Raw genomic sequence first — 57,671 nt, forward strand, 5'->3', positions numbered from 1 at the left:
AGCCCCACCCGCCCGGTGAATAAATATGCAGTCTATGCGCCTGACGCCTCGCATCAGTAAAGCAGAAGCGGTTCTGATCCTGATCACGGTGATCTGGGGCGGAACCTTTCTATGGGTACAACATGCCCTGAGTTCCAGCGGGCCATTGTTCTTTGTAGGTTTACGGTTTGCCGCCGCGGCATCCATCGTCGCGTTGTTTTCGCTGCGCATCTTACGCGACCTGACGCGTCTGGAATTCAAGGCCGGCGTCTTGATTGGTGTAGCAATAATGCTGGGCTATGGACTGCAAACGATCGGTTTGCAAACCATCCCCAGCAGTCAGTCAGCATTTATTACTGCGTTATATGTACCTTTTGTGCCGTTGCTGCAATGGCTGGTGCTCGGGCGGCGCCCAGGACTGATGCCCAGCCTTGGCATCGGTTTGGCGTTCGCCGGTTTAGTCCTATTGTCCGGTCCCAATGGCGCCTCACTTAATCTCAGCCCCGGCGAGATAGCCACCGTGGTCTGCGCCATCGCTATCGCCGCAGAAATCATCCTGATCAGCGCCTACGCCGACAAAGTCGATGTGCGTCGGGTGACTGTAGTCCAGTTGGCCACCGCATCTTTATTGTCGTTTTTGATGGTAGTTCCAACGGCAGAATCCTTGCCAAAATTTTCATGGCTGTTGGTTATCAGCGCGATGGGGCTTGGTGCTGCCAGCGCTGCCATTCAGGTGGCCATGAACTGGGCGCAAAAAACCGTCTCACCAACTCGCGCAACGGTTATCTACGCAGGCGAACCTGTCTGGGCGGGAGTCGCCGGCCGCCTGGCGGGCGAACGTTTGCCTGCCATTGCATTAGTTGGCGCAGCATTGATCGTGGCGGGCGTGATCGTCAGTGAAATAAAAGGACGAACAAAGGCGAAGGTCCGAAATGAACAGGATGAAATTAATTGGGTAGGCAAGGAGGATTGAGAACGGACCGATACCCTGCCCACGTTAAAAATTCATATCCTATTGAATTTAAAATCGTTTTTATCTTTACGGGATAGCTTCTACAAAAACCCTGTGTTTACTGCGCGACAACAAATGTGGGGGGCCAATTACAGGCTAGCCTAGTAACGCGTATCTGTAGGATCTCGCCATAGTTGTCGGTTGGTGCCCAGCAACCGGACCCGTATCATCCTCGCCATTCCCTTGCAGAGTAGAAGCCTATGTCCCTGATAGTTCTGCTGCTATTGCCCTTTATCGGCAGCTGTCTGGCGGCATTGTTACCGCATAACGCGCGTAACGCCGAATCGATTCTGGCAGGCGTGCTTAGCTTGGCCGGGGCGATCCAAGTTGCGTTGTGGTATCCGCAAATTGCTCACGGCGGCGTGATCCACCAAGAGTTCTTTTGGCTGCCCAGTCTGGGCCTGAACTTCTCGTTGCGAATGGACGGCTTGGCCTGGCTGTTTTCGATGCTGGTGCTAGGTATCGGCGCGCTGGTATCGCTTTACGCCCGGTATTACATGTCCCCCGACGACCCTGTGCCGCGCTTTTTCGCGTTTTTTCTCGCATTTATGGGGGCGATGCTGGGTCTGGTCATTTCCGGCAACCTGATCCAGATCGTATTTTTCTGGGAGCTGACCAGCCTGTTTTCTTTCCTGTTGATTGGCTATTGGCACCACCGTGCCGATGCGCGACGGGGAGCCTATATGGCATTGGTGGTGACCGGTGCCGGCGGATTGGCATTGTTGGTCGGCGTCATGCTTCTGGGTCATGTGGTCGGCAGTTACGACCTGGATAAAGTGCTCGCAGCGGGTGACCAGATCCGAGCCCACGCGTTGTACCCCATACTCCTGCCGTTGATTTTGATCGGCGCCCTAAGCAAAAGCGCGCAATTTCCGTTTCACTTCTGGCTGCCCCACGCCATGGCTGCGCCGACGCCGGTATCGGCTTATTTGCATTCGGCGACGATGGTCAAAGCCGGGGTATTTTTGCTGGCGAGGTTCTGGCCAGCGCTATCGGGCAGCGAACAATGGTTCTGGATCGTTAGTGGCGCGGGCGCCTGCACGCTGCTGCTCGGCGCGTATTCGGCGATTTTCCAGACAGACCTAAAAGGCTTGCTGGCATATTCAACCATCAGTCATCTGGGATTGATAACGCTCCTGCTTGGCCTGAACAGCCCGTTGGCGGCTGTTGCAGCCGTGTTCCACATCCTCAACCACGCCACGTTCAAAGCTTCGCTGTTCATGGCCGCAGGGATCATCGACCACGAAAGCGGCACCCGTGATATTCGACGGCTCAGTGGCTTGATCAAACTCATGCCCTATACCGCCACCTTGGCCATGGTTGCCAGCGCAGCCATGGCCGGCGTACCGCTGCTCAACGGTTTTTTGTCCAAGGAAATGTTCTTCGCCGAGACCGTGTTCATCTCTTCCACCGCGTGGGTCGAGGTCGCTCTGCCCATAGTGGCAACCATTGCCGGGGCTCTCAGCGTTGCCTACTCGTTACGCTTTACGGTGGATGTGTTTTTCGGTCCAAAGGCTACCGACTTGCCCCATATCCCTCACGAACCGCCACGCTGGATGCGGGTCCCGGTGGAACTGCTGGTATTGACTTGCCTGATCGTCGGAATCTTTCCTGCGCAGTCCGTAGGTCCGTTGTTGGCTGCGGCCGCACAACCGGTGGTGGGGGGCACGCTGCCGGCGTACAGCCTGGCGATCTGGCACGGTTGGAACACGCCGATGATCATGAGCATGGTGGCCATGGGCGGCGGCATCGTGCTGTTTCTGCTGTTGCGTACCTCGTTCAAACAGCAGCGTTTTAACGGACCACCGCTGGTTTCTCGCTTGAATGGAAAACGCCTTTTCGAACGAGCCCTTGTGCTTAAAATGCGCTGGGCACGTCGTTTTGAGCGAATGGTCAGCACCCGCCGCTTACAGGCGCAGTTATTTTTGCTGGTGTTCGTGGCACTGATCGCCGGCTGGATTCCACTGTTTCATAGTGGTTTAAGTTGGGGGGATCGACCAAAAATACCCGGCTCCGGGGTGTTCGTAACCTTGTGGCTCATTGCAATCGCTTGTGCCATTGGCGCTGCATGGCAGGCTAAATATCACCGTCTTGCGGCACTGACCATGGTCAGCGTCTGCGGCTTGATGACCTGTATGACTTTCGTCTGGTTCTCTGCACCGGACCTGGCCTTGACCCAGCTGGTGGTGGAGGTCGTCACTACGGTACTGATTTTGCTCGGGCTGCGTTGGCTGCCCAGGCGTAACGAGAATGTCGCGCCATCACCCGACAGTCTCAAGCGCGCACGCACGCGACGGCTACGAGATCTGGCACTGTCGGGACTCGTCGGTGGCGGCATGGCGTTAATCTCTTTCGCCATGCTGACTCGGCCAACACCCAATACGATTTCGTCTTTTTATCTCAGTCGCGCGTTACCCCAAGGCGGCGGCAGCAACGTAGTAAACGTCATGCTGGTGGACTTTCGTGGCTTCGACACGCTAGGTGAAATCACCGTATTGGCCGCCGTGGCGCTTACCATATTCGCTTTGCTCAGACGTTTCCGCCCGCCCAAGGAAAGCATTCCACTGCCCGCGCAACAACGCCTGTTGGCCCGCGACGTGGTGACCGATCTGGTCAACCCGCGCAGCGCCAGCGACACAGCGTTGGGTTTCATGATGGTGCCTGCCGTCTTGGTGCGTTTGCTCCTGCCCATCGCGTCTGTGGCGTCGATGTACTTATTCATGCGCGGGCACAATCAGCCCGGTGGTGGTTTCGTTGCCGGATTGGTGATGTCGGTGGCGTTCATTTTGCAGTACATGGTCGCGGGCACGCAGTGGGTCGAAGCGCAAATGAGCCTGCGACCCTTGCGCTGGATGGGCACTGGCCTTTTCTGCGCGACCCTGACAGGGCTGGGTGCCATGACCTTGGGTTATCCCTTCCTCACGACCCATACCGCGCATCTAAATCTGCCCTTACTGGGTGACCTGCATATCGCCAGCGCGCTGTTTTTCGACATCGGCGTATACGCCGTGGTGGTGGGTTCGACCTTGCTGATTCTCACGGCGTTGGCCCACCAATCGGTGCGTAGCCATCGTCCGACCTCACTGCCCAAACCCATCGCCACGCAAGGAGCCGCCTGATGGAAGAAATCATCGCAATCGCCATCGGTGTACTCGCCGCCTCAGGCGTGTGGTTGATCCTGCGGCCACGAACATTCCAGGTGGTAATGGGATTGTGCTTGCTGTCATATGGGGTCAATTTGTTTATGTTCAGCATGGGCAGCCTGTTCATCGGCAAGGAGCCGATCATCAAAGACGGTGTGCCCCATGACTTGCTCAATTACACCGACCCATTGCCGCAAGCACTGGTCCTGACGGCGATCGTCATTAGCTTCGCCATGACGGCCCTGTTTCTGGTGTTGCTGCTGGCATCGCGGGGCCTGACCGGCACCGACCATGTCGATGGTCGGGAGCCGAAGTAATGACCGGACTGAATCCTACGACGTTAATGAGTCAGTTGATCGTCGCGCCAATTCTGCTACCACTGCTCACCGCTGCCCTGATGTTGCTGCTCAGTGAAAAGCGGCGGCCCCTAAAAGCCAAAATCAACCTGATGTCCACGCTCATCGGACTGAGCATATCGATCTGTTTGTTGGCGTGGGTCCAGCAGGATGGCACCACGGGCTCCATCGGTGTCTACCTGCCTGGCAATTGGGAGGCACCGTTCGGCATTGTTTTGGTGGTGGACCATCTTTCTGCGCTGATGCTGGTGTTGACCGGAATCATTGGCGTCTGCGCCCTTCTTTTTGCACTGGCACGCTGGGACCGGGCAGGTGCCAGTTTTCATGCGTTGTTTCAGATCCAACTGATGGGCGTTTACGGGGCCTTTTTAACGGCCGATTTGTTCAATCTGTTCGTGTTCTTCGAGGTGCTGCTGGCGGCATCATACGGACTAATGCTGCATGGCTCCGGGCGCGCCAGAGTTTCGGCGGGCTTGCATTACATCACCATCAATCTGGTGGCTTCATCGCTATTCTTGATTGGTGCGGCAATGATCTATGGCGTTACCGGCACCTTGAACATGGCCGATCTGGCGATGAAAATCCCGTTAACCCCCGAGGCTGATCGAGGTTTGCTACACGCGGGCGCGGCCATTCTCGCCACTGCTTTCCTGACCAAAGCTGGGATGTGGCCATTAAATTTCTGGTTGGTACCAGCTTACTCGGCCGCCAGCGCGCCGGTGGCGGCAATGTTCGCGATCATGACCAAAGTCGGCGTTTACACGGTGTTGCGGCTCTGGACGTTGTTGTTTTCGGGGCAGGCAGGAACATCTGCGTTCTTTGGGGGAAATTGGCTGATCTATGGCGGCATGGCGACGATAGCGACCTCAGCGATAGCCATTCTTGCAGCGCAACGTCTTGAGCGAATGGCCAGCCTGAGCATTCTGGCGTCAGCCGGCATCTTGTTGTCTGCTATCGGTTTTGCGCAACCAAGTTTGACCTCTGGCGCGTTGTTTTATCTGGTCAGCTCGACCCTGACTCTGAGCGCTCTGTTTCTGCTGGCCGAACTGATTGAACGGTCGCGTTCGGCAAACGAAATACCGTTAGAGGAGGATGCCGACCAGTTGCCCAGAACCGTGGAGTCGCTACATCCGCCCCGGGGCACCAACCTTGATGATGAGCAGAAAGCGATGGTCGGGCAGGTTATACCCATGTCCAGGGCCTTCCTCGGTCTGAGTTTCATCGCGTGCGCCTTGTTGATCATCGGCATGCCGCCACTGTCCGGATTTATCGGCAAACTGACGCTACTCAGTGCATTGCTTAATCCCTTAGGCCTGAATGTGGCCAAGGACGAAGCGATTTCCGGCGCCAGTTGGGCATTAATCGGACTGTTGATTTTTTCCGGCCTCACCTCGCTGGTGGCTTTTTCCAGAGTCGGCATTCAGCGCTTCTGGACGCCTGCGGACCGGCCCGCCCCCCTGCTGCGCCGCTACGAATGCCTGCCCATCCTGATTTTGCTGGGGCTATGCATTGCCCTGACGTTCAAAGCCGAACCCTTGCTGCGCTACACACAGGACACAGCTGCGGCGTTGCATGATCCACAGCAATATGTGTTGTCGGTGATGGCCGCGCGGCCCCTTCCCGGCCCGACGGCTGCCGAGGAGATACAACCATGAAGCGCTTCTTTCCTGCCCCATGGCTTTCATTGGCACTCTTGATCCTGTGGCTCCTACTGAACCTGTCACTTAGCCTAGGCAACGTACTGCTTGGCGCGCTGCTCGGGCTTGTTGCACCGGTGCTAACCGCGCCGCTGCGCCCGCTGCCGGTTCACATCGGCAAACCAAAGACAATATTGAAATTGTTCCTGCAGGTGGGCTGCGATGTTATTACCTCTAACCTGGCAGTGGGTTGGAGCGTGTGGAACGCCAAACGAATCCCGCCTCATCCAGCGTTCGTCAAAGTACCTTTGGACTTACGCGATGCCAATGGCTTGGCGGCGTTATCGATGATTTCCACGGTTGTGCCCGGTACCGTGTGGTCTGAACTGGCGCTAGACCGCAGCGTATTGTTGATGCATGTGTTTGATCTGAACGATGAAGCGCAATTCATTGAGCATTTCAAATACCGTTATGAGCGCCCGCTGATGGAAATATTCCAATGAGTGATCTGCTGTCCAACGCAATTCTGCTAACCCTGTGTATCTTCGCCTTGGCGATGCTGCTGACGTTGATTCGCTTGTTCATCGGCCCGTCCGCGCAGGACCGGGTTCTAGCACTGGATTATCTCTACGTGCTCGCCATGTTAATGATGCTGGTGCTGGGTATTCGCTACGCCAGCGACACCTATTTCGAGGCCGCGTTGCTTATCGCCTTATTTGGCTTCGTCGGTTCATTTGCGCTGGCAAAATTTCTGTTGCGTGGGGAGGTGATCGAGTGAACTCGCTCAGCGTTTTGCCGTTCTGGGTCGAAGTCGTTACTGCGCTATTGCTGCTATCCAGCAGCCTGTTCGCCTTGACCGGGGCCTTGGGTCTGCTGCGAATGCAGGATTTCTTTCAACGCATGCACCCGCCAGCGCTGGCATCGACGCTCGGTGCGTGGCTGGTCGCGCTGGCTTCGATCATTTATTTCTCAACCCTGAAATCCGGGCCGGTGCTGCACGCTTGGCTAATCCCGATACTGTTGGCGATCACCGCCCCGGTCACTACTCTACTGTTAGCGCGTACCGGGCTTTTTCGCAAACGCATAGCCGGCGATGACGTGCCATCAGAAATCAGCGGCGAACGTGATGCCAGTGGCCGATAAGTTAATTATTCACTGGCCTTGAAGGTCAGTTCACCTTTACGCCACTTGGCGGCTTTGCCGGTCACCGCTTTCAATGTCTTGCTCAAAGTCCCTTGCAACTGCTCATGGGCAGCGAACACCGTGACAACGGTCTGACCTTCCTTGAACACAATACCGTGACCGTCAGCGGTATCGACATAGGCATATTCGCCAAGACCGTAGACCGTCAACTTGATATCGCGAAATTTCAATTCAAACTTTCCACCTTCACGGCTGGGCAAAACCGCAGCGCGAAAATGATCCCCTACTTTGAGTTCGAGTCGAGGTTTATCGTCCACCACCAGCGCGGTTTCAGTGTCGATTTCTGCAATGTAAATGCCTTCGGCATTTTGCTCGGTGACATAAACGAAACGGGATTGAAACTGCTTGACCAGCTTGGCGCGCAGATCGCCAAGTACGAACAGTGCGTGCATGTCCAGATTACTGACTGCCAATGAAAAATCCTCAAACTTGAAAATGAGTGTGCCCACAGGTGCCGGGCGCCACAGAAAACGGGTCTTGGCCCACAAGGCTAGGAGCCTAGCAATATCGCTCTAACCTTGCAGAACGTTACCCCCCAGTGCCGGGGAATATCGAATGGTAAATCCGAGGGGAGACAGAAACGCAATTCTACCGGCTAGCGGCGCATTACGGATATATACCTTTCGTCCGCTACTAAGCAATAGACCGATTACCCGCCCGCCGCAAGCACGCCGGTGTCAAATAATGCCCGATCTTGCGGGCTGTCATTCGTCACCGTTAGTGCTAAACCACGCCTGAGTGCGCCAACAACTGCCATACTCGCGTACACCAAGACTACTGGCGACGCACAAGCACGCCATAGAGTAGCAACTCGTCATCATGGGAAGGTAATAGTGACTGAATTTGATATCGGCGAATTCTTCATCTGGGGTGAATCCAGAGAACTCGAAGGTGAGTACCAGGCTGTCATTGTAATGCGGGCCAAGGAAGGTAAGAACGCTATCAGCTACCACCAAGTCGAAAAAGATCGATGGTTCAAAACCGCTGACGTCGCGGCGGCGGCGGCTAAGGAATCGGCCAAGGCCTTAAAAGTGGCTGTAGACGCTGGTGCATTAAGCGCTTAGTCCACCCTTGTCCAGATTTTTTTCTTCGAAGTTTTCCGCCGAACTCTTTCCAAGCCAAAGCCTCAGATCTTTGCAAGGTTAAGGTACATGGCCTTGCGCATTGAACGGTTTACTTGTCCGCCACGGAGATGATATGGACCTTACTACACCGACCTTACAGACGTTATTCGAACAACTGGGCCTTGATTCCGATCAGGCCAGTATTGATGCGTTTGTCGACAGCCATGGCCCATTGCCGGAAGGCGTCAAACTGATCGACGCCGACTTCTGGACACTGCAACAGGCGAAATTTCTTAAAGAGCAACTGCACATAGACGCCGATTGGGCGCCTGTAGTGGATGAACTCAATGTGCTACTGCACGAAGCCAACTAGACAGTCAGCAACTGCTTCGTTCAGGCGGTTATCAACAATTGCGCGGCCCAGGCTGACCGACATTCTTCGGCATCATTTCGGCTGGCAAACGCAGTGCCGCGGCGCTCACCGTTGAGCAAGACGACCCAGCATATCTGCTGGCCCAAGGCGCGAATCGAGGGTGGAACTCCACTTCCTATCATGACGGCGACATCAAGTTTGCCTTGCATGAGCGTACTCCCGAGAACTTCATTAGCGAGGTAACGATAACGCCACTTTAGGGATTACACGCCTGGGGAAAAAGCTATGCCCCGCATAGCTTCGGTACATCACAGCTAATAACCCCCAATATCAATGGCGAACGTTATTGTGAATGGCCCTGTCGCCCGATGTTTGGATGGCAAACCCTTCCTCCAGACTCTGGGGCATGAACAAAAATCGAGTTGTTTGGGCCAGCTCCGCTGCCGACCAACGCACTCCAATGTGCAGATCGGTGGATGAAACGTCGGCGCAACAAACGCTGCTCTCCTTCATCCAGCAAGTAGGGGCCACCTTTGGCGTAAGCAATCAGCTTTTGCGCGATGACCTGTAATTCCGGAACCAGGCTAAGCGCCGGACTGTCCGGCACCGGTTCCAGGGGAACTCCCTCGGCGGTGGCTAACTCATGCATCACACGCAGATAAACCCGGGAAAGATGACCGTAGATCCGGCGATTCATGCTAACTGCCGCCACAACCGCTTTGACCCCGACCCTCTCGCTACCCGCATTGGGGATACGCTCATCAATTTCGATAGATAGCGAAGCCTCTGTATCTTGCGGATCTAACCATTCCCTTGCATCTATCTTCTGAAGGTCAGCTTGGCTTTCCCGCCAGGCAACCGTTTCATTAAAAGCGGTATCGAGACTAACGACGCTGCGACGAGGACGGGTGAGCAGCACCTTTTCGCGAACATTCAGATGGTAGCCACCGCCAATGTCAGAGTGAGCCCCCGGCAATACAATCTCCTTGGGCCAACCTGGCGTTACGCTGTTCAAAGCAAAATTACGCCGTTGCTCATCTCCAGCAACCAAATGAAACACCTGTTGAGCACTGCCTGGAGGCAGGTAGAGGTTGACCTGACGATTGAAAGCGTCCCTGACATTGCCAAAGTCCGAAAGACTACCGATCGCCGCCACAGTGTCGAACAAACCTATTACCTTCAAGCGGACGCTGCCCTTACACCACGCGAAGTCAGGCCCCCAGGGAATGCTTTGCAGCTTGAGCAAAGGGCCAAGTGCGCCTTTGTCCTGTCTTAATACTTCATTAGCGAAATGGCGAGCAGAGGCAGCGCCACGGCTAAATCCAAATAGGTCAATTTCCAACCCCTCCACTGTGCAACAGTGATTATTGGCTTCAAAGGTCTCCAGTACTGTACGGAGCATTTTCACCCCCTCTGCGACCTTGGCCAGTACACCCGTGGTGCCGCGCCCTAAGACTTGGCCAGCCCAAACAGAGTCGTGCTTACCAGCAGTAGTGCCTGCGCCACTGATATAAATCGGCGCACACACGCTTAACCCTTGTGGCGTCTCTTGCGCAGTGGGCCGCAAAACATAAAGTTCATAGAGCCGGGCAATGTTTGTGACGTCGTTAGCATAACTGCTGGTTAAATTCGCATGACGCCCCGCGCAAGCGCCAGTATGAGCGTTGTTGTTCATCGCCGCTTGGGCACGGCAATCGGCCGCGATTTGAGAGTTGATTCGGTTATTGCCTGTTCCATCGAAGAACATGCCGATGCGCACCGTCACACCACGCGTTTGAACTTGAGGGCGAGGGCCGCGCGCTTCACAGAATGTTTTAAATATAGAAACCATAATGCTCAATGCCTTTGGAATGCAGCTGAAAGTCAGACTGCTTAAATCAAAAAATACCGTTGATTTAAACCAGCTTGCTCAGCGACGAACCAACGTCAAGGTCATCACGACATTCCAGAACAGTCCCACAAACGTTAACGACTTTAGAGAGGTACTTAACTTAAACGTCCTGCAAAATAGCCAAATAAAAATAAAACTAAACTTTCAAAGGAAATAGATATCCTCAGAGTCGATGATTATCCGAAGTTAAACTTCAGACGATCCCCACAAGTAGATAGCGGAAATCGTTGATTTGCGAAGGCACTTCTTAGCCACGCCTGGAGGGTGGCACGCCTTCGGGTTTATAACCCAGACGCAGTCCACCCCAATGACGACCTTGAACCATGATGGGTACTGAAAGATCGTGCATCAGCTCACCAGTGTCGCGGGTGTAAGTCTGCAACAGCACAGGCTGCTGATGACTGCCGCAGCGAATGCCAGTACGGTCATCGAACTTGCGTTTTGTACGATTCTGCAAGGTGTCTAATTGGGTATCGCCGGTCAGCGGCTGACTGAACGCGGTATTGTGTGTCGGCACGTAACCTTGAGGTGTGCATGCAATGGCAAACACTAAGCCCTCATGGCGCGGCAACAACGACTCCTGAATCAAAGGCAGCACCTGGTCGGTATATCGATCGAAACGCGTTTGAAATTTGGGGGGAGCAGTTTTCGGTATCAGTTGGTAACTGCGGTCGAACAAGTCCTCAAGGCTGACACGACGTTGCTCAATATCCGTTTCAAATTGAGCCGATATTTGACGCGCCCCTTCAAGAGCCAGATCGTAAACACGCTGGTGGTAATCATCCAAGCCAACCTGTGCCAACCGCTCGCTGATGGTTTCCGCTTGGCCCTCCATCTGCACCGCCGCTTTTGCCAGTTGTTGTGTTTGCTCATCGCTGATGGCTAAATCGCCGCGCATTTGCTCAACGGCGGTAAACAGGCTGCTCAATTGTTGTTGATTAGTTTGCGCGCCTGCAGCGATTTCGCTGACTTGCGTTTCAACTCCAGCGGCTAACCGGGCAATATTCTCCAAATGTTGACCGGTTCGTTCTACTTGTTCGACCCCCGTGTCCAGGTCGCTGGATAATTGCCGAATCTGTTCGACTACTTGCCCAGTACGCTGCTGGATATCGGCCACCATTTGCCCGACTTCCTCGGTGGCGCTGGCCGTGCGCCCTGCCAGACCCCGGACTTCATCGGCAACCACGGCAAAACCACGCCCGTGCTCACCCGCGCGAGCAGCTTCAATGGCGGCGTTGAGCGCTAACAAATTGGTCTGGCTGGCAATGGACTGGATAACCAAGGTGACACGCTGAATGTCCGAGCTGCGCTGGTTAAGGGCTTCGATCAGCTCGCGACTGCTGACGGCGCGCTTGCTCAACTGGTGCATCCGTGTAATGGACTCGGCGAGTACGCTGCGCCCGGCATCGCTGCTGACACGGGCTTCGCTGGCGGCGCTGAGTGCCTGTTGACTCAACTGAGAAGTTGCTTGCTCGGTGGCAATCATCACATCAGCGCTGCTGACAATTTGCTCGGCCGCGTCGAGCTGCGACTGGACCTTGCTTGCCAACTGGCCTACGGAAAATGCCACGCTGGCGGCGGACAGTGCGTTGTGGCTGGTGGCGTACGACAGATCGCGGGTCAATTGCTCCAGACCGTCGCCGCCGCTCAGCGTGACGACCGCAACCGAGGGCGCGGCAAACAGGCGAGGCAGCCAGATAACCACCATCATTAACGGTAGGCTGACGTAGACCGAAACGCTGAGAAAGGCCATTGCCGTCAGCAACAGGCACAGCAAAATGCTTTGCATCAAAGGGGTCAGCCAGCGGGCGCTGCTGAGGGAAGGTTGCGCTTTCGTGGCCAATGCGTTGGAGGCCTGGGCCTTCGACGACAGCGTTCCCGTGAGAGGTCCAACTCCAGCCATGTTTGTCACCCATCTACATTTTTGGTTGTTATGCCTGCATTAAACGCCAGACATTGGCCATTAGCTATGGGTCGTTAGTTGTAAGGTGCGGTAAGTGCATAAAGCACGTTAGCGTTCTGCGCAGGGGTTAAACAAGATCGGGTAAATACGGAGGCACTGAGTACCCCCGTAGAGCAACACGTGGCGGGATCAGGCCTGACGCTGATGCTTTTCGATTTGCTCGTGACGCTCTTGAGCTTCGATGCAGTACTTGGTGGTCGGGCTGATCAGCAGACGTTTAAGGCCAATGGCCTCGCCGCTGTCGTCGCACCAGCCAAAGCTGTCATCGGAAATGCGAGCAAGCGCCATTTCCAGTTGTGGAAGCATGCGCTGATCACGGTCAATTATGTTGACCAGCCAGTGACGCTCCTCTTCAACCGAAGCCGCATCGGCAGGGTCAGCGGGCGTGTCCAAGCTTTCAATCGCGATACGGCTTTGATCGATACGCTCATGGATCTCGACTTTCATGGCTTGCAGCAGCTCAACGAAGAAGGCGTGCTGCTCTGCATTCATGTAGTCATCGGCCGGCATCGCCAGCAACTTGTCCTTTGTCATTGATTTCTCTATAAAAAATACGTGCATTAGGGCGAATTAGGGAGCGACTCAGCGTTGCCGAAAAAGCGCCACAGTCTCTAAGCGCCACCTGGCACTCAATTTATGAGGGGCGGCAGTCTAAGGCCGGGCTGTGGACACAGCAACATAATTGAAGCAGTTTCGCGCAACAAGTCACTTAAGGCCGTCACGCAGGGGCTTGAAAGACCACTGGTCGGACGGGCGCGAGCGTCTGACCCATAAAACCTGGCCTCAGTTCCAATTTGAAGGGAGAAGACAAGACACAGGGACCAGAACTGGTCCCCCGAAGAGCGCTCAGCGATCAACGTTTGATTTTACGCTTGTTGCGGTATTGGTCGATCACCACAGCCACGACAATGATCAGGCCCTTAATGATGTCCTGAATATAGGCATCGACCCCAACGAACGTGAATCCGCTGGCCATGACACCCAGTATCAACGCACCGATGACGGTACCGGTGATTCGCCCCACACCGCCTGCCAGACTAGTACCGCCGATCACCGCGGCAGCAATTGCATCCAATTCGTAGGAAACGCCCATGCCAGCCTGTCCGGTGGCTGCCCGCGCCGATGCCACGACCCCCGCCAACCCCGCCAGCAAACCGGCGATGCTATAAACAATAATCAGGTGCCGCTTTACGTTGATTCCAGACGTGCGCGCAGCCTGCATGTTGCCGCCGATGGCGTAAGTGTATTTCCCGTATTTGGTGTAACGCAGAGCAATGTGAAACACCAACGCCGTTGCCAGGAAGATAATCACCGGCATTGCGCCCTGACCAATAGCAGTGTAGGAGTCGTTCAACATGCTCACCGGCTGCCCTGAAGTATAGAAACGCGCCATGCCGCGGGCTGAGACCATCATGCCCAAAGTTGCAATGAAGGGCGGGATGCCGGTGATCGCAATGATGCTGCCGTTGATTGCCCCCGCCACCAGTCCAACCGCCAACCCCACCGCCACTGGAATCCATACCGGAAGGTCGGTCAGTGACGGAAACACTGCACGGGTGTAGTCGGAGCTTTGCGCCAAGCTGGCAGCAATCATTGCCGACAGCGCCAGTACCGAACCGGAGGACAGATCGATACCCGTGGTGATAATCACTTGGGTCACGCCGATGGCGAGCAGACCAATGATAGAAACTTGCAGGATCATCAATACCAGACGTTGCGAATTAAACAGAAAACTCTGATCACGGACGATCCAGCCAAACACTTCAAATACCAACCCGATACCGATTAATACCAAAAATATGCTCAGTTCAGTTGGCAGACGCCGTTTCGACCTGGCTGGCACAGCGGCAGGTTTGTTTCCTAAAATTGCGTTCATAGCGGTTGTTCCTCTTCTGCTGCGTCGGCCCGCTAGTGAATCGAATTGCCAGAAGCCAGGTGCATCACCCGCTCTTGGGTCGCTTCACCACGGTCGAGCATGCCCATCATCTCGCCCTCATGCATCACCATGACCCGGTCGCTCATGCCCAGAACCTCAGGTAATTCTGACGAGATCATGATCACCGCCATACCTTCGCTGGCCAGATAAGAAATCAGCCGATAGATCTCGACCTTGGCGCCGACGTCAATGCCTCGGGTGGGTTCGTCGAGAATCAAAATTCTTGGATTGGTCATTAACCAGCGGGCGAGCAACGCCTTTTGTTGGTTACCGCCGGACAGGTTGTCGATGCACTGCTCTAGCGACGGGGTTTTCACCCGAAGCTTTTGGCACATGTCCTCGCACAAGGCACGCAAGGCCTTCTGTCGAATAAAACCACCTGCTGCGTAGTGCGGGATAATTGCCATTTCCATATTTTCCAACACCGACAGACATGGAAATAGCCCGCTGAGCTTGCGATCTTCGGTCAGCAGCGCAAAGCCTTTCTTGATCGCCAGGTTCGGATCAGTGATACGGACACTCACGCCATCGAGTTGGATGTTGCCGCCGTCACAGGGCGTAATTCCAAAAATAGTTTCGGCGATGTTGGTGCGCCCTGACCCCATTAACCCCGCAATACCGAGGATCTCCCCCGCGTGCAGATCGAAAGAAACCCCCTCAAATACTCCGTTCAGACGTAGATCACGGACTGAGAGCAATAAATCACCCTTAGGTTTTTCACGCTCAGGAAACAGCTGGCTCAGCTCGCGGCCGACCATCATCGACACGAGGCTATCACCGTCCATGCTGTCGGCCCGTTGCAGGCCGATATAAGTGCCATCGCGAAATACCGCCACTTCATCGGCAATGCTGAACACTTCATTCATTTTATGGGTGATGTAAATGATGCCTTTGCCCTGCGCCTTGAGGTCGGCAATGATCGAGAACAGGTGGGCAACTTCTTTTTCAGTAATGGCAGACGTCGGCTCATCCATGATCAGAATGTCCGAGTCATACGAAACTGCCTTGGCAATTTCCACCATCTGTCGCTCGGCAATGGTCAGAGTGCCTACCAAGTCTTGCGGCGCCAGATTAATGCGCAATCGCTCTAGCAATGTCGCTGTGCAACGAAACATTTCTTTATGATCGACCATGTGCAAGCCATTGAGCTGCTCACGCCCGATCCAGATATTTTCGGCGATGCTCATGTGGGGCATCAGATTGAGTTCCTGATGGATCATCGCAATTCCGGCTTGCAGCGCCGCCAACGGCGACTCGAAGCTGATGGGCTTGCCGCGCAAGCGCAGCTCACCTTCATCAGGTTGGTAGATACCGGCAATGATTTTCATCAAAGTGGACTTGCCAGCACCGTTCTCGCCCATCAGGGCCAGTACCGAGCCGGGACGCACACGAAGTTGCACGTTAGACAGAGCCACCACACCAGGAAAGCCTTTGCTGACGTTGATAATTTCCAGCAGATATGGGCTGTCGATCGCGGCCGCACCAGCCAACAGATCGGTTGGAGCACTACGTGAAGTCGTACCAGAAGTGAACATGTGACAATTCCTCTCGCGACGTTCTTGTTCTAGAAAGAGGGGTCAGTTATTTGAACGAAGCAACATTTTCTGGCGTGATCAGGCGATAAGGCACCCAGACCGACTGCTCAACCGGCTCCTTCTTGGCCATTTTTACCGCCGCGTCGATAGCGCCATCTGCCTGGCCTTTGGCGTCCTGGAATACCGACACCGCGATGTCGCCCTTGGTTACCGCATTCAGACCATCAGGAGTACCGTCGACACCGGCTATCAAGACGCTACCCTTGGCAATGCCAGCCTGCTTCAACGCCATGGACGCCCCGATGGCCATTTCGTCGTTATTAGCTACCACAGCATCGAACTTCTTGCCTTGGGTGATCCAGTCGTTGGTCAAGTCCATGCCCTTTTGCCGCAACCAAGTCCCGCTCTGTTCCTGATCGATTTTGATACCGGGGTACTTGGCCAGGATTTCTTTGACACCTTTGGTACGGTTCTGGGTGGAATTGTTGGCCAAATCCCCCAGCAGAATCACGATGCTGCCCTTGCCGCCCATCTTGTCAGCGAGGTACTGCATTTGCAGCTTGCCGGCCTCTTCATCGTTGGAGGCGACAGTAATCACGCCTTTAGGCAGGTTGAGATCATCAGGACGGCGGTTGACGTATACCAACGGGATACCCGCAGCGACGGCCGCCTGGGTGATTTTGGCGGTAGCAGCGGTGTCGACCGGGTTGACGATCAGGGCATCTACCTTCTGATTGATCAGGTTCTGCACTTGGGTCAACTGTTGGACCACATCGCTTCTACCGTCGACAAATTGCAGCGAAACGCCGCCGGGTACGGTCTTGGCTTTGGCGGTCATGTCTTCACGCAGGTAGGTCAACCAGGTGTCATCGAACTGCGACATGCTCACGCCGATTTTCATATCGGCCAAGGCTACGCCGCTGGCGAACATGAGTGTCAGGGCAAGTGAAGTGAAACGGATAGGGGTATTCATGATCGGTCTGTCTCCACGTTTTTGTAGTTGTATGGATAACTAGGAACGACTTTATTGGAAAATAATTTCTATATCAACTAGTTTTAGAATTTATTTCTATTTTCATTTTTATCACCCTGCTCGCTTATGCCCAAAATTTGTAAGCGCTACGCAAGGTTGCGATTGACGAAGAATCACACCTTCGAAAACTCCTGCAAAAAGCGATTTCTACAGCTCAACCACCGTGCCCGACTGCGCACTCAAGCGTGCCGCATCCAACACCACTGAGCACGCTACCGCATCACGCGGGTCCACCGGATTTTTGCCTTTACCTGCAACAGCTTCCTGCAACTGCCGATAAAACTCGTTCCAGCAGCCGCGTTCGGAAGGAATACGTTCGCGCTGCTGGCCTTGCTCGAACCAACCCCAGCGTCGATGTTCTTCAGCGCCCCAGTTATCACCTTCGCTTTTCGGTGACCGCCCGGCTAACAACGACGCTTCCTGCCCGTCCAACCCTTCCACACTGTAGCAACCCGCTGAGCCGCTGACCCTGAAGCGCGGCCCCGGACAGTTCTGCAAGCAACTGCCCCACAGGTGCGTAACCACACCGCTTGCGTGAGTCAGCGACACAAAAAAGCCGTGATCGAGTTCGTTGTCTGCCGACGCAAAATCCAGTTCGGCGTACACCCGTGACACAGAACCGAACAACAACAGGGCCTGATCCACCAGGTGACTGCCTAGATCGCGAAGCATTCCGCCACCGCTGGCCTTGCCCACTGATTTAGGTGAATAGCGCTCCACCCTGGATTCAAAACGCATGATGTCACCGAGCACGCCGTTGTCGATCAGCTTGCGTAGGGTCAGGAAATCCGAATCCCAGCGACGGTTTTGATAAACGCTTAGCATCACACCGCGTCGCTCAGCGGCCTCAACCAATTCCCGGGCCTGGGCAGCGTCGTTGGCGAACGGTTTATCGCTGACCACTGCCACGCCCAGCTCGATAGCTTCAAGGATCAGTGCCCGACGGGAGGCCAGCGGCGTGGAAATCACCACCGCATCGATGCCGTTGGCCACCAGCGCCGCCAGCGTGTCGAACGCCAAGACGTCAGGATTGTCCTGCGCCAGCTCCAAGCGCCGTTCGGGGGAACGAGTGACAACGCCGATAAAACGGGCACCCGGCATGCTGGCAATCAGCGGCGCATGAAAATATCGCCCGCCCTTGCCATATCCCACTAATCCAATGCGCATTGAAATGTCCTCTGATTCGAATGGGGTGGTGTGGCCTTCGCAGGTCCGTGTTGTCCACACACTGTCAGGCATAAAACGCCGGCCGGGCCGGCAAGCTCACCGGAACAATCGCCCCACTTTTTTGTGCTTCGATACAGGCATCGGCAGTAACTGCAGCAGCGTATCCATCCCACGCGGACGGGCCGCCGACCTGGCCCGCGCGGACGCTGTCAACAAACGCTTGCAGCTCAACGTCATAAGCCGCAATGAAGCGATCTTTCCAGTCCATCAGAATGGCATTGGACACTTTGGCGCCGCTGCGCAGTTGGACTTGTGAAGGCTCCGGCAAGCGCGCAATGCCAGTCTCGCCGACGACTTCACACTGGATGTCATAACCGTACTGGCAGTTAACGAATACTTCGACGTCAATGCGCGTGCCTTTGGCGGTTTCCAGCAAGACAATCTGTGGGTCTTTGAGGTGCGCGAAGGCTTTGCCGGATTTGCGCGGGAACACTACTTGCACCGAGACATAATCATCGTCGAGCAACCACCGCAGCACGTCGATTTCATGGATCAGCGTGTCAGTGATTGCCATGTCAGTTTTGTAATTCTCGCCCACGGTGGGGTTGCGATGAGCACAGTGCAGCATCAGCGGCTCGCCGATCTGCCCGCTGTCGATCACGGTCTTCAGCGCGCGATAACCCTCGTCATACGGGCGCATGAAACCGACCTGGACCAAACGCTTGCCGTAGGCGATTTCGGCGTCAACGATTCGTCGGCAGCCGTCTGCTGTGACGGCCAACGGTTTCTCGCAGAACACGGGTTTACCGGCGGCAATGGCGGCCAGCACGAATTCTTCGTGGCTCGGGCCCCATGACGTCACCAGCACCGCTTCCACCTCTGGCGTGTTTATCAGCGTGTGGCCATCGGGGTAGACCTCAGCGGTCAGGTCTAGGTCGCGTGCTACTTTGGCGGCCTGGTCGAGATTGATGTCGGTCAGCGCCACAACCTGGCTGCCCAACAAGGTTTGGCTCAACCGTCGAATGTGATCCTGGCCAATTGCGCCGGTGCCAATCACGCCTAATTTCAATGTCATTTCACTGCTCCCAAAGTCGTTATCGTGGAGTGAGTCGTCAGTATTTGCGGGCTTTCGCCAGTTCCTGGCTGAGCGCTTTAAACACCTGAGCGGTAGCGCCCTTGGTCGACACTTCCGCCACGCCGACTCGCCACCACGACAGATATTTGTGGATCATGGTCTTGGGTAGAACCTTGATATCGATCAAGGTCGAGACCGTTTGCTTCTGTGCATCAATCAGTGCGGCTTCCAGCTCGAAGACGGTATTGACCTTGTAGGTCTTGCAACCGTAGGCCGCAGCGCTCATGGCAAAATCCACCGGAACAAAATCGCCGTCAAGCTTGCCGGTTTCCGGATTGCGAAAGCGAAACTCCGTGCCGAAGCTGTCCATCCCGTGTCCCATTTGCAGGTTGTTGATGCACCCGAAGGTCATGTTGTCGAAGAGGATCACGTTGACCTTGCAACGTTCCTGAATCGAGGTCGCCAGTTCTGAATGCAGCATCATGTAGGAGCCATCACCCACCAGCGCGTAAACCTCCCGCTGCGGCTCGGCGAGCTTAACCCCCAGCGCGGCATTGATCTCGTAACCCATGCAGGAATAACCGTACTCGACGTGGTAGCTGTGAACCCCGGTGCTACGCCAGGCGCGCTGTAAATCACCCGGCAAACTGCCGGCAGCAGCAACGATCACGGCGTCGCTGGGCAGCCGCTGATTGAGTAAACCCAATACGCGGCTTTGGGTCAGGCAGGAACCGGTGAGTTCGATGAATTCGCGCAGCACGGCCGGGTCAAGGTGGTCATTAATCTCCGGTATGAAATCGCGGCTTTGGTATTCAATTGCGTAAATACGGTCCACTTCGGCGTCAAATTGCGCCTTCGCCTGGCGTGGTTGATCGCCCCACGCCGAGCGATAACCGCTGTCGCTCAGCGCATCGGTCAACGCCAGCAACGCGTATTGGGCATCTGCCAACACCTGCACACCGTCCAACTTCTGCGCGTCGAAGGCGCTGACATTGAGGTTTAGGAACTGCACGTCGGGGTTTTGGAACAGCCATTTCGAGGCAGTAGTGAAGTCGCTATAGCGGGTGCCGACGCCGATGATCAAGTCCGCTTCTTTGGCCAGCATGTTGGCTGCCAGTGAGCCCGTTTCACCCAAACCACCCATATTCAAAGGATGAGCCGAAACAATCGCACTTTTACCCGCCTGGGTTTCGGCAAACGGTATATCAAAGCGCTCGGCAAATGCCTGCAATGCATCCGCTGCGCCGGAATACCGCACCCCACCGCCACACACTAACAACGGCTTGCGCTTGCCTTTGAGCAATGCCAAGGCATCGCCGAGCATGGCGTCGCTGGCGGGGCGTCGGTCAATGCGGTGTACGCGTTTTTGCAAGAAGCTATCGGGGTAATCGTAAGCTTGAGCTTGCACGTCTTGCGGCAAGGCCAAGGTCACAGCGCCGGTTTCGGCCGGGTCGGTGAGCACACGCATAGCATTAATAGCGGCGCTCATCAGCTGTTCTGGGCGATTAATACGGTCCCAGTATTTGCTGACGGCTTTGAATGCATCGTTGGTGCTGATACTCAAGTCGTGAAACTGCTCAATCTGTTGCAGCACTGGGTCCGGCTGTCGGCTGGCGTACACATCGCCGGGCAGCAGCAAGAGCGGAATTCGGTTGGCGGTGGCGGTGGCGGCAGCCGTGAGCATGTTCGCGGCACCCGGCCCGACCGAGGACGAACAGGCGTAGATCTTGCGCCGCAGGTGTTGTTTCGCAAACCCAATGGCGGCGTGGCACATGCCTTGTTCATTGCGGCCCTGATGAACGATTAATTGTCCGCTGTCTTGCTCCAGGGCCTGGCCGATACCCAACACATTGCCGTGGCCGAAAATCGTAAAAATACCGGCAATGAATTTGCTCTCAACCCCATCGACTTCCACGTACTGGTTATCAAGGAACCTCACCAGCGCCTGGGCCATGGTTAATTTTGTTGTTTTCATGTTTGATTCCCTTTGTTCCATGGGCGACTTTCGCCAGCCAGCCTGGTCCCACAGGAGTGCTCGACACTGACCGTTGTGGGTGCAGGCTTGCCTGCGAAAAGGCCTGCATATTCAACCCTGTAAATAGGCCATGCTCGCCGCGACCGCCTGCGTGATATCCACCAATTCGTGAACGCTGTCAGCAAAAGGTTCGAAGGACAGATGCCCCACGTAGCCATCGCGCAGCAATCGATCAATCTGCATCGAATTGCCGAGAATATCGCCCTCACCCACCAGCACCCGGTGCCCGTCGCGAAGCCCCGCCAGCGGTACATCACGGTCTTCGACACCGGAGATGTGTACCAACCCGGTAAGGTCAGCGAAGAACTCTTTTTCGTTCGCAAGATGGTGGTGAAAGGTGTCATGCACGACTCGAAACACATCCAGCCCACCGGTAGCGGTTATGGCATCCACGGCCTGACGTTTGAGACGCAGCGAGCATTGCGGAAAACCCAGCGGCTCGACGAAGCCGAAGATATCGTACTCGCGCAAAATAGGTGCTAGCTCACTTAATGCGGTCCTTAGTCCCAGCGTTCGCTCACCGGCAGTCCGTAAATCGGAGGGGCCGTTGAACGGGCACAAGACCAACGCTTCGGCGCCGCAGTCCCGTGCGAAGGTCGCCAACTTCAGCGCCTGCGTCCGACGCTCGTCGTTCCAGACATCAAACGGGTACAACGCATTGATCGACAACACCCGAATACCGTGGGTCTGGCACTGTTCGCGGATGCTATCGGGCGGGGTGCCGCCCTCGATTCCGATACCCTTAAGGTCGTTGCGAAGTTCAATCGCATCCGCTTTCAGCGTTACTGCCAGATCAATAAATTCCGACAGCGAAAGACGTGGCGCAACCATACGATTCAGAGCGAAACGCAGGGGATGGCTCATTATTTTTATTCTCCTAAACGAACGCGGACGACAGATTATTTAGCGGTGGGCATACCAAACTCCGGACCTTTGACGATGCTGTCTGGCCAGCGCTGCATTACGCTTTTGTAGCGGCTGTAGAAGCGGATGCCCTCTTCGCCATAGGCGTGGTGATCGCCGAATAGCGAACGCTTCCAACCGCCGAACGAATGCCAGGCCATAGGCACCGGAATCGGTACGTTGATCCCGACCATCCCGACCTTGATCGTGCGCGCGAACGCACGCGCAATACCGCCATCGCTGGTAAAACACGACACGCCATTACCGAACTCATGGGCGTTGATCAACGCCACAGCGCTGGCGAAATCCGGCACCCGAACAATGCCCAGCACCGGACCGAAAATTTCCTGCTTATAAATAGTCATTTCAGGGGTAACGTTATCGAACAGCGTAGCGCCAACAAAGAAGCCCTCTTCGGCACCCGGGACGCTGAAGTTGCGGCCGTCAACGATCAGTTCCGCGCCTTGCTCTACACCTTGATCGATGAAGCTCAAGACTTTGCTTTTATGCTCGCCAGTGACTAACGGACCCATGTCGATGTCGCGTTGCATGCCGTTGCCGACCTTGAGTTGGTCGATGCGCGGCAGCAGTTTTTCGATCAGTTGGTCGCCGACGTCACCAACCGCCACTGCGATGGAAATCGCCATGCAGCGCTCGCCGGCAGAGCCGTAAGCAGCACCGATCAAGGCATCGGCGGCCTGATCGAGGTCGGCGTCTGGCATGACGATCATATGATTTTTGGCCCCACCCAAGGCCTGTACACGTTTGCCCCGCGACGTACCCTGTTGGTAGATGTATTCGGCAATGGGTGTCGAACCGACAAACGAAATTGCTTCGATATCGGGGTGTTGCAGCAAGGCATCAACGGCCGCTTTGTCGCCCTGAACCACGTTGAATACACCGTCTGGCAAACCGGCTTCACTGAGCAGACGCGCCATAAACAGGCTGGCCGAAGGGTCGCGCTCGGAAGGCTTGAGAATAAAAGTGTTACCGGTGACCAAGGCCATGGGAATCATCCACAGCGGCACCATGACCGGGAAGTTGAACGGCGTGACCCCGGCGCAAACGCCCAGGGGTTGGCGCAGGTTCCAGTTGTCGATGCCGCCACCGATGTTATCGCTGTAATCGGTTTTCAACAGGCTCGGCGCACCACAGGCAAATTCGACGATTTCAATACCACGGGTGACCTCACCTTTGGCGTCGGAAAACACTTTGCCGTGTTCGCGGCTGATGATCGCTGCCAGCTCATCATGGTGTTGATCCAGCAGCTCTTTGAATTTGAACATCACGCGTGCGCGGCGTAGCGACGATTGATCAGCCCAAGCCGGAAACGCGGCCAACGCTGAAGCCACGGCCTCGTCCACGGTTTTCGCGCTGGCCAGCGCGACTTGCGCTTGCACCTTGCCGGTGGCCGGATTGAACACATTGCTGTAGCGCTCGCTGCCTTCGCGTTGAGCAGAGCCGGTAAGCACTTGGCCGTTGATGTAGTGACCAATAATCGGAGTGTTGCTCATGCCGCTGTTCCTTATCGAATAGGTTTAAAGATCCAATAACCAGCTGTGCTGGGGATCGTTGTGGAACTGCCAGGCGCGTTTTGGACCGGCCATCACGTTCAAATAATACGACTCGTAGCCATAGGGCACGCTGACCGGGTGATAACCCTTGGGCACCGTGACCAAGTCGTTGTTCTCCACTGCCATAGTTTGATCAATGCTGCGGTCGTCGGTGTACACCCGCTGAAACACATAGCCCTGCGGCGGGTTGACCTGATGGTAATAGGTTTCTTCAAGAAAGCTCTCGTGGGGCAGGTCATCCTGGTCATGCTTGTGGGGCGGGTAGCTGGACGAATGCCCGGAGGGCGTGCGCACTTCCACCACCAACAGCGAATGCGCAGGCTCTGTGTCGGGAAGAATGTCGCACACATAACGGGTATTAGCGGCTTTACCTCGGCTGCTACGTTTCATGCTTTCAGGGCGGATCAAGCGTGCCGGCAGTTGCTTGGCAACATCGCCGGCGGCGGAGCACACGGCAATTTGTACTGCGCTGAGTGCGATCACCTGAGCTTGACTGTAGGGCGGCAAGTACACGGCGAAGGGCGATTTGTCTTCGAACACCGAGTGCCGATCGCCAATGTTCTGCCACTTGAAAGCGGCCTGCCCCGGCGCCTCGCCGGTCACATCAACCCGGCCACTAAGCAATACCAGGCACAGTTCTTTCTCACCGGCACTGACCGGTAAACTCTCACCGACACTTAAACGATAAGCGGCGAAGCCGACGTACTCCAATGCACCGTCTGCCAGCGCAACGACGTTGCGGCCTTCAGCGTTACTTTTCACCAGCAGGTTCATGACCAAGCGCTCCTGTGTTGGGCATCGGCGAGCAAACTGCGCAGGGTCTCATAGCCTTTTTTGGCATAGGCATAACTGGGCGCGACCGCCGGGTCTTGCTCGGCTTCTACCACCAGCCAGCCGGTGTAGTGGGCGGCCAACAAGACGTCGAGCAAAGCAGCGAAATCAATGTCGCCATCGCCCGGCACGGTGAACGTACCGTTGATGATGCAGTCCGGAAAACTCCACAAATGGTTGCGCGCCAGTTGCACCACTGGCTTGCGTACGTCTTTGAAATGCACGTGGCAAATCCGGTCGATATGTTTTTTCAATACCTGCAGTGGCTCGCCGCCCCCCATGTAGCAATGGCCCGAATCGAACAGCAAGCCGACTTCGCTGCCGGTCAGGGCCATCAGCTTATCGATGTCCTGGGGCGATTCAACGTAAGCGCCCATGTGATGGTGATAGGCCAAACGTACGCCGCGGGATAAAGTGAAACGCGCCAACTGGGTTAGCTTGTCGGCGTACTCCTGCCACGCCCGATCACTGTAAAAACGTGGTCGCTCGACCAATGGAATGCGCTGCCCTTGAATTGAGTCAGCGACTTCGCCGTATACCAAAACCGTAGCGCCGTTTTCTGCAAGCAACTGCACATGCGAGGAAATGGCCTCGATTTCCTCAACCACCGAACGCCGCGCCAAACGACCGGAATACCAGCCAGAGACCAGCGCCAGTTCGTAGGGACGCAACACATCGCCGACGCCTTTGGCGTCTTTAGGGAACTTGCCGTTGAGCTCAAATCCTTCGTAGCCTATTTCCGCGCCTTCGCTCAAGGCAGTACTCAGCGGCGTTTCGCCACCGAGTGCAGGTAGATCGTCGTTGCTCCATGAAATCGGGTTAATGCCGATCCGGATCGCTGAATGGGTGTTCGAAGTGGGCATGGGTGCACCTGTATGTCGGTATCAACTAAACGCTGGTTTTGGCTGGATGAACGACTCAGCTCAGTCATCGCGACCGCATCAGGCTCTCGCCTCGCGCCAGGATTCGATCAAGAACGTGAACGTACGTTGCACGTGGCTTATCAGTGTCGCGTCATCGATTTCGTTCGCCATCCAGGCGCGGCTGGGCTCTTGGAAAATCGTCCGGCCAACGGCAAACCCCCGGCAACAGCGGCTACGGCTAGCTTGTTTAAATCCTTCGGCCAGCGCTTCAGCCGGCGCATTGAGGCCCAGCAACACAACGCCGCGGCAATACGGATCGCGCTCGCTGATCAACTCATCTAGCTGTTGCCACACTTGGGCGGTCTGTGACTCGATTTTCCACCAGTCCGGAAAAATTCCAAGGTTGTATAGGCGTTTCAACGCGCGATAGAGCACATCGGGATGGGTTGAGGGGTGATCCTTTGGCGGGATGACTTCCAGCAACAATTCATGACCGCTGGTTTGCGCAGCGCGGTACAAGCCCATGAGTTGGGCTTCTTGCTCCAAACGCAGCAACGGCTCATCGTCGGGATGAAATTGCACCAGGCATTTGATGATCTGTTCCTTAGGCCAGGCCAGCAAATTGCTGCCGATGGAACGGCCGTGTTCAAACGCCAGCGGTCGCGAGCCCTGCACTTCCACCGGACGAGCAATCCACCAGCCGCGCCCGGTGGCGCTGTTGAGTGAATCTTGACCGAAGCGCTGATCAGCCAGCAACCCAACGTCGGCGTCGATCCTCCGCTGGCGCAAATCCACTTCAACCCGCTCTACCGCCTGAATAAACAACTGCTTGAGCTGAGCAATGCTGTCCAGATCCCGTCCGGCTTTCTGCGCCAGTTCCACCAGTTGTCCTCGATGGTCGAAGGCGAAAATAAACAGTGGCTTCCATTGCTTGCGCGGCACGCTGACCTGATGCAGTCGTTGCAGCACGGCGTCTTGATCCGGGCGCGTGATTGGCTCCTTGCTGTTAAATAGGTAATCCAGTTCCGCCAGGGTCGGCATGGCCGGCGCACAAGCGTGGCGCGATACCACCAGCCCACCGCAGGCATTGGCTAATTGGCAGCAGCGTTGATCGCTAGCCTCGTCCAGCCAGCCCATGAGAAAACCCGACATGAACGCATCACCTGCGCCCAATACGTTCAAGACTTCGACCCGAACACCGGGGTAAATGTCGCCGTGCTCCAAACGATCAGGAATCGCCCCGTGAATCACGGTACAACCCTGCGGGCCCAGTTTCACCACCAAGGTTGCGGCGGTCAGGTCACGCACTTTGCGCAATGCGCTGAGCAGGTCTGTGCCACCGCCTGCGATCAGAAACTCTTCTTCAGTGCCGACGATCAGGTCGAAGCGCGGCAATATACGCTGCACGTGCTGGCTGACTTTTTGGTCGGCAACAAAGCGGGTCTCGCCATCAGACTTGCTCGCCAACCCCCACAACACCGGTCGGTAGTCGATATCGAGGATACGTCTGACGTTGTGTTTTTCCGCATAGTCCAGCGCCTGGCTGCTGGCCTTGAACACGGGCTCGGTCGAAAAATGTGTACCGGTAATCAGCAGGGCTTTGCTGGAGGCAATATAGGCTTCGCTAATGTCTTCACTACGCAGCGCCATGTCGGCGCAGTTTTCACGGTAGAACACTAACGGAAATGTTTCGCGGTCCTTGAGGCCCAGCAACACCATGGCAGTAAGTCGTTCCGGGTCGGTTTTTATGCCGCTGACGTCGCAGCCTTCACGCACCAATGACTCGATCAGAAAGCGTCCCATGTGGTCGTCGCCGACTCGGCTAATCATGGCTGATTTGAGACCCAGGCGGGCGGTGCCAAAGGCTATGTTTGCGGAAGAGCCGCCGAGGTATTTGGCGAAGCTGCTGACGTCTTCAAGTCGCGCACCGACCTGCTGCGCGTATAGATCAACGCCGAGACGTCCGAGGCAGATCAGATCCAATGGACGACCAGTGGAAAAACGTGTCTGAACCATGCTGGCTCCTATTATTTTTATCAGCCTGCGATTCACGCGAGGGCGCGCGCATCGCTTTGGGTAGATGCAGACTAGAACGTCTCGTGGCGTCAATCAATATTTATTCTATAAATTATTTATGTGGAATATTTTTTCCATTAATATGTAATGGAACAGCACATGGTCCTAAAGAGGCGAGGCTATAAATAGCCAGCCCTGTAAACTAAGCCGTCCATTGTCAGGGGCATGGGCGCCTCGCCTGTCCGGCCGCGCCTTATAAGAACAAGTCTGAGAAGGAACCACCGTATGTCCAGCATCGATCAGCAGACAGTAACCAGTGCCGATACGCCTTTGAATGCTGAAAGCCTGCTCAAGCTGATCACCACCGAATACGAGAGCTTGCCGCGTCAGCTCAAACGTATCGCGACCTATATGACTCAGCAAAGCGACCGGATCATGGTTGACCGGATCAGCGATATTGCCCGCGAATGCGAAGTTCATCCATCAGCGATCGTGCGGTTCTCCCAACGCTTTGGCTTCAGTGGCTTCAGCGAAATGCAAGCGTTGTTTCGTGAGGCCTACACCCACAAAACCACGCCTGCACAAAACTACCAACAGCGAATCCGCAACATGATCGCCAATAAGTCGCAAAAAGCCAGCGGTGGAGATCTTGCGCGCGAGTGCGTGAATGCGACGCTGTCCGGGTTGGAACGGTTGGGCGCCGAGTTGGACGACGTAGTGTTCGACACAGCGGTAGATTTAGTCGTTAACGCTGACAATATTTACGTGGTTGGGGTGCGCCGTTCTTTCGCGGTGGCCGACTACTTGGTGTACAACCTGCAACACACCAACAAACGCATCCATCTGATTTCCGGTTTAGGTGGCAGCTACCGCGAGCAGATGCGCAGCGTACGCGCCAACGATTTGGTAATCGCCATTAGCTTTACCCCATACGGCAAAGAAACACAGCATTGCTTGCGAATCGCTCAACACAATCAGGCCAAGACCTTGATCATTACAGACAGCAACCTTTCGCCGTTGGCCAAACGCGCCAACGCAGTATTACTGGTTAACGAAGGCAGTTCCTTTGCATTCCGCTCGCTCAGTGCAACGCTGTGCTTGTGTCAGGCATTATTCATAGCGGTCGCCTATCGACTGGAGTTGAAGGTTGATCAAATACACGAGCAGGTTGGGTTTGATGATTAATTACACCCGTACGCGGCACTCAACCTATTCCAAACATTAGAAAACTATTCAAACGCATATTCAGTTGTACAGAGTTGTTTTTTTGTACAACTAATCATGGCGATTTTTGTAGAACCGCACGTATGATAGCTTTCTTGCGACAGGCAACGCAGTAGGCCGCACTCCGCCCGGTTGACCATGTACCAGGAACTTGTTACCTCCCTACCGTTTTCCTGAGTCGAGTTCAGCATGCTATTCAACGCACATAAAAAAGTTATACAGGATCTGCAGCATGTCATTGCTCAACAGACGAGTTTGTTACAAGCCATCGATCGCTCTATGGCAAGTATTGAGTTCGACTTAAATGGCGTTGTCTTGAGCGCCAATGAAAACTTTTTAAACACCATGCGCTATCGTAAAGAGGATCTGATCGGTAAAGAACATCGGCATTTCTGCACACCTGAATATGTGCGTAGCAGTGATTATGCTCAACTGTGGGCGCGTTTAAGGGCCGGTGATTTCGTGACGTCGACCTTCCTTCGGGTTGCGGGTGACGGCGAGCCGGTCTGGCTTGAAGCGAGCTATAGTCCGGTTAAGGATGCATCTGGCAAAGTGGTTAAAATCGTCAAGTACGCCATGGATGTAACTGAGAAAATTCAAACCGAAAACGAAACAAAAAACAAACTTCAGGCTTTCGATCGCGCGATGGTTGAGATTGAGTTCGAGCCCAGTGGACAAATTTTGACCGCTAACGAAAACTTCCTGAAGCGGATGGGCTATAGCCTCAGCGAATTAAAAGGCAAACACCACCGGATGTTCTGCCCACCCGAGGTCATCAACTCAACCGACTACGAAGAATTCTGGCGCAGGCTGAACAAAGGTGAATTTTTCAGCGGACAGTTCAAGCGCATGGACAAACATGGTCAGACCGTTTGGCTGGAAGCTAGCTATAACCCGGTATATGACGCCCGCGGCAATCTGAACAAAGTGGTCAAGTTTGCATCTGACATCACCGACCGAGTTGTAAAACACGAGCAAGACGCCCGTAGCGCCGCTCAGGCTTATCACATCTCTATTGAAACTCAGAAGGTCGCGGAGGTAGGCACCCGAGTCATTCAACAAGCGGCGAGTGAAATGCGCCAAATATCGCTAAATATTGAAGACTCCTCTCGAATCGTTGCCCAACTGGGTGAGCGCTCGAATCAGATTACCGCCATCGTCAACACGATTCGCAGCATTGCAGACCAGACCAACTTGCTGGCCCTCAACGCCGCTATCGAAGCTGCGCGGGCCGGTGATCAAGGACGCGGGTTCGCGGTGGTCGCCGACGAAGTGCGCCAACTGGCAGCGCGTACCAGCCGCTCAACAGCGGAAATTTCGGAGATGATCCAAGTCATCTAGACCGAAACCCAGTTGGCCATTAGCAGCATGGACAATACGCGGTCGACTGCCAGCCGCGGTGTTGAACTGGCCGACCAGGCGGGATCGGTCATTGTGCAGATCAGCGCTGGCGCCAGCGAAGCTGTGGCGGCAGTGAAGATGTTTGCTCGCCAGGAAATGAGTTGAGATTGAGGGTGAACGTAACGGACAGGCTTAACTGTTCACAACGATTCTTCGCGATCATCCTGTCTGACTTGCGGTGCCGACTCAACCGCAGATCCTGCCACGCTTAACGGTTTGAGCCGCAAAGCGTGTGCGGGTAGCAAACCGGCGACGGCTGGAAAATGCCGCAGGAAGTGAAAGCACAGAAAAATCAACGGAGCACGCCACCACTCCCGGCGTCTGGCCTGCTGAAGCGTTACTTGCCGACATTGTGTCAACATCAATTCACGCAAGTGTTTGTGCAATTTCTGGTTAAGAGCCTGATCACGGATGAACAGGTTCGCTTCAAGGTTCAATGACAGGCTCAAAGGGTCAAGATTACTTGAGCCCACGGTGGACCACTCCTGATCAATCAACGCCACGTTACCGTGTAGCACCCGTTGCGTGAATTCGTGGAGGATCACGCCCTCACGCAGCAGGTAGGCATACAGCATGCGCGAGCACATCCGAACCAGGGGCAGGTCCGGTTGCCCCTGCAAGATCAGATTCACTTTGACCCCACGGCGCGCCGCGTTTCGCAGTTCTCGCAAAAATCGATAACTGGGAAAAAAACACGCATTGGCAATAGTGACCCGCTGGTTGGCATTTCGAATCGCCAGCATGTATTGCTCTTCAATGTCGGCGGTGTGCTCTGTATTGTCGCGAACGGCTAACAGCATCCGGGCACTGCCAGTCTGATGCTGAACGACGTGCAAGGGTCTCATTGCCCCACGCGTTGCGGACCTGACAAGGCTCAGGCTGGACTGATAGATGTCCGCAACCACGGGGCCGCGTACCAACAATGCGTAATCTTGCTTGGCTGTCGGACCAGTGTCGCTCATGTGATCAAGGCTATAGTTGGGGCTACCAATCAGGGCCAGTTCTGCATCGATTACCACAATTTTGCGATGCAAGCGGTAAAACAGCTGAGTCCGTTTACCCAGCATTTGCGAGCGCTGGCCGAACAACTCCACACGCACCCCGGCACGGAGAAGTTGTGCCAAAAACTCCGGATTCAAATCCGAGGTGCCGTAATCGTCCATCGTTAACACTACCCGTACACCGCGCAAAGCCGCCTCGATCAACGCCTGCTGTAATGCTTCTCCTACCCGGTCCTGAACGATGATGAACGTTTCTAGCAGTACCTCTTTTCGCGCGGCCCGAATGCAATCAACTACTTGGGCGAAAAAATCTTCGCCATTGATTAGCAACTGCGCTGAGTTACCGTCACGCCATTGATATTGGGCACAGGAGAGTTTCACAAACGCACCTCCACCGCCGATGGCGCGCGGCCAGAAAGATGGGACCAAGGCCGATGATCAGGGCCTTGGTTAAATAGGTCGTAGCATGGCGCAGAAATCCGATCCAGTCGCATCAGCACAGGCCAGCCCTGCCTGCGCAATAGGGTGAAACGACTAAAAATTAACGCCTCGCATATCACCTGGCGCCACTTCAAGCCCCTCTGCCAAGCCAAACCGTTCGAGCAGTTTACGAGCGTCATACGGCGCGCGGACCTTGATGTCGTTATCGAAATAGCAATAAACATCGCGAGCTTTTCGCTTGAGTGCGCTCTTGGTGCTGACCAAGTGTGCATCTTTGGGCTGCGTCCCCCGATGCCAAGCGTCGATACGATCGCCCCAACGCGTGATCGCAGCCGGCGTATAGCCGCTTTCATAAAGTGCCTTTTCGCCGTGCAACCGCAGGTAGACGAAATCGCTGGTGAGGTCTTCCAGGTAGGGCCATTTGCCCGCCGTATCCGCGACCACTAACGCCACATTGTATTTGCGTAACAGCGCGATAAATTCATCGGTGGCAAAACTCGCGTTTCGTATTTCCACGGCATGACGCACGGTCCCAGTACTGGGTATATCCAGATAATCAGGTTTTTTCATACGCTCATCACATTGTTTCGCGCAGGCCTTAGCTTGCATCGTGGTATGCGGCAGTAATGACAAAAAATGTTCGAATTTTTCTACATTGAATTTAAATGAAGGGGGAAATTGCCAAAGAATCGGGCCTAATTTCTGTTTGAGTTGAAAGATGCCAGAAGCGAAGAAATTAGCCACCGGTATTTCAACTTCGTCAAGGCGTCGAACGTGGGTGATAAATCGCGGACCTTTAATGCTGAATACAAAGTTGTCGGGGGCGTCGGCCCCCCAACGGGAGTAAAGGTCCGGCGACTGCAAGGAATAGAATGAACCGTTTATTTCAATACTGTTCACAGCGCGGGAAGCAAATTTGAGCTCATTTTTTTGAGTCAGTTTTTCGGGATAAAAATCACCCCGCCAAGGCACGTAACGCCACCCAGAAATACCGATGCGAATCTCGCTCATCTGTCCGATACTCAGTGTCCGATATCATCCCGTATGAAACCTGTAATCCGCGCGGGTTCAACGAATATCACTCGTTCCAGTAGTGAAATCGATTCAGCAAATTCGCCCTATACCGTCTATCGGCTGCCCGGCTAAATGTTTAAACCATTTTCGCTGAACGACTTCACACATTGACGAGGGCTAATCCTCGTTACCGACTCCACATTCGAGGTTGATTGATCATGCCAAACAGCAAAAAACCAGCTGGCGATAGCAAACAATCTGATACCAACAAAAAAGGCAGCGGCTCGGGTGGCAACTTTGCCAATGATCGTGAAAAGGCTTCCGAAGCCGGAAAAAAGGGCGGAAGTTCGAGCGGGCATAAATAAATAAGCGCTTGGAAGGGCTGTTTATTTATTTTTTATGTATAAAAAGGGCGGGATCATCCCCGTCCTTTTTTGAGACTGCGGTCCTTATTGGCTTGAGGTATGGAACTTATGAAACTACATGCTCACACCCTTGGCGCCACCGGCCTGGCCTTACTGCTAAGTTTAGCCACGGTTTCTGCTTATGCGGGGGCCCCCGAAACTTTCGTTGAAGAGGCTTCAGCCAAGGGCATGGCGGAAATCCAAACTAGCCAACTGGCCATGGATAAATCTAAATCAGCAGACGTTAAAAGTTTTGCACAGATGATGATCACCGATCATACCGACGCTAATCAAAAACTGGCCGCTATCGCCACCGGGCTTAACCTGAAAACAGCCAGCGATGCCGAGATGATGGACAAGGCCAAGAAGATGATTCTTAACTACCGTGACGGGTCTTTCGATAAGGCTTACACCACCAACCAGGTAAAGGCTCATCAAGCGACCATCAAGTTGTTCCAGGACGAAATCAAGACCTCGAAAACGCCAGAACTGACCGCTTTTGCTAAAGCAGCTTTACCAACGCTTCAGGATCACTTGAAGATGGCCAAGCAGTTACAGGCCAAGTACAACAAATAATCTCTGTTCGAGCGCGTCGCGCTGACGCCTTTCAACTGCGGACCGCGCGCTTGGCGTGGTTCGCAAAATCGCAGTATTTGCGGCCCAGCTCGTCTGACCATTGATGAACATCCTGCAACTTCATATGAGGCATAGAAAAGCCCAATAGCGTTTCCATAATCGACATGGGTTCACGCTCAAAATTGACACTAGCGTCGGCGTTTATTGAGTGAATCCCGTCCCGGGTCTGACATTTATTATTGATACTAATGGCGTCGTTGCGGGAAACGTCATGAGGCAGCGAAAGCAATACTTTGCCCATGCCGATCCGAACAGGATAGCTTCCTGGTAAGCCATTGGGACCAGGTGCGTGAGCTTCTACCTCGTCAAAGGAAACAATACTGTTAATCACCGTCAACGCCGAAGCCGCCGTAAGCGACTGGCCGGCTACCCCGCCGGTGTGACGAAAGTTCACGAAGGCGCACTGGAAAATCTCCGAATCTGAAAACCGCCCTGAGCATTCCATGCCGCCAATCCGGTAGGAGAGCTTACAAACGCTCGGCTTTTGCAGCATCGCCTGCGGTAGATAATGGCTGAAATAATGTTTACCGACGATTTTGACCTGAACCTGATCGACAGGGGTCGAGGCCATCGTCGCAATTGCCATGCGCACAGCCGGAACCATATTAGCTGCGGTTCCCACTCCTATCACCGGTGCCAAGCCGGCTTTATCCAATACCGCGTTAACGGCATCAGGAAACGCCGCATTGACGGTTATTGCCCGAGACCCTGACAACTTGACCGCTCGCATCAAGTCGTAAGCAGGAGCAAGGTGCATCGGTAACCAAGGCCCTGGTTGCGATAGCCCAAGCTCATACCCATAACACCTAGGTAGCTCGTCAATTGTCTGCCGTGAGTGCAATGAAGCGCAGTTAACAATGACATCGGGCCTGATCCGGGTAAGAACATCGGCTACCTTATAGATATCGTTAAGGTCCGCCTCAACAGCGGTAATCGAACTCATCACCTCAAGTTGCAAGGTCGTCAGCTGTACTAAATTGCAAAGCCGGGTGGTTTTTTCCAGATTACGACTGGCCACATATAGGTGAAAATTGTTGCGAAGCGCCAACATCTGAAGCAGTTGAAAGCATAGATTTCCAGCACCCACGATGAGAACTTTCTTTCTGTCCATGGTTTTTTTTCGCTCACGTTGCGGAAAGAAGTAAATTCCCGAAAATGTCTAATTGAATCAATCAAACAGCAACGATGGATCACTGCAATTTTCATCCATGGTGGTTATATACGACGCTTATAACCAAAAATGCTAGCTTGCTTCTATTAAGGCTATGCCGATTGTCCAATAAATTCGAGGAAACGTTAAAAGCTTGGATCCAATGGCTGTGAATGTCAAAGCAGACAAAATGATTTTTAAGTATTAATTGCTATAAAAAAACTTTAAATGATGTTGATTCGCATGCTGATAAAACTGTCGGGAATAAAATATAGAAATAGATTTGTGCTTAGAAATATCATCCAATTGAGCGGAGCTACGGGAGGTTCGTCATAAAAAAAACGCTAGAGGGCCGCTGCGCTTTTTGTTCGGACAGTTTTCCTGTCATGGTGGTCTTGACGTTAGTCGTCGCGATTTCGCGCATACACACGTTTTGCATAAATAATTGACCAAGGAATCTACTGTGAATCAACCTTTGCTTACCCCGCGCTACAGCGCCAAAGCCCGCTGGTTACACTGGGTGATGGCTGCGCTGATCGTTCTGGCATACATCCTGATCCTTAGTCGAAGTCAGTTCGCCAAAGGTTCTGACCCAAAAATGTTCGTGACCCAGACTCATTTCTGGGTCGGAATCTTGATTTTACTAATGGCTTTTTTCCGCGTCGCCGAGCGTCGCCGCAACGCCCCTCCTAAAATTACCCCACCGCTGCAAGGCACTCTTCAGATCATTGCGAATTTGTCGCATTACGCGCTGTATGCCTTTCTATTTGCTCAGCCGCTGTTAGGTTTGTTTAGCGTATGGCTGGGCGACGGCAGTGTGCCTATTCCGCTGACATCCCTGTCAATACCTTCGCCGTTCGCCCTATCGCAACCCACCGCCGACTCACTTGAGGAGTTGCATGTATTGCTCGGGACGATTTTTTATTACGTGATTGGCTTGCACATCATAGCGACACTCTGGCATCACTTTGTGCGGCGTGACGACACCGTGAAACGCATGGTTTAAGCGCATACAACCATTTTCATCCCGGGCGCAACCTGTTTAGACCCGATCAGCTTTTAACATTGGTACAGAAGCCAGCCCGCCCAATAAAGCAGCCCTGATCACCAATGCGATCAGGGCACTGCTAGCCCGATTCAGTATCACGCTCACCGCTCTACAGTCTCCACTGCCTATCGCCCCCATGCATTAGACCCCCAACCTTCCCTACAACGGCGAAATCACGCTGATATCAAAAAAAGCTGGCTCTAATCGATAATGAGTATCATTATGTTACTAATTGGCATGCGCGTTACCGGCGCTGCGCATTAAAGTCACCTTCCTGAATTACGTGGTGAAACATGCTTGTTCCTTTTCTGATTATGCTGCGCGAAGGCATTGAAGCCGCACTTATCGTTGGCATCATCGCCAGTTACGTAAAGCAAACCGGGCGTGGCGAGTGGATGCCGGGCGTCTGGATCGGAGTATTTCTCGCTCTGGCGCTGGCCCTGATGGTCGGGGGTGGTCTGGAAATAATGAGCGCGCAGTTTCCGCAGCGTCAGCAGGAAATGTTTGAAGGTATCGTCGGCATGATTGCGGTCGTGATCCTGAGCTCCATGGTCTTCTGGATGCGCAAAGTGGCGCGCTCAATCAAGCATGCCTTGCACGCGTCGCTTGACGCGGCACTCTCCAATTCGAAAAACCAAATCTATGCACTAATTGCCATGGTGTTTTTTGCCGTGGCACGTGAAGGGTTGGAAACCGTATTTTTTCTGATGGCGGTGTTCCAGCAGAGCGACAGCGCAGGAGCACCGATAGGCGCCCTTTTGGGAATGCTCCTTGCAATTGGAGCGGGTTTCGCCATCTACAGCGGCAGCATGCGTTTGAACCTGAGTCTGTTCTTCCGCTGGACCGGCCTGTTTATTCTGGTGGTCGCTGCCGGCATCCTGTCCACCTCCGTGAGAGCGATGCATGAAGCCGGGCTGTGGAATCACTTACAGACCGTGGTCTTCGATATTAGCGCTACGTTACCAATGGATGGGCCGCTGGGATCGGTGTTAGCCGGCATGTTTGGTTATCAGGACGCCCCAACGATCAGCACGCTCAGCGTTTATTGGATCTACCTGATCGCCGCCCTGGTGCTGTTTTTTCTGCCGCAACCACGGGCGGCTAGCCTGCCAACCAAGCCTGGACATCATCAACACCCCTCTTGTCTAACGAATAAATAAGGGCACCCATGTCGAATCTTCCCTCTGGGCTTCCTAAGAAAGCCAAGCCTGCCCACGTCTTGCGATTGGCGGTCGCTGGCTCTGTGGTCGTTATGATCGCGGCCGGCGGGCTGTTTTACTACGCGTCTCAGGCCGCGATGCACAAGCGTCAGGCCAGTAGCAGCGCTGAAGTAATAGTCACCATTCACCCTCATAACTGTGAGCCGAATGCGTTGAGCGTCCCGGCAGGACGAACTACGTTTCGTATCGTTAACCGTTCAGAACGTGCGGTTGAATGGGAAATCCTCGACGGCGTTATGGTCCTCGAAGAGCGCGAGAATATTGCGCCCGGTTTAAGTGCAGTGATCAACGCCAACCTCAAGCCTGGTGACTACACCATTACCTGCGGTTTGCTCAGTAATCCGCATGGCACCATGAAGGTAATTCCGACCGCCGCTTCCGACGCCTTCGCCAAGGCCAAGCCCACTCTGGTTGCGTTCCTCGGACCGCTGTCGGAATACCGGGTGTACCTGAGCCTGCAAAGCTCGGCGCTGCTCAAGGCGATTACTGCGTTGCAAGCCGCTGTCGATGCCGGCGATTTGAGCCAGGCGCAAGCAGCCTATCTGCCCGCCCGCGCTGCCTATCAGCACATTGCACCTGCAACCCAGCGGTTTTCCGAAGTCGATAACGCCGTCAATGCCCGAGCCTATTACTACGAGAAACGCGAGCAAGACCCCGATTTCGGTGGCTTCCACCGCATCGAGTACAGCCTGTTCGACCAACATACCGTTGAAGGGCTGAGCCCAGTGGTGCAGAAGCTACAAGCTGACGTCACCCGTCTCAAGCAACAAATGCTGGCGCAATCAATGCAGCCCGAGCAACTGGTCGGCGGCGTCATTCACACGCTGCGCAGCCTCGCAGACCTTCGCAGCAACGGTGAAGAAGAACGTTACAGCCACAGCGATCTGAATGGCTTTGCTGCCAACCTGGACGGCGCCCGAAAGGTGATCGAGCTGATGCGGCCGCTGTTGGTCATGTCTCACCTCGACCTTTTACAGCGCATCGACAGCGCCACCGCCGCACTGGATGAGCAACTCAAGGAGTTCAGCATTGACGGCGTTTTCCGCCCGTACGACCAAGTCTCGGCCGACCAGCGTCAGCAGGTATCAGCCAAGGCCCAGACGTTAGCCGATGCGCTCGCTGGAATTGATCCGGCACTAGGTCTATCGGATCTCTGAACACCGGCCTCTCGATTTTGAATTAAAGCGAAGACGTATCCCATGAAGGATTTAAAGAACACCGATGCTCCAGAGTCAGTTCAACGCCGCCGAGTGCTTATGGGTCTTGGCGCGGCAGGTGCTGCGTTGGCCGGTGGCAGCTTGAGCGGCAACGTTTTGGCAGCCACTCAGGCAAAAGTGACCGAAGCACCACTCAGCGAGCAGACCCATGATCACCACGACTTCTACGGGCGTCATCAAACCGGAATAGTTACCCCGCGCCCGGCTGCCGGCATGCTGGTGTCGTTCGACGTATTGGCCACTGATCGTGAAGACCTTGAGCGCCTGTTTCGTACGTTGAACGAACGCATCGCATTTCTGATGACCGGTGGCGCCGTGCCTCAGATCGACGCCAAGTTTCCACCCACAGATTCGGGCATCCTCGGCCCGGTGGTGACTCCAGACAACCTGACGGTCACAGTGTCCGTAGGCGCCTCTTTATTCGATGGGCGTTTCGGTCTTGCAGCAATCAAGCCCAGGCGCCTTATTGAAATGGTCGGCTTCCCCAACGACGCTCTGGAACCTGATTGCTGCCATGGTGACCTGAGTATTCAATTCTGCGCCAATACCCCGGACAGCAATATCCACGCCCTGCGCGACATTGTGAAGAACACGCCGGATTTACTGTCAGTGCGTTGGAAGCAGGAAGGTACCGTGCCAGCGCAACCGCCGCTCAAACCGGGCCAACCGGCCGAAAGCGCACGCAACTTTCTCGGTTTTCGCGATGGCTCGGCCAACCCTGATTCCAACGACCAAAAAGCCATGGACGTCCTGGTATGGGTGCAACCCGATTCCGATGAGCCTAGTTGGACCGAGAACGGCAGTTACCAAGCAGTTCGGATTATCCGCAACTTCGTTGAACGCTGGGACCGGACGCCGCTGCAGGAACAACAAACGATTTTTGGCCGGCACAAGGTCACCGGCGCCCCTCTGGATGGCAAGCGAGAGAGCGACGAACCTCAATATGCTGCCGACCCCGATGGCAAGGTGACCCCTATGGATTCTCACATCCGTTTGGCTAATCCGCGTACTGCCGCTACCGAACGCAATCGTATTCTGCGTCGCCCGTTTAACTATTCCAACGGCGTGCGCAAAAACGGCCAGCTCGACATGGGCCTGCTGTTCATCTGTTACCAGTCTGATCTGGAAAAAGGTTTCATCAGCGTGCAGACCCGCCTCAACGGCGAGCCGCTGGAGGAGTACCTCAAGCCTATTGGCGGCGGTTACTTCTTCACCCTGCCTGGTGTTGTCAGTACTCAGGACTACATAGGTCGTTCGCTGCTTGCCGCTTCCACATCGGCAAAAAGTGCATGACTCATAACAAACCTACCCGGAAATACCCCATGAAAAAATCGCCGTTCGTAATGATGTTTACCCTTGGCTTGCTCCAGACTCCATTCGTTTTCGCGGCAACGGCGCCGCTGGATTTGGTGGGGCCTGTTTCCGACTACAAAATCTACGTTATCGAACAGCTGGACATTCTGGCCGCTGATACCCAGAAGTTCACCGACGCCATCAAAAAAGGCGACCTGGCTACCGCCAGGAAGTTGTACCCGACAACCCGCGTTTCGTACGAATCCATAGAGCCTGTCGCCGAACTGTTTGACGACCTCGACAAGTCCATCGACTCTCGTGTCGATGACCACGCTGACAACGTAGATGCCCCCGACTTCACTGGCTTCCACCGCATCGAATATGCCCTGTTTGCCAAGAATACGACCGATGGCCTCAGCGACTTGGCTGAAAAACTGAATAACGACATAAAAGAACTGCAAACCCGCGCAGCCGATCTGACGTTCCAGCCTGAAAAAGTCGTTGGCGGTGCTGCTGCATTAATGGAAGAAGTTGCCAATACCAAGTTGTCTGGCGAAGAAGACCGGTACAGCCACACAGACCTTTATGACTTCGAAGGCAATGTCAACGGGGCGAAAAAAATCGTCGACCTGTTCCACGCGCAAATTGAACAGCAAGACAAGGCCTTCGCTGCCAAGGTCGATAAAAACTTCGCTTCGGTCAATAAAATCCTGGCCAAGTACAAAACAAAGGACGGCGGTTATGAGACGTATGACAAAGTGAGCGCCAAAGACCGTAGGGCAATGGTTGGTCCGGTTAACACCCTTGCAGAAGACCTGTCCACATTACGTGGCAAGTTGGGTCTGAACTAAGTTCCGACAGGCTGCATTCTGTTTTTGGATGCAGCCGATCCAGACTTCCGGTCTACCTTTCTGCAGTCAGACCCGAAGTAGATGCGGCAAGCTTAGTATCAACTCCCGCTAAACCAGTTATAACCCTGATCTTCCCAATACCCACCTTGGTACTCATTCGTCACAACCAGCTCGACGATATGTTTGGGATTTTTGAACCCTAGCTTAGTGGGTACCCGCACTCGCAACGGATAACCATAATCTGGAGGCAGTGCCACTTCACCAAAGTCCAGCGCCAGCAAAGTCTGCGGATGCAACGCGGTGGGCATGTCCAGGCTTGAGTAATACTTGTCTGCGCATTTGAATGCTACGAACTTGGCCGTGGTGTCTGCACCGATGTGCTCAAGAAAGGTCCGCAACGGCACCCCGCCCCACTGCCCGATCGCACTCCAGCCCTCGACACAAATCAGCCGCGTCACATCGGTGCGTTGCGGCAATTTGCGCAAACCGTCCAGAGACCAGGCTTGTTTATCCCGCACCAACCCGGACACCGCCAGGCTATAAGTCGACAGGTCTATTTCGGGGACGTTGTATTCGGCATAAAAAGCATTAAACGGAAACGGGTTGGTGACTTTCGACTTATCGTAAGTGGGCGCCAGGCGTTGCCCGCTGAACAGCCAGGCTTGAACACGGTCGTTCCAGCGCGACATGGCCCAGAGGGTTTTATCCACGGCGTCGTCGCCTTCAAAGTTGCAACCGGTAAGCATCGACACTGCGCCGAGGGTCAGGCCAGCACGCAGGAAAGAGCGACGTTGAATTTTGAATAATTGCGTCTGCTGCGCCGGCTCTAGAATGATGCGAGGGGGGCGTTGCTTAGGGTCAGTCATTGGAATTCTCCCGGGTACCGCCGGTAATCATCGGCATAAAGGTGCGCGGAACCAACAGCACCAGCACCAAATGAACGACGACAAACGCGCCGATCCCGGCCATGGCGCCAAAGTGTACGTAGCGAGCGAAGTCGTATCCGCCGAACAGGTTGGCCAGCACCTGAAGCTGTATCGGTTTCCAAATGGATAACCCAGACAAGACCACCAACACCCCCAGCGCCATCACGATCCAATAGGACAAGCGCTGCACTGCGTTATAACGCCCGTGTTGGTGCGCCAGACGAAAACGCAGAGCGTCGATGAAGTCGCGTTTTACCGCGCTGGGGGTGACGGGCAATAAATCGCTTTTGAAATGGCGGCTGAACACGCCATACAACATGTAGGCCAGACCGTTGATCACCAGTAGCCACATCACTGCTAAATGCCAGCCAATTGAGCCACCGAGCCAACCGCCCAAGGTGATGCTGCGGGGAAAGCTGAAGGGAAAAAGCGGCGATGCGTTATAGATCCCCCAGCCACTCATGAACATGCCAACCATGCCCATCGCGTTCAGCCAATGCGTGAGTCGCACTGGCCAGGGGTGGATACGTCGAGTGCTCATGACTGCCTCCGGGGGGGGGAACTTTGAAAATGGCTTCGCCAATAAGTTGGCTCCTACAGAATAGGCCTGTAGGAGCCATCGTGCTGGCTGAGCAGTCATTACATCGGTGGCGCGAAACCGTTTTTGCCAACTGCAACACCGCGTGCGGTTTTACCGTCTTCGCCCGGGAACACAACGATCTTGGCACCGGCAACCAGTTGGGCACGCTCACCTGGCTGAACATACGCGATAGGCACGTCATCCGGCACAACCAGTTGCTTCTCGCCGCCTTTGTACATAACGGTCATGGTACGGCCGTTGGTAGTGGACAGTTTACCCACGGTGCCATTGGTCATGGTGCCGGTGCTGCCATCAGCATTTTCCCAACCGTAGTGACCTTCGCCGCTGCCTTTCAGGCTGGGTTCGAAGACCGTTACTTCCAACGCTTTCAAGGTGCCGTCTGGCTGAGCGGTAGCCGCTGAGCCAACGAAACTCTCAGGTTTTATCGAATCCAGGCCAGTTTTTGAAATCACCCGAATCGCTGTTTTATCGGTTAGCGCGATGGACTCATGCTTGCCAGCCCGGTCGGTAAAATTCAAGGTATTGGCCTGCACGCTATCGATGGTACCGCGCATTGGTTTGACGACCGGCATGTCTGCTGCTTGAGCCATGACGGCCGCGCTAAGCAAAAGAAGGCCAAATGTAGTGGACAGTGCATTCTTCATGTCATTACCTGGTTGTGGTGAATTGGCAATCATCATCCCCCCCGAACCGGCTCTGTACCATGACTGGCAAATGACATTTTTGTCATTTGCCGCTGCCTGGAACCGGATGACAAAAATGTCACCAACGCCCGTCCGGCACTTGGTTAAACTCCGGAACCGCCGCGTGTTTGATATCCGCAAAACCCGTCGGTCATGCCCAACGCGCCTCGTTGGAAGGAGCCAAACGATGCACATTTTGCTGATTGAAGACGACACCAAAACCGGCGAGTACCTAAAGAAAGGCCTTGGCGAGTCCGGCTATAAAGTCGACTGGGCGCAACATGGCGCCGACGGCCTGCATATGGCCTTGGAACAGCGTTACGATTTGATTGTGCTTGACGTCATGCTGCCAGGCATTGATGGCTGGCAGATCATAGAAGTGCTGCGCGCTAAACAAGATGTGCCGGTATTGTTCCTGACTGCCCGAGATCAGTTGCAAGACCGTATTCGCGGGCTTGAACTGGGTGCAGACGATTACTTGATCAAGCCGTTCTCCTTCACCGAACTGCTGCTGCGCATTCGCACTGTGCTGCGCCGAGGCGTAGTCCGCGAGCCGGACCATTTTCATATCGCCGATCTTGAACTGGATCTCTTACGCCGTCGCATCACCCGTCAGCAACAGGTTATCGTGCTGACCAACAAAGAGTTTGCACTGCTGCATCTTCTATTGCGCCGCGAGGGCGAGGTATTGTCCCGGGCGCAAATAGCCTCAGAGGTCTGGGACATGAATTTTGACAGCGACACCAACGTGGTGGATGTAGCAATCAAACGACTGCGTAGCAAAATCGATTTGCCCTACCCGGTAAAACTCATTCATACCGTGCGTGGCATCGGTTACGTCTGCGAGGTACGACCGTGCGCGCCCGACGCCAGCCATCCCTGACTCTGCGCGCCTCGCTGGCGTTCGCGTTGGTGGCCATGCTCACCGTGGCAGGGGCCGGGCTGTACCTATATGAGTCAATGAAAGAAACCGTAATGCTGCGAAGTGACCACGCAGTGCTTGCGCGGCTCGATCACTTTCGAAAATTGTTGCGTTACGACCTGACGCTAGACAAGTTCAAGAGCAGCCCGCAACTGTTCGAGAACATGCTCGACAGCGAAGAAGACATTTTTATCATTGGCGAGCCGGGCAAACCGCCGGTGATATCAGTGAATCCGCTGCACGCCCCACTGCCGAATTTGCCCGTGGCAGGGCAAGACCGGGCCTTGAATGACGCCGACTTACGCAGCGGTATGAGCCAGGAAGGCGTACCGTTGCGTGCTGCATCGACCCAAGTACTCTCAGAAGGAACGCAAGTGCAGTTGGTGGCGGCCCACGTGATGGTTAAGGAAATGGCCATGCTTGCCAGCTTCCGCCAACGCATTTATGCCGCCGTGACCTTGGCTTTCGTCGTCACCGCCCTCCTCGGTTATCTGTTACTGCGCCGTGGGTTGCGGCCCTTGCGGCGAATGGCGGCCCATGCAGCCGATATCACTCCGGCCCGGCTCGACAGCCGTCTCGACGGGCGAGATACGTCTGTCGAATTACACCAGCTATCCGAAGCGTTCAACGCCATGCTCGATCGGTTGTCGGAAGGCTACCAGCGCTTGACGCAGTTCTCCGCTGATTTAGCCCATGAAATCCGCACCCCGGTGGGATCGTTGATGGGCCATTGCCAAGTGGCGCTAAGGCAAACCCGCAGCGTTGATGAATACCAGGCACTGCTGGCCTCGAATCTGGAGGAGCTAGAGCGTATCTCGCGGCTGGTCGAAAGCATCCTGTTCCTCGCCCGGGCGGATGAAGCCCAGGCCGTGCTTGAGCGGCAACCGTTGAATCTGGAAACCGAAATGCAGCGGGTGGCCGGGTATTTTGAGGGCTTGGCCGACGAGCGCCAACTGACGATCCATACCAGCGGTGGCGGCACGTTAAACGCTGATCCGAGTTTGCTGCGCCGGGCCTTGAGCAACCTGGTCGCCAACGCAATTCGCTATGCCGACGAGGGCAGCGAGGTAGTAGTACGGGTCGACCGGCGCGACCAGGAATGGCTGATTCAGGTTGAAAACCAAGGCCCGGTATTGGCCGCAGTGGCCCTGACCAAACTCTTCGACCGCTTCTACCGCGGCGACGCCTCCCGCCACCAAAGCTCCGACTCCAATGGCCTCGGCCTGGCCATTGTCGCGGCCATCATGCACCTGCATGGCGGAAGGGTTGAAGTGACCCAGCCGGCGAACGGGCGGATTCGGTTTGCCTTGGGGTTTCCGGCTTGAAACACCATTCCAATGTTTCAGGGGACTAAATTATAAGCCCATGTGATGAGAAACATTTCTAAAAATTGAAACCTCTATTCAGAACTCGCTTAAAGGACGTGACAGTCATAAGCACTTCGGCTACCCAACGATAGTAACCGCACTCAATTTCCGGGAACAAAATACTCTTTACCAATCCCACAATCCGGGCAAACCCAGTCATCAGGTAAGTCCTCGAAAGCAGTTCCTGGAGGAATTCTATGCTCGGGATCTCCAACCAATGGATCATATGTATACCAACATGGTCCGCATACATACCTAGTCGACTCAGAAAACATTAAAACCTCTATAAGCTTACTAAATGTCTGTTATCTCAAAGCATATAAAAACAAGAGACTATGTAGCCATCCTTGCTTATTGGATCTGCCCGAAGGGTCGAAGCTCCAATAACAAATACTCAACCATCACTTTTATTCTTTGAGCAACGTGCTTATTGGATTTGTATAGTATCCACGCCATCCCCCGGGATGGACCTATATACTCCCAAGCAGCCAATAGCTGTACAAGTTGATTTTGTTCAATCAAGTCTGACACCACAATTGTAGGTAAGCAGGAAATACCTAGCCCTGAGAGGGTTGCATTGAGAACTGCTTCTGGACTATCAGAAAAATATCTGCCTGAAACTTTCACATCGCAATTTTCTCCTTCTGTTGAAAACTCCCACTGTTCATTTTCAGCCGCTCCGGCAATAGGAATACAACTGTGGCTACTTAGCTCAGCGGGATGACACGGGACACCGCTCTGTTCTAAATATTTTTCCGACGCACAGAGAATGAATCCGACCTTAAACAACTTACGCGCTATTAATCCAAGTGGAGGCGAATTAGTAACTTTTATGCATATGTCTATGCTATCTGATATGAGATCCCAAGAGCTATCGCTGGAAATTAATTGCACACTCACTTCTGGATATCTACAGAGGAATTCGGGCATAAGTTGGTTGCAAAGTCCATATAAAATACTTGGAACCACAACACGAATAAGACCCTGAGGCTTTTCAAGAAATCCATCTTTCAATTTGAACACGTTCGCAGCAGAATCAATTAGATTTCTACAGTAAGGATAAATCTCTGCTCCCTCGGCGTTTACCTTAAGTTGTCGAGTACTCCGCTCAATTAACCGTAGCGACAATACACTTTCGAGCTTGGATATCTGCTTACTCACAGCAGAAGGCGTCAGACCCAGCCTTATGGATGCCTCTATAAAACTTCCAGTTTCAACAACCACCGCAAACGCTGCCATATAAGGCAACATTTCAACGTGACTTTTTTGTACGTATTCTCGATGTTCCGTCATATACGATCACCCATATTACTAAGCCAATTGGATAAACTGTAACTTTTGATGAGAACCTGCCATGTACTGCTTGAAAAACCATTGAGATATTTGATATAAATTATGAAATCAACTATACAAATGCAACATCACTGCTCCAATCAATACGAGTAAGACACCACTTACTTGAACGCAGGTCAGACGCTCTCGATAAAACACATACCCTAAAATCGCGGCGATACCTCCAGATAACGTACTGATAACAGTTACAACGGATAAAGACCCGCTAAGGACACCCCACGAAAAAGCTGAAAACGCACCCAAATTGAATAAACTTGCACCACATATAGTGCCAATCGTTTTTACCGGAGGAATGCTAATATCAGAAATTGATTTAATTACCATCGGAGCCAAACACACAACCCCTACCACGTAGCCCAGCCAGAGCATATTCATCGGACCAATCGTTGGAAGTGTATATTTACCCTGCAACCAAAAACTAGCACCGTAGAGCACAGCTGAACTTAATGCGTAACCAATAGCCAATTTGTTTTGAGTTTTAGTATCTGTTGTAGCTGCACCACCAGTTCGACTGGCTAAAATAACACCTACTATACAGATCAGGATCCCCGCGAACTGCGCCTGTGAAATGGAGTCACCACCGCACCATGCCAAGATAGTAGTGAACACTCCGTAGGTGGTTACCAGGGGAGCTACTACCGCCGTCTTCCCCACAGAAAAGGCCATGGACAGCGCCAATGCACCTATCACAGTAAACAGAGATGCAGCGATCCCTAACAACAACGTGCTCAAAGCGGCATGCAATAATTTTAACAGCTGACCATAAAATAAAATTAGGATGAGACTCATTATAATTAATCCAAGCAACTGCCCCAAGAAAACTGCTCGCCTAACACCGACCGCTCTAGCGTTTACTCCTACTAAAAAATCCGTTGCCCCCCAAAGCACGGCGGCCATTAGTCCCATGAAAACATCCAAAATCTCATCCCTTTATTATCGGCCATATCAAAAACAAGCTGTTGAATCTGATAAAAAATTAAAGATCTGTTTTCGAAGCAGAACTATAATTCTCCGATGCCTTCCCTTCTTTTTTATGTAACAAGCCAACTAACGGAACAGTCAATGCCGTCGAGATAAGGGCCAATAGAAGCAATACACTATATGCGCTACTGGAAAGAATACCCATTTCCAATCCAATGCCAAGCACAACCAGCTCAATCAACCCTTTAGTGTTCATAAGAACTCCTAGCTCAAGTGAAGAAGCTGCATCTAAGCCCATCAACCTTCCCCCGGCGTAAGATCCGGCAATCTTCCCAAACAGACCTCCAACTACGAATATTGCAAGCCACATCCATAGATTCAAGTCGCCAAACGCGCCCAATGACACCTGTATGCCTGAGTATGCAAAGAAAATCGGGCTGAGTATCAAATCCCCAAATCTCCCAATCCATTTTCTCCAAATTACTTGCATGCCTGAAGTGCTACTAAAAATATACGCCGCTAAAATAGCACCAATAACTTGATGGAAACCTAGTAGCGCGGTTATTTGAGCGGAAACAAGACAATAAACGAATGCGAAACTAACACGCGTACGCTCGCCAAAATTTAAATATGAAAATAATTTAGCTTTTATTAACGGCCTTATTATATATAGTGAAAAAACAACAAATAGAATAAACCCCATAAACCTAACAACACTATTAACCGAGCTCTCGACATCACTAAGCTGAATAGCGAACACAATCGCCAACCCCAAGCATGTAAATATCTCAGTATACAACGCCGAAGAAAGAGCCATTTGGCCCACATCCCCGCTGATATTATTATCCCGAACAATACGAACCAATACTGGTAACGCGGTAACCGACAATACAATCCCACAAAAAAGAACATATGGCCAAAAACTTTGTTCGGGGGCAATTTCTTCTTTTGAATAGGCACCGATCATACAACCAAGTCCAAATGAAGCCAATGCCCCCAACACAGACACAACCACCGGACCGAAACCCGAAATATTTGCGCGCTTAGACTCAGGCATATGCCAAGGTATTTCGAAAATCAGCAACAAAAGGCCCAACTCACTTAATGCCTTGAGGATATCAATAGACTGCGATGAAAATAACAGACCAGAAATATGTGGAAAAGCAGAACCTAATACAGTAGGCCCCAAAACTAACCCAGCGGCAATCTCGCCAACCACCCTACTTTGTCGTATTTTAACCGCAAGCTGACCGAACAAATTGGACATAAACAGTATCAGGCATATCTGTATTATCCAGCTGGACATTTTACCCCCCTTGGCCTACAAACTTTTCCATCCATTGAAAACACCGCTCGACTGCTTTGATAGCAAGGAACATATTAAAAATATAATAACTTCATTTTTTCATGGACAATATCCGAATGTAGCTTCAGAAGCTCAGGATTTTCATGAGCTAGATATACAAACCCCCAAGAAGATAAAAAATCTTCAGTGGGTTCGACGATATCGCCTTCGGTTACTAACAGATTCACCTGCTGGAAGGATTCTAATTCCGTTACAAACTCTAGACCATCGATTTTCTTGAGGTTACCGCCTTTGTAAGATATCAAGCAACATATGCAAAAATGCTTATGATATTCGGGGGCATGTACATATAAAGGGGGGACGCCTAAGAACAGATCAATATTCAGGTCGTAGAGGTTAATCCCTGTGCATAATTCGATTAGACTCGGGACGTTAGCGCCCGGCAGACGTCCATTTTGCTCAATAATAAATACTCCTTTCGAGTTAATTTTGAACTCAATGTCGTTAATACCTATATTAGCTTCAAGGGTATCATTCACTTGCTCTACATAAGAGAATGCGTTTAGTGCCATTTCACTCAGGGGCGAAACGGATCTAATATTTTTATAGACGCTAGGGTTATTTCCGACCCTGATTTTTTCATACTCAGCGAAACATAAAATCTGTCTAGATAGGTTTTTTCCCAAATTCGCAGTAGCAATGAAATACTCTTGACCATCAATATACTCCTCCATAAGAGCAAACTTTTCTTCTGCTATGTATGACTCGCCTGCTGATTCAATAGCGGCTAATGCCCGATAAACATCGCCTCTAGAGTTGCATATCTTAACGTTTTTACTACCAGTGCCTTGACATGGCTTAACGACCATCGGAAAAGGTATATCAAATTCAGCACCTTCAATCAATTCGTCCAGTGTGATTTTAAAAGATGGTGTTGCATTGATACCCTTTGAAATAAGGCGTTTCTTCATTTCCCATTTATTTACCCTCGACAGACACGTGGCTACAGGATTACCTACCACAAAAAAATGATCTGCCAATTTATCAGATATCTTCAATGCAGAGTCTGATCCAGGGATAATTGCACGCACGGCGACTCCTTGGAGTTTTGCTTGTGCGTCAGCTAAATCCGACACCCGGATTACTTCATCGAACCCATCAACGCAATGAAGGTTATGAAGTCGTCCGGGAAACCTTTCCCTCGTGACCAATGCTACCGCATAATACCCCTTACGCCGTATCTCCGGACCATACTGACGTGCGGAACTTACCGGATCAATAACTATGATCACATGCGCATGATACCTCATTAGATTCTCCGCATTACTTCATACATGTGCTTATAATAACGCAAAGCTACGTTATACCTAACTATTACGCCCAGGGACAATTCCCGTATCACGCTCTCGCCACAATTGGAGTAATGCTGTAAAACTGTTTTATACCAGGCGGCGCTGTGGCGGGTATCAATACTGATATGTGCTTTATGATACGCAATTACTTTATTTGGCAAATGTAAGCGTTCCATTGCTGCCGTAGTTGCTCCAAAACGCACCGGCGCGGAACCTTCAACGAGACCCATGGCGCCGATCAAACGAACATTATATTCACGCCTGACAGCCCACATTAACAAGATGTTCCCGTTCATCAGACACTCTATTGGTGGAGTTTCTAGGGCAACCTCAGTTTTTTCAAGCAGCCCTCTCATATAGAGAGATGAAGTTTTGAACATCGTAGTATGTACGAGCTCGAAATTTCCATTACCCATTTCATCCCAATAATTTTCGCCAGCAACCATTTTGCATCCAATAGGCATCCCAACCTGTGTCACCGCCATTAAGTCATCAAACGACCCATCAACCATTTCCTCCATACATATATAGTAAGCAACCTGCTCGGCAGTTGCGTCATGTCTCATAAAATCGACAAAAAACCTTATATCTTCATTTATTTTTTTTTCATACAATAGATACCATGATAGAAAATCTTCTTTATTTAATGGAAGGTTTTCAACATCTACCAATGACTCTTCCTGCTTATTCCAAGCATCCTCTATACATTCAACGGCTTCGCGATCTAATCGAATCGTCGCTTGTTTTTCTATCAGTCCTGCCGGATCGCCTAGAAAGCTCCGATAATAGTCTGCAATCTGCTGTTGTGCCTCTAGCGTAGTTTGATTCATTTTTTTCTGCCTTAATAAGCACTTATGGGGAAATCGCTATTTTTTAAATCAAACGCATTATATGATGGTCCAATTTCATATAACATTTTCATCCGCTCGTGCGCGTCCTGTAGACTTGGAATATGCCCTTCGGGTACCCACCACATAACCACTCGGGGCATGGATATTGGATTAAACCACTCACGCCCTCGCCTTATAAACTCGGAATGGGGTGAGTTGTACAAAAAACTTTTGAATGCACTTACGTCCTTCCATAATGAAAGCGTATATAGATATCCTTCCCCCCATAACTCATAAAGTAGTTGCAAATTCTCGTTCGTTTCTCGCCATATAAAACCTTGATGGCTTTCCGCTAATCCGTTCACATATTTGGATGATGAATAGAAAGCGTCCATCCTCGCGTCGTTTTTTGGAAATTTTGGACTAACTAAATCAAACTGTGCAAGCACATCGGTCATAGAAACTCCCAGCTCTGAATTTCAATAATATTTCTATCTGGATCCCGCACGTATATAAATGTGCAAATACCTACACCTTTCACCGGTTGACGCGACAGTTTTCCTAACATCCAGCCTCCTCCTCGTACTACCTTTGCGCACACTTCGCTCATATCGGAGACCTCAAAGGCTATATGAGTGTATCCTTTTGAGTTCGCAGATTTTTCAACATGGTCCTCAACGCTACCGTACTGAAATATTTCAAGTGTCGGTCCATCCGCCTCATACCCCGGTAATAGAAGGTGTACCCCTTCTATTACCGGCTCGCGGACATTGGTACCATCTTCGACATGCCTACCAGACAGGCTCCGCATCGGACCAGTTTGAACGCAGCCAAACACATCTGTATAAAACTTAGACAACCTTCTCCAATTTGTAGTTATTAGATTCGTGTGGCTATATTTAATATTGCTCATAAATTACTCGACGCCTTCAATCACGAAATACAAATGTTTCGTGCTCTACGTGGCGGTCTTTATCGCGGGCCCGTTCCCAAGTAGTATTTAGGATAATGCGCATTACATCTTGGGTAAGCGGCTTTACTCGATGCAAGGTAGTATCTGCCTTGAGAAGGTACACATCACCGGTAAGATGAAAATACGAATCAATTTTATTTTCTACTAATAGATCCTCAATTCGTGAGTTTTTCTTGTTCCAGTTGGTATGTGGTACACATTCGAGAAGACCGCCGGCCTCGATACTTGGAGCCTCGACAATCCAGATAATTGTGTATGGATAGTCGCCCCAATGCCACCCGTGAGTATCACCGGATTTATGCTGGCAGTTGATTATATAGTTATCCCATTTCCACGGAGTAGGGATCACGTCTTCTTTTACGATATTACCGATAAGACTCATGAGGTATTTTGAATTGTAGGCCAAGGGAATATATCTGCCATTCGCCTCAATATTTTCCTGCGTGACGTTGCTAAGGTTTCTAGGCGTATGCCCTGTCGACTCGATCAAAAAATCTCGTCGTTTTGAAAAATTCTCGAGAAGATATTTCACGTCGGCCCCTATTAGCTCACGGACGCTCGGATCTATTAAATGATTAATTTTCAGATATCCATCTCTTGCAAATCGATGCTGCTCCCAAAAAAAATCTCGCCCTTCAAAAGGATCGGAATTAAGCACGTCATCATGAATCTCAGTGGCTACGTTGCCTGACATATTTCACACTCACTAGTTGAGAAAATAAAGAAGGCTATCGCTTTAGCCATGATTAAATCTTAATGCTAATTTGATCCAGGATATACCACACCACACGACTTGCACTCGTTCCTAGACCGCAGTAATGTCCTGCATTTTAGGACACCCGCGCAAATACGATAATATGCATCATCGCCAAATGCGGCGTCATTGTTACTTCGTAAGAAACAACGCACTATTGCTTTCCACTCAAAACCTCAGGGGAAGATGGAAGTTTTATTCTATTGTTGCCTTGCGATGAGCAGCGTAACCATACGATTAAATAATCATCTACAGCTTTGAAAAATACTGCCCTGTGCGAAATCGCATAGCGCGCAACGCTAGGGGGTAAACAAAAATACGTCTTTTGGCCATATCTTACGCACCGGAAAGATATGCATCTCTTTGCATAGCAATAATGAGCCTAAAACATGGCCCAAGCTTTTTTCAGCAGTTCATAATCTGATTCGCGGCAGACAGCTATCTTCAGAGATCTCCCTGCCGTTAGAACTGGGCATATTTTCTGGGCATATTTTCTGGCTAATCGGAATGAAACGTATCCATTATCATCTCCTATGTATTTTTCAGTGGTGACCTATTGCACCACTGGCATCGTTTAGCGGCGAAGATCTGCGTTTTAGCCCCATCATAAAAAATTATGATTAGAAAATTACGACATAATAATCCATTAGGCCATCGGCTCTTACTTGACTATCAACTGCAATCAATTTACTTTGATGTTCCATTCAAATCAATCCCCGACAAATGCAGGGTATAAAACTTTTTCACATCTGCAGCTAAAAATGCTTCTAATTATTTCCACACACACTCTCCACAGAGGATGACCATTTACTGGCTTATGTAACAGTTGGTCTGGTAATCAATCACCATATTAGAGCGAATTAGTTTCAAGTTATTTCCAGCGACGTGCTAATTACGAAATTTCTATTCAACGGCCTTGCTCTGGCCATTGTCGCGGCAATCATGCATCTGCACGGCGGAAGGGTTGAAGTGACCCAGCCGGCAACCGGGCGGATTCGGTTTGCGCTGGGGTTTCCGGTTTGACAGAACTTTAGGCACACCGCGTGTGGCCCTTCGTCAACACGTTGGCTTGCCAACGAAAGCGTCCTTGCACGCAACCCAGGTTTCAGGTCGACATCAGCGGCACGATGACCGGCCTCTTCGCAGGCAAGCCTGCTCCCACAGTATTTACGGCTGCTTGCAATCGACGGTGTCAATTTATCGGTAAGCGGTGTAACTGACACGCCGCGCCTGGGCTCTCGCCAACAAGTTGGCTCTACACAGCCTGTACAGACCCTACCGCTGGTAACGCCGCACCACGCTGCTCACCCCCAAAATATGGCCTTTGATGGCGGCGCGTAATTCGTCTCCACTCAAACCCGGCTTAAGCGCATCGTGGGCTAGATCCAAGGCATACAGTTGAATCACATAGTGATGTGCACTGTCCCCCGGAGGCGGACAAGGGCCCATGTAATCGGTGGTGCCGCGAGTATTGATTCCCCCTACCCCCTCAAGCTTCGATTCGGCGCCGACCCCCTGCACAATCTGCTCAAGGCTGAACGGCAGGCCATAACGCAGCCAGTGATCAACGCCCAAGCCCTTCTGCCCATCGGGGTCATGCAACACCAACGCAAAACTTTGCGTGCCCTTGGGTGGATTGCTCCAGTACAGCGCCGGCGAAACGTTCTTGCCCCCGCAACCATTGGCACTGGCGGCGTTATCAGCGGAGAAAAACGCGTTGTCTTCTGCGTCGGGCATGCTGAGGGTGAAACGTGGTTGGGCGGCCTGCGCAGTGAATTGCAAACACAGCGCCATCGCACCGGCGGTTAACCAGGTTTGGGTAAGACGCTTTCGGAATGAACGACTCATGCGGGCCACCTGTCGATTGAAGGTATTCGGAACATCACGCACCGCGTTGCTGGATATTGGACTGTTGACCCCTGTGCAAATTCATCTCGTCAGTTCGCAAAAATGCCGGTTGACGTCACATCGACACTGTTACAAGCTATTAGTTAGCATCCTAATAATATCACCTTCACCTATTTAATCCGGCAGCGCCATGAAACTTGATTTACTGCAAATGAGCATCAGCCGGAGCATCGTCGCGGCCTCTCGCCATTGGCGCCGGATATGCCAGAACACGCTGGTCAATTACGGCATCTCCGAAGCCTGCGCGATGCCGTTGCTGATGATCTTGCGGCTAGGCGATGGCGTGCGCCAAGTGACTGTAGCCCAGGCTGCAGGACTTGAAAGCCCGTCCTTGGTACGTTTGCTCGATCAATTGTGTGCCGCTGATATTGTTCTGCGCACCGAAGACCCAACTGACCGCCGCGCCAAAACCTTGAGCCTGACCGACAGCGGACGAACGTTGGCCCTTTCCATCGAAGACGAACTCAAAAGCCTGCGCCGCAAGGTGCTGAAAAACGTTGAAATCGGCGATTTGGAAGCCACCCTGCGGGTGTTGCACGCATTCGAAGAAGCGGGTCATCAGGACGCGGAGTGTTTGCCGTGAAGGGCTTCTTTGCCAGCGTACCGCCGGCCCGCGACTGGTTCTTCGGCCTACGCACTTTCGCCGCGTCGATGGTAGCGTTGTACATCGCCTTAATTATGGAATTGCCTCGGCCATACTGGGCCATGGCCACGGTGTATATCGTATCCAGCCCGTTTGTTGGCCCTACCAGCTCCAAGGCGCTGTACCGAGCTATCGGCACCTTTGCGGGAGCGGCAGCGGCAGTACTTTTCGTACCGCTGTTTGTGCAGACCCCCATCCTGTTGGCGATTGTCATTGCCCTGTGGACCGGGACGCTGCTGTTCCTTTCGTTGCACTTGCGCACGGCAAATAGCTACGCCTTTATGCTCGCCGGTTATACCCTGCCGCTGATTGCGTTTCCGGTGGTCGACAACCCGATGGCAGTGTTCGATATCGCCGTGGCGCGCACCGAAGAAATTTTTCTCGGCATCGTCTGTGCCGCTGTAATTGGCGCCATGTTCTGGCCCCGACACTTGGCCCCAGTGGTCATGGACACCACCAACAAATGGTTCGCCGACGCCTCTGCTTACAGTGATAGCTTTTTAAGCCGTACCCAGCAGTCCGAGGCGATAGGCTCACTACGCGCAGCCATGGTGGGTAGCTTCAACTCCCTGGAGCTGATGATCGGCCAGTTGTCTCACGAAGGCGTTCGCGCACAAAACTTGCGCAACAGCAAAGAGTTGCGCGGTCGGATGATCCATTTGCTGCCCGTTATAGATGCGTTGGACGACGCGCTTTGGGCAGTAGAGCGGCGTACTCCTGAGCTGCTTGCACCCCTGCAATCGGCGCTTGAAGACGCTCGTGCCTGGTTGACAAATACCCATGAAAGCGCCTCTCCAGAGAGGTGGCAGGCGTTACGCGCCAAGCTCAAACAGTTGCAACCTAGCCCGGAACGACTCGACGATCGGAATCAATTGTTGTTATCCAACGCCTTGTACCGGCTGAACGAATGGGTGGATTTATGGCAAGACTGCCGCAGCCTGCAACATGCCCTGCGCACTGATGATCAATCGCCATGGCGTGCGGTATATCGACACTGGCGGCTGGGTCGACTGACGCCCTTTCTTGATCGTGGCCTGATGCTGTATTCGGTGCTTTCCGGGGTTGCGGCGATCATCGTCGCCTCGGTGCTATGGATTATATTGGGCTGGCCCGAAGGCGGCAGCGCGGTGATTCTTGCGGCCGTGGCCTGTAGTTTTTTCGCCGCCATGGATGACCCTGCACCGCAGATTTATCGCTTCTTTTTTTGGACCACGGTGGCGGTAATCCTCGCCAGTTTGTACCTGTTTCTAGTGCTGCCAAACCTCAACGACTTCCCGATGCTGGTCCTCGCGTTCGCCGTCCCGTTTATCTGGATTGCAACGCTGACCGTGCAGCCGCGCTTCTACCTCGGCACCTTGCTGACGCTGGTCAATACGGCAACCTTCATCAGCATCCAGGGCGCCTATGACACAGACTTCCTGGTTTTCATCAACAACAACATGGCGGGCCCGGTCGGCCTCCTGTTTGCGTTTGTCTGGACCCTGGTGGTGCGACCATTCGGGGTTGAGTTTGCCGCCAAGCGCCTTACGCGTTTCGGTTGGCGCGACATTGCCAGCCTCAGCCAGCCCGGGACACTCAATGAGCACAGGCTGATGGCGGTGAAAATGCTCGACCGCTTGATGCAGCATTTGCCGCGCCTGACCATCACCGCTCAAGACACCGGCATCGCCCTGCGCGAGCTGCGGGTGACCCTCAATTTGCTGGATTTACTGGCATACCTGCCCCGCGTTCATCCCGTGCCACAAGCGTTGTTGCGGCAAGTCATCGATGACGTCAGCGCTTATTTCCAGGCGTGTCTCGATGCTCGAGAACGCTTGCCTGCACCCAAAGGCCTATTGAACACCATGGACCGGGCGCGGCGCTCGATGACATTTGACTGGATGGGCGATGACCCCACCCGCGTCCACTTATTGCACGCCCTCAGCGGTTTGCGTCTGGCACTGTTGCCTGGCGTTGAGATCGTGACGGCAGGCGAATTTGAAGAACAACCGCCCTATGGGCTCGACGGAGCACCGTTATGATCGGTGATGTGGACATCAGTGGCATCTTCGTCCCCACGCTGCTGGTGGTGATGGGCATCACATATGCGCTCTACCTGGGGGTGCATGCGTTGCTCAACCGCGCCCACTTTTATCGTCTGGTCTGGCACCGGGCTTTGTTCAACGTAGGTCTATACGCTCTGCTGCTCGGCGCTGTGGATACTCTCAGTCGATACCTGATGAAATGAAAAAACCTTTACTGACGTTGGGCCGCGTGGTCCTGACCCTGCTGATTGTGATTTTTGCCTCGGTCGTTGTTTGGCGCATGGTGATGTACTACATGTTCGCTCCCTGGACCCGGGACGGGCATATCCGCGCCGACATAGTACAAATCGCGCCGGACGTTTCGGGGCTGATTCAACGCGTTGAGGTGGTGGACAACCAAGTCGTGAGCAAAGGCCAAGTGCTGTTCATTATCGACCAGGACCGCTTTCGTCTGGCTTTGCGTCAGGCCCAAGCCACAGTCGCGGAACGTCAGGAGGCCTATGAACAGGCCCGTCGCGAGAACAAACGTAACCGGGGTCTGGGCAATCTGGTCGCCCAGGAACAACTGGAAGAAAGCCAGTCCCGCGAGGCTCGAGGCCTGGCAGCATTGAGCGAAGCT

At 53.2% G+C, this 57,671-nt stretch carries 55 protein-coding genes and 4 pseudogenes (1 of these 59 running past the window's edge); 27 read left to right on the top strand and 32 right to left on the bottom strand.

Annotated elements, in window-relative coordinates:
• Positions 1 to 25: 25 nt before the first annotated feature.
• The 7 genes from QN378_RS15880 (at position 26) to QN378_RS15910 (ending at position 7,270) form a co-directional block, all read left to right on the top strand.
• The gene (locus QN378_RS15880; RefSeq protein WP_323548877.1) at positions 26 to 952 is read left to right on the top strand and encodes a DMT family transporter; all 927 of its coding nucleotides are present in this window, start codon (positions 26 to 28) and stop codon (positions 950 to 952) included.
• Positions 953 to 1,191: 239 nt separating this feature from the next.
• On the top strand, positions 1,192 to 4,110 hold the full coding sequence (locus QN378_RS15885; RefSeq protein WP_323548878.1) for a monovalent cation/H+ antiporter subunit A: 2,919 nt from the start codon (positions 1,192 to 1,194) through the stop codon (positions 4,108 to 4,110).
• Complete coding sequence (locus QN378_RS15890) at positions 4,110 to 4,451, top strand: Na+/H+ antiporter subunit C (protein WP_322201995.1); 342 nt, start codon at positions 4,110 to 4,112, stop codon at positions 4,449 to 4,451. The genes QN378_RS15885 and QN378_RS15890 overlap by 1 nt, the downstream gene beginning before the upstream one ends.
• Before the next feature lie 26 nt (positions 4,452 to 4,477).
• Complete coding sequence (locus QN378_RS15895; RefSeq protein ID WP_407074519.1) at positions 4,478 to 6,145, top strand: monovalent cation/H+ antiporter subunit D; 1,668 nt, start codon at positions 4,478 to 4,480, stop codon at positions 6,143 to 6,145.
• Positions 6,142 to 6,630: a Na+/H+ antiporter subunit E gene (locus QN378_RS15900; RefSeq protein ID WP_322201991.1), complete on the top strand. Its 489-nt coding sequence runs from the start codon at positions 6,142 to 6,144 to the stop codon at positions 6,628 to 6,630. The genes QN378_RS15895 and QN378_RS15900 overlap by 4 nt, the downstream gene beginning before the upstream one ends.
• Positions 6,627 to 6,905 (top strand): K+/H+ antiporter subunit F, encoded by a 279-nt coding sequence (locus QN378_RS15905; RefSeq protein WP_322201988.1) that lies wholly within the window; start codon positions 6,627 to 6,629, stop codon positions 6,903 to 6,905. The genes QN378_RS15900 and QN378_RS15905 overlap by 4 nt, the downstream gene beginning before the upstream one ends.
• Complete coding sequence (locus QN378_RS15910) at positions 6,902 to 7,270, top strand: Na+/H+ antiporter subunit G (protein WP_322201987.1); 369 nt, start codon at positions 6,902 to 6,904, stop codon at positions 7,268 to 7,270. The genes QN378_RS15905 and QN378_RS15910 overlap by 4 nt, the downstream gene beginning before the upstream one ends.
• A gap of 5 nt (positions 7,271 to 7,275) precedes the next feature.
• On the opposite strand, the gene QN378_RS15915 is transcribed toward QN378_RS15910, so the two are convergent.
• Positions 7,276 to 7,743, bottom strand: coding sequence for a hypothetical protein (locus QN378_RS15915; RefSeq protein WP_322201986.1), 468 nt, complete (start codon positions 7,741 to 7,743; stop codon positions 7,276 to 7,278).
• 420 nt (positions 7,744 to 8,163) lie between these two features.
• Between QN378_RS15915 and QN378_RS15920 the strand changes: the two genes are divergently transcribed.
• Together QN378_RS15920 and QN378_RS15925 are read left to right on the top strand one after the other, a co-directional pair.
• Complete coding sequence (locus QN378_RS15920; RefSeq protein ID WP_322201985.1) at positions 8,164 to 8,394, top strand: hypothetical protein; 231 nt, start codon at positions 8,164 to 8,166, stop codon at positions 8,392 to 8,394.
• 133 nt (positions 8,395 to 8,527) lie between these two features.
• Entirely contained in the window at positions 8,528 to 8,767 is a 240-nt protein-coding gene (locus QN378_RS15925) for a DUF2789 domain-containing protein (RefSeq protein WP_322201983.1), read from the top strand.
• Positions 8,768 to 8,787: 20 nt separating this feature from the next.
• Here QN378_RS15925 and QN378_RS15930 read toward each other — a convergent pair whose 3' ends face one another.
• The 15 genes from QN378_RS15930 to QN378_RS16000 form a co-directional block, all read right to left on the bottom strand.
• Entirely contained in the window at positions 8,788 to 8,976 is a 189-nt protein-coding gene (locus QN378_RS15930; RefSeq protein WP_322201981.1) for a hypothetical protein, read from the bottom strand.
• A 134-nt stretch (positions 8,977 to 9,110) separates the two neighbouring features.
• Complete coding sequence (locus QN378_RS15935; protein WP_322201979.1) at positions 9,111 to 10,514, bottom strand: DUF2235 domain-containing protein; 1,404 nt, start codon at positions 10,512 to 10,514, stop codon at positions 9,111 to 9,113.
• A gap of 391 nt (positions 10,515 to 10,905) precedes the next feature.
• Entirely contained in the window at positions 10,906 to 12,561 is a 1,656-nt protein-coding gene (locus tag QN378_RS15940) for a methyl-accepting chemotaxis protein (protein WP_407074518.1), read from the bottom strand.
• A 189-nt stretch (positions 12,562 to 12,750) separates the two neighbouring features.
• Positions 12,751 to 13,155, bottom strand: a complete 405-nt coding sequence (locus QN378_RS15945; RefSeq protein WP_322201977.1) for a TraR/DksA family transcriptional regulator — start codon at positions 13,153 to 13,155, stop codon at positions 12,751 to 12,753.
• 319 nt (positions 13,156 to 13,474) lie between these two features.
• Positions 13,475 to 14,497 carry an ABC transporter permease gene (locus QN378_RS15950; protein WP_322201976.1) on the bottom strand — a complete coding sequence of 341 codons (1,023 nt, stop codon included), beginning with the start codon at positions 14,495 to 14,497 and terminating at the stop codon, positions 13,475 to 13,477.
• A gap of 32 nt (positions 14,498 to 14,529) precedes the next feature.
• Positions 14,530 to 16,092: a sugar ABC transporter ATP-binding protein gene (locus QN378_RS15955; protein WP_322201974.1), complete on the bottom strand. Its 1,563-nt coding sequence runs from the start codon at positions 16,090 to 16,092 to the stop codon at positions 14,530 to 14,532.
• Positions 16,093 to 16,138: 46 nt separating this feature from the next.
• The gene (locus QN378_RS15960; protein ID WP_322201972.1) at positions 16,139 to 17,065 is read right to left on the bottom strand and encodes a sugar ABC transporter substrate-binding protein; all 927 of its coding nucleotides are present in this window, start codon (positions 17,063 to 17,065) and stop codon (positions 16,139 to 16,141) included.
• A gap of 207 nt (positions 17,066 to 17,272) precedes the next feature.
• On the bottom strand, positions 17,273 to 18,292 hold the full coding sequence (locus QN378_RS15965; protein WP_323550937.1) for a Gfo/Idh/MocA family oxidoreductase: 1,020 nt from the start codon (positions 18,290 to 18,292) through the stop codon (positions 17,273 to 17,275).
• Positions 18,293 to 18,356: 64 nt separating this feature from the next.
• Positions 18,357 to 19,367 carry a Gfo/Idh/MocA family oxidoreductase gene (locus QN378_RS15970; protein WP_322201968.1) on the bottom strand — a complete coding sequence of 337 codons (1,011 nt, stop codon included), beginning with the start codon at positions 19,365 to 19,367 and terminating at the stop codon, positions 18,357 to 18,359.
• Positions 19,368 to 19,404: 37 nt separating this feature from the next.
• Entirely contained in the window at positions 19,405 to 21,342 is a 1,938-nt protein-coding gene (gene iolD, locus QN378_RS15975) for a 3D-(3,5/4)-trihydroxycyclohexane-1,2-dione acylhydrolase (decyclizing) (protein WP_322201967.1), read from the bottom strand.
• A 111-nt stretch (positions 21,343 to 21,453) separates the two neighbouring features.
• Entirely contained in the window at positions 21,454 to 22,266 is an 813-nt protein-coding gene (locus QN378_RS15980; RefSeq protein WP_322201965.1) for a TIM barrel protein, read from the bottom strand.
• 35 nt (positions 22,267 to 22,301) lie between these two features.
• Positions 22,302 to 23,819, bottom strand: coding sequence for a CoA-acylating methylmalonate-semialdehyde dehydrogenase (locus tag QN378_RS15985; protein WP_322201963.1), 1,518 nt, complete (start codon positions 23,817 to 23,819; stop codon positions 22,302 to 22,304).
• Between the two features lie 24 nt (positions 23,820 to 23,843).
• The gene (iolB, locus tag QN378_RS15990) at positions 23,844 to 24,653 is read right to left on the bottom strand and encodes a 5-deoxy-glucuronate isomerase (RefSeq protein ID WP_323550936.1); all 810 of its coding nucleotides are present in this window, start codon (positions 24,651 to 24,653) and stop codon (positions 23,844 to 23,846) included.
• A complete protein-coding gene (gene iolE / locus QN378_RS15995) occupies positions 24,650 to 25,573 on the bottom strand; it encodes a myo-inosose-2 dehydratase (RefSeq protein ID WP_323550935.1) in 924 nt (307 codons plus the stop codon). Before iolE ends, iolB begins: the two co-directional genes overlap by 4 nt.
• Positions 25,574 to 25,651: 78 nt before the next feature.
• Positions 25,652 to 27,589: a bifunctional 5-dehydro-2-deoxygluconokinase/5-dehydro-2-deoxyphosphogluconate aldolase gene (locus QN378_RS16000; protein WP_323550934.1), complete on the bottom strand. Its 1,938-nt coding sequence runs from the start codon at positions 27,587 to 27,589 to the stop codon at positions 25,652 to 25,654.
• Between the two features lie 285 nt (positions 27,590 to 27,874).
• Between QN378_RS16000 and QN378_RS16005 the strand changes: the two genes are divergently transcribed.
• The 4 genes and pseudogenes from QN378_RS16005 (at position 27,875) to QN378_RS23645 (ending at position 30,319) form a co-directional block, all read left to right on the top strand.
• Positions 27,875 to 28,774 (top strand): MurR/RpiR family transcriptional regulator, encoded by a 900-nt coding sequence (locus QN378_RS16005; protein WP_323550933.1) that lies wholly within the window; start codon positions 27,875 to 27,877, stop codon positions 28,772 to 28,774.
• A 228-nt stretch (positions 28,775 to 29,002) separates the two neighbouring features.
• Positions 29,003 to 29,764: pseudogene (locus QN378_RS23635) on the top strand (PAS domain-containing protein); the annotation flags it as partial.
• Positions 29,765 to 29,887: 123 nt separating this feature from the next.
• A pseudogene (locus QN378_RS23640) lies at positions 29,888 to 30,137 on the top strand (methyl-accepting chemotaxis protein); the annotation flags it as partial.
• 44 nt (positions 30,138 to 30,181) lie between these two features.
• A complete protein-coding gene (locus QN378_RS23645; protein WP_416350635.1) occupies positions 30,182 to 30,319 on the top strand; it encodes a hypothetical protein in 138 nt (45 codons plus the stop codon).
• A 35-nt stretch (positions 30,320 to 30,354) separates the two neighbouring features.
• Here the strand turns inward: QN378_RS23645 and clsB are convergent, their stop codons facing one another.
• Entirely contained in the window at positions 30,355 to 31,596 is a 1,242-nt protein-coding gene (gene clsB / locus QN378_RS16015; RefSeq protein WP_323550932.1) for a cardiolipin synthase ClsB, read from the bottom strand.
• Between the two features lie 153 nt (positions 31,597 to 31,749).
• Positions 31,750 to 32,667 carry a DUF72 domain-containing protein gene (locus QN378_RS16020; RefSeq protein ID WP_322201951.1) on the bottom strand — a complete coding sequence of 306 codons (918 nt, stop codon included), beginning with the start codon at positions 32,665 to 32,667 and terminating at the stop codon, positions 31,750 to 31,752.
• A 272-nt stretch (positions 32,668 to 32,939) separates the two neighbouring features.
• On the opposite strand from QN378_RS16020, the pseudogene QN378_RS16025 reads away from it, so the two are divergent.
• A pseudogene (locus tag QN378_RS16025) lies at positions 32,940 to 33,035 on the top strand (general stress protein); the annotation flags it as partial.
• 108 nt (positions 33,036 to 33,143) lie between these two features.
• Positions 33,144 to 33,650, top strand: coding sequence for a DUF4142 domain-containing protein (locus QN378_RS16030; RefSeq protein ID WP_322201947.1), 507 nt, complete (start codon positions 33,144 to 33,146; stop codon positions 33,648 to 33,650).
• Between the two features lie 31 nt (positions 33,651 to 33,681).
• Here QN378_RS16030 and QN378_RS16035 read toward each other — a convergent pair whose 3' ends face one another.
• Positions 33,682 to 34,821, bottom strand: a complete 1,140-nt coding sequence (locus QN378_RS16035) for a hypothetical protein (protein WP_323550931.1) — start codon at positions 34,819 to 34,821, stop codon at positions 33,682 to 33,684.
• A 502-nt stretch (positions 34,822 to 35,323) separates the two neighbouring features.
• Here QN378_RS16035 and QN378_RS16040 point away from each other — a divergent pair.
• The 5 genes from QN378_RS16040 (at position 35,324) to efeO (QN378_RS16060) (ending at position 40,489) form a co-directional block, all read left to right on the top strand.
• The gene (locus QN378_RS16040; RefSeq protein ID WP_322201943.1) at positions 35,324 to 35,866 is read left to right on the top strand and encodes a cytochrome b; all 543 of its coding nucleotides are present in this window, start codon (positions 35,324 to 35,326) and stop codon (positions 35,864 to 35,866) included.
• 335 nt (positions 35,867 to 36,201) lie between these two features.
• Positions 36,202 to 37,068, top strand: a complete 867-nt coding sequence (gene efeU, locus QN378_RS16045) for an iron uptake transporter permease EfeU (protein WP_322201941.1) — start codon at positions 36,202 to 36,204, stop codon at positions 37,066 to 37,068.
• Positions 37,069 to 37,076: 8 nt separating this feature from the next.
• Complete coding sequence (gene efeO / locus QN378_RS16050) at positions 37,077 to 38,285, top strand: iron uptake system protein EfeO (RefSeq protein WP_322201939.1); 1,209 nt, start codon at positions 37,077 to 37,079, stop codon at positions 38,283 to 38,285.
• Between the two features lie 42 nt (positions 38,286 to 38,327).
• On the top strand, positions 38,328 to 39,638 hold the full coding sequence (gene efeB, locus QN378_RS16055; protein WP_323550930.1) for an iron uptake transporter deferrochelatase/peroxidase subunit: 1,311 nt from the start codon (positions 38,328 to 38,330) through the stop codon (positions 39,636 to 39,638).
• 29 nt (positions 39,639 to 39,667) lie between these two features.
• Entirely contained in the window at positions 39,668 to 40,489 is an 822-nt protein-coding gene (gene efeO, locus QN378_RS16060; protein ID WP_323550929.1) for an iron uptake system protein EfeO, read from the top strand.
• A gap of 98 nt (positions 40,490 to 40,587) precedes the next feature.
• Here the strand turns inward: efeO (QN378_RS16060) and QN378_RS16065 are convergent, their stop codons facing one another.
• From QN378_RS16065 to QN378_RS16075, 3 genes are all read right to left on the bottom strand, one after another.
• The gene (locus QN378_RS16065; RefSeq protein WP_322201933.1) at positions 40,588 to 41,355 is read right to left on the bottom strand and encodes a molybdopterin-dependent oxidoreductase; all 768 of its coding nucleotides are present in this window, start codon (positions 41,353 to 41,355) and stop codon (positions 40,588 to 40,590) included.
• On the bottom strand, positions 41,348 to 41,956 hold the full coding sequence (locus tag QN378_RS16070; RefSeq protein WP_322201931.1) for a cytochrome b/b6 domain-containing protein: 609 nt from the start codon (positions 41,954 to 41,956) through the stop codon (positions 41,348 to 41,350). The genes QN378_RS16065 and QN378_RS16070 overlap by 8 nt, the downstream gene beginning before the upstream one ends.
• 98 nt (positions 41,957 to 42,054) lie before the next feature.
• Entirely contained in the window at positions 42,055 to 42,660 is a 606-nt protein-coding gene (locus QN378_RS16075; RefSeq protein ID WP_322201929.1) for a hypothetical protein, read from the bottom strand.
• Between the two features lie 226 nt (positions 42,661 to 42,886).
• Between QN378_RS16075 and QN378_RS16080 the strand changes: the two genes are divergently transcribed.
• Both QN378_RS16080 and QN378_RS16085 read left to right on the top strand, forming a co-directional pair.
• The gene (locus tag QN378_RS16080; RefSeq protein ID WP_322201927.1) at positions 42,887 to 43,582 is read left to right on the top strand and encodes a heavy metal response regulator transcription factor; all 696 of its coding nucleotides are present in this window, start codon (positions 42,887 to 42,889) and stop codon (positions 43,580 to 43,582) included.
• A 35-nt stretch (positions 43,583 to 43,617) separates the two neighbouring features.
• On the top strand, positions 43,618 to 44,946 hold the full coding sequence (locus QN378_RS16085; protein WP_323548343.1) for a heavy metal sensor histidine kinase: 1,329 nt from the start codon (positions 43,618 to 43,620) through the stop codon (positions 44,944 to 44,946).
• Between the two features lie 143 nt (positions 44,947 to 45,089).
• Here QN378_RS16085 and QN378_RS16090 read toward each other — a convergent pair whose 3' ends face one another.
• From QN378_RS16090 to QN378_RS16130, 9 genes are all read right to left on the bottom strand, one after another.
• The gene (locus QN378_RS16090; RefSeq protein WP_323548340.1) at positions 45,090 to 45,263 is read right to left on the bottom strand and encodes a rubredoxin; all 174 of its coding nucleotides are present in this window, start codon (positions 45,261 to 45,263) and stop codon (positions 45,090 to 45,092) included.
• Between the two features lie 76 nt (positions 45,264 to 45,339).
• Positions 45,340 to 46,281 carry a LysR family transcriptional regulator gene (locus QN378_RS16095; protein ID WP_323548339.1) on the bottom strand — a complete coding sequence of 314 codons (942 nt, stop codon included), beginning with the start codon at positions 46,279 to 46,281 and terminating at the stop codon, positions 45,340 to 45,342.
• Positions 46,282 to 46,389: 108 nt separating this feature from the next.
• Positions 46,390 to 47,259, bottom strand: a complete 870-nt coding sequence (locus QN378_RS16100) for a DMT family transporter (protein WP_323548337.1) — start codon at positions 47,257 to 47,259, stop codon at positions 46,390 to 46,392.
• Between the two features lie 58 nt (positions 47,260 to 47,317).
• Positions 47,318 to 48,529, bottom strand: a complete 1,212-nt coding sequence (locus tag QN378_RS16105) for a cation:proton antiporter (protein ID WP_323548336.1) — start codon at positions 48,527 to 48,529, stop codon at positions 47,318 to 47,320.
• A gap of 113 nt (positions 48,530 to 48,642) precedes the next feature.
• Complete coding sequence (locus tag QN378_RS16110) at positions 48,643 to 49,659, bottom strand: ATP-grasp domain-containing protein (RefSeq protein WP_323548334.1); 1,017 nt, start codon at positions 49,657 to 49,659, stop codon at positions 48,643 to 48,645.
• A gap of 218 nt (positions 49,660 to 49,877) precedes the next feature.
• A complete protein-coding gene (locus QN378_RS16115; protein WP_323548331.1) occupies positions 49,878 to 50,750 on the bottom strand; it encodes an iron-containing redox enzyme family protein in 873 nt (290 codons plus the stop codon).
• Between the two features lie 11 nt (positions 50,751 to 50,761).
• A complete protein-coding gene (locus QN378_RS16120) occupies positions 50,762 to 51,208 on the bottom strand; it encodes a DUF3291 domain-containing protein (RefSeq protein WP_323548329.1) in 447 nt (148 codons plus the stop codon).
• The gene (locus tag QN378_RS16125) at positions 51,205 to 51,663 is read right to left on the bottom strand and encodes a VOC family protein (protein WP_323548327.1); all 459 of its coding nucleotides are present in this window, start codon (positions 51,661 to 51,663) and stop codon (positions 51,205 to 51,207) included. Before QN378_RS16125 ends, QN378_RS16120 begins: the two co-directional genes overlap by 4 nt.
• Positions 51,664 to 51,679: 16 nt before the next feature.
• Positions 51,680 to 52,417 carry an ArpA protein gene (locus QN378_RS16130; protein ID WP_323548326.1) on the bottom strand — a complete coding sequence of 246 codons (738 nt, stop codon included), beginning with the start codon at positions 52,415 to 52,417 and terminating at the stop codon, positions 51,680 to 51,682.
• Positions 52,418 to 53,386: 969 nt separating this feature from the next.
• On the opposite strand from QN378_RS16130, the pseudogene QN378_RS23650 reads away from it, so the two are divergent.
• A pseudogene (locus QN378_RS23650) lies at positions 53,387 to 53,500 on the top strand (heavy metal sensor histidine kinase); the annotation flags it as partial.
• A 252-nt stretch (positions 53,501 to 53,752) separates the two neighbouring features.
• Here the strand turns inward: QN378_RS23650 and QN378_RS16135 are convergent.
• Positions 53,753 to 54,325 carry a YbhB/YbcL family Raf kinase inhibitor-like protein gene (locus tag QN378_RS16135; RefSeq protein WP_323548324.1) on the bottom strand — a complete coding sequence of 191 codons (573 nt, stop codon included), beginning with the start codon at positions 54,323 to 54,325 and terminating at the stop codon, positions 53,753 to 53,755.
• Positions 54,326 to 54,515: 190 nt separating this feature from the next.
• On the opposite strand from QN378_RS16135, the gene QN378_RS16140 reads away from it, so the two are divergent.
• The 4 genes in view from QN378_RS16140 to QN378_RS16155 are tightly spaced (each overlapping or abutting the next) and all read left to right on the top strand, a layout consistent with a single transcriptional unit that may run on beyond the window.
• Complete coding sequence (locus tag QN378_RS16140) at positions 54,516 to 54,968, top strand: MarR family winged helix-turn-helix transcriptional regulator (protein WP_323548323.1); 453 nt, start codon at positions 54,516 to 54,518, stop codon at positions 54,966 to 54,968.
• Positions 54,965 to 57,049 (top strand): FUSC family protein, encoded by a 2,085-nt coding sequence (locus tag QN378_RS16145; protein ID WP_323548321.1) that lies wholly within the window; start codon positions 54,965 to 54,967, stop codon positions 57,047 to 57,049. The genes QN378_RS16140 and QN378_RS16145 overlap by 4 nt, the downstream gene beginning before the upstream one ends.
• Positions 57,046 to 57,255, top strand: a complete 210-nt coding sequence (locus tag QN378_RS16150) for a DUF1656 domain-containing protein (RefSeq protein ID WP_323548320.1) — start codon at positions 57,046 to 57,048, stop codon at positions 57,253 to 57,255. The genes QN378_RS16145 and QN378_RS16150 overlap by 4 nt, the downstream gene beginning before the upstream one ends.
• Positions 57,252 to 57,671, top strand: partial view of an HlyD family secretion protein gene (locus tag QN378_RS16155; protein WP_323548317.1) — the start only. 492 nt of this gene lie beyond the right edge of the window; only the first 420 of its 912 coding nucleotides appear in the window; its start codon is at positions 57,252 to 57,254; its stop codon lies off the right edge, out of view. The genes QN378_RS16150 and QN378_RS16155 overlap by 4 nt, the downstream gene beginning before the upstream one ends.

The organism is Pseudomonas sp. 10S5 (genome assembly GCF_035019745.1).
In the GTDB taxonomy this organism is placed as follows: domain Bacteria; phylum Pseudomonadota; class Gammaproteobacteria; order Pseudomonadales; family Pseudomonadaceae; genus Aquipseudomonas.

Bases quoted from the DNA above. Each gene is read 5' to 3' on its own strand.
- QN378_RS15955 (WP_322201974.1), bottom strand. From the start codon at position 16,092: ATGTTCACTTCTGGTACGACTTCACGTAGTGCTCCAACCGATCTGTTG.
- QN378_RS15965 (WP_323550937.1), bottom strand. From the start codon at position 18,292: ATGCGCATTGGATTAGTGGGATATGGCAAGGGCGGGCGATATTTTCAT.
- QN378_RS15950 (WP_322201976.1), bottom strand. From the start codon at position 14,497: ATGAACGCAATTTTAGGAAACAAACCTGCCGCTGTGCCAGCCAGGTCG.
- efeO (WP_323550929.1), top strand. From the start codon at position 39,668: ATGAAAAAATCGCCGTTCGTAATGATGTTTACCCTTGGCTTGCTCCAG.
- QN378_RS16140 (WP_323548323.1), top strand. From the start codon at position 54,516: ATGAAACTTGATTTACTGCAAATGAGCATCAGCCGGAGCATCGTCGCG.
- QN378_RS15890 (WP_322201995.1), top strand. From the start codon at position 4,110: ATGGAAGAAATCATCGCAATCGCCATCGGTGTACTCGCCGCCTCAGGC.
- QN378_RS16070 (WP_322201931.1), bottom strand. From the start codon at position 41,956: ATGAGCACTCGACGTATCCACCCCTGGCCAGTGCGACTCACGCATTGG.
- QN378_RS16135 (WP_323548324.1), bottom strand. From the start codon at position 54,325: ATGAGTCGTTCATTCCGAAAGCGTCTTACCCAAACCTGGTTAACCGCC.
- QN378_RS16125 (WP_323548327.1), bottom strand. From the start codon at position 51,663: ATGAGCAATATTAAATATAGCCACACGAATCTAATAACTACAAATTGG.
- iolD (WP_322201967.1), bottom strand. From the start codon at position 21,342: ATGAAAACAACAAAATTAACCATGGCCCAGGCGCTGGTGAGGTTCCTT.
- QN378_RS16085 (WP_323548343.1), top strand. From the start codon at position 43,618: ATGCTCACCGTGGCAGGGGCCGGGCTGTACCTATATGAGTCAATGAAA.
- efeO (WP_322201939.1), top strand. From the start codon at position 37,077: ATGTCGAATCTTCCCTCTGGGCTTCCTAAGAAAGCCAAGCCTGCCCAC.
- QN378_RS16120 (WP_323548329.1), bottom strand. From the start codon at position 51,208: ATGACCGATGTGCTTGCACAGTTTGATTTAGTTAGTCCAAAATTTCCA.
- QN378_RS16090 (WP_323548340.1), bottom strand. From the start codon at position 45,263: ATGTTTTCTGAGTCGACTAGGTATGTATGCGGACCATGTTGGTATACA.
- QN378_RS16095 (WP_323548339.1), bottom strand. From the start codon at position 46,281: ATGACGGAACATCGAGAATACGTACAAAAAAGTCACGTTGAAATGTTG.
- QN378_RS15940 (WP_407074518.1), bottom strand. From the start codon at position 12,561: ATGGCTGGAGTTGGACCTCTCACGGGAACGCTGTCGTCGAAGGCCCAG.
- QN378_RS15985 (WP_322201963.1), bottom strand. From the start codon at position 23,819: ATGAGCAACACTCCGATTATTGGTCACTACATCAACGGCCAAGTGCTT.
- QN378_RS15880 (WP_323548877.1), top strand. From the start codon at position 26: ATGCAGTCTATGCGCCTGACGCCTCGCATCAGTAAAGCAGAAGCGGTT.
- QN378_RS16000 (WP_323550934.1), bottom strand. From the start codon at position 27,589: ATGGTTCAGACACGTTTTTCCACTGGTCGTCCATTGGATCTGATCTGC.
- QN378_RS15895 (WP_407074519.1), top strand. From the start codon at position 4,478: ATGAGTCAGTTGATCGTCGCGCCAATTCTGCTACCACTGCTCACCGCT.
- efeU (WP_322201941.1), top strand. From the start codon at position 36,202: ATGCTTGTTCCTTTTCTGATTATGCTGCGCGAAGGCATTGAAGCCGCA.
- QN378_RS15970 (WP_322201968.1), bottom strand. From the start codon at position 19,367: ATGACATTGAAATTAGGCGTGATTGGCACCGGCGCAATTGGCCAGGAT.
- QN378_RS15930 (WP_322201981.1), bottom strand. From the start codon at position 8,976: ATGCAAGGCAAACTTGATGTCGCCGTCATGATAGGAAGTGGAGTTCCA.
- QN378_RS16065 (WP_322201933.1), bottom strand. From the start codon at position 41,355: ATGACTGACCCTAAGCAACGCCCCCCTCGCATCATTCTAGAGCCGGCG.
- iolE (WP_323550935.1), bottom strand. From the start codon at position 25,573: ATGCCCACTTCGAACACCCATTCAGCGATCCGGATCGGCATTAACCCG.
- QN378_RS16130 (WP_323548326.1), bottom strand. From the start codon at position 52,417: ATGTCAGGCAACGTAGCCACTGAGATTCATGATGACGTGCTTAATTCC.
- QN378_RS15905 (WP_322201988.1), top strand. From the start codon at position 6,627: ATGAGTGATCTGCTGTCCAACGCAATTCTGCTAACCCTGTGTATCTTC.
- iolB (WP_323550936.1), bottom strand. From the start codon at position 24,653: ATGAACCTGCTGGTGAAAAGTAACGCTGAAGGCCGCAACGTCGTTGCG.
- QN378_RS15885 (WP_323548878.1), top strand. From the start codon at position 1,192: ATGTCCCTGATAGTTCTGCTGCTATTGCCCTTTATCGGCAGCTGTCTG.
- QN378_RS15945 (WP_322201977.1), bottom strand. From the start codon at position 13,155: ATGACAAAGGACAAGTTGCTGGCGATGCCGGCCGATGACTACATGAAT.
- QN378_RS16115 (WP_323548331.1), bottom strand. From the start codon at position 50,750: ATGAATCAAACTACGCTAGAGGCACAACAGCAGATTGCAGACTATTAT.
- QN378_RS23645 (WP_416350635.1), top strand. From the start codon at position 30,182: ATGGACAATACGCGGTCGACTGCCAGCCGCGGTGTTGAACTGGCCGAC.
- QN378_RS15935 (WP_322201979.1), bottom strand. From the start codon at position 10,514: ATGTTCTTCGATGGAACAGGCAATAACCGAATCAACTCTCAAATCGCG.
- QN378_RS16080 (WP_322201927.1), top strand. From the start codon at position 42,887: ATGCACATTTTGCTGATTGAAGACGACACCAAAACCGGCGAGTACCTA.
- QN378_RS16020 (WP_322201951.1), bottom strand. From the start codon at position 32,667: ATGAGCGAGATTCGCATCGGTATTTCTGGGTGGCGTTACGTGCCTTGG.
- QN378_RS16035 (WP_323550931.1), bottom strand. From the start codon at position 34,821: ATGGACAGAAAGAAAGTTCTCATCGTGGGTGCTGGAAATCTATGCTTT.
- QN378_RS16150 (WP_323548320.1), top strand. From the start codon at position 57,046: ATGATCGGTGATGTGGACATCAGTGGCATCTTCGTCCCCACGCTGCTG.
- QN378_RS16005 (WP_323550933.1), top strand. From the start codon at position 27,875: ATGTCCAGCATCGATCAGCAGACAGTAACCAGTGCCGATACGCCTTTG.
- QN378_RS15980 (WP_322201965.1), bottom strand. From the start codon at position 22,266: ATGAGCCATCCCCTGCGTTTCGCTCTGAATCGTATGGTTGCGCCACGT.
- QN378_RS15960 (WP_322201972.1), bottom strand. From the start codon at position 17,065: ATGAATACCCCTATCCGTTTCACTTCACTTGCCCTGACACTCATGTTC.
- QN378_RS16105 (WP_323548336.1), bottom strand. From the start codon at position 48,529: ATGTCCAATTTGTTCGGTCAGCTTGCGGTTAAAATACGACAAAGTAGG.
- QN378_RS15925 (WP_322201983.1), top strand. From the start codon at position 8,528: ATGGACCTTACTACACCGACCTTACAGACGTTATTCGAACAACTGGGC.
- QN378_RS16075 (WP_322201929.1), bottom strand. From the start codon at position 42,660: ATGAAGAATGCACTGTCCACTACATTTGGCCTTCTTTTGCTTAGCGCG.
- QN378_RS16030 (WP_322201947.1), top strand. From the start codon at position 33,144: ATGAAACTACATGCTCACACCCTTGGCGCCACCGGCCTGGCCTTACTG.
- efeB (WP_323550930.1), top strand. From the start codon at position 38,328: ATGAAGGATTTAAAGAACACCGATGCTCCAGAGTCAGTTCAACGCCGC.
- QN378_RS15900 (WP_322201991.1), top strand. From the start codon at position 6,142: ATGAAGCGCTTCTTTCCTGCCCCATGGCTTTCATTGGCACTCTTGATC.